The sequence below is a fragment of the Hafnia alvei genome (assembly GCF_034424155.1).
In the GTDB taxonomy this organism is placed as follows: domain Bacteria; phylum Pseudomonadota; class Gammaproteobacteria; order Enterobacterales; family Enterobacteriaceae; genus Hafnia; species Hafnia alvei.
Window position 1 is genome coordinate 57113 of the sequence record NZ_CP139992.1, and the last position, 57671, is coordinate 114783.

Below are 57671 nucleotides of genomic sequence, written 5' to 3' on the forward strand. Positions count from 1 at the left end.
CTGATTTGATTTTTGGAGAATAGACATGTCCCGAGTCTGCCAAGTTACTGGCAAGCGTCCGGTGGCCGGTAATAACCGTTCCCACGCGATGAACGCAACCAAACGCCGTTTTCTGCCTAACCTGCATTCACACCGCTTTTGGGTTGAAGGCGAGAAGCGCTTTGTAACTCTGCGTGTATCTGCTAAAGGTATGCGTGTTATTGATAAAAAGGGTATCGAAACGGTCTTGGCCGAAATTCGCGCCCGCGGTGAGAAGTATTAAGGAACTGAATCATGGCTAAAGGTATTCGCGAGAAGATCAAGCTGGTTTCGTCTGCTGGTACTGGTCACTTCTACACCACTACCAAGAACAAACGTACCAAACCAGAAAAACTTGAACTGAAAAAGTTTGATCCGGTTGTACGTCAGCATGTGATCTACAAAGAAGCTAAAATTAAATAATTTTAGTGGATTTAAGAAAACCCAGCTTCGGCTGGGTTTTTTTTATTCTAAAATGCCCCCACATGGTGATTATGGCCGTCATCAGATGGCAAATTACCTTTGACTTGGGGAGTAAAATGCCGGAACTACCAGAAGTTGAAACTAGCCGCCGTGGGATCGAACCTTTTTTAGTCGGCCATTCAATCGAACATCTTGTGGTTCGCCAGCCGAAACTTCGATGGCCTGTCTCTGATGAACTGCTTCGATTAAGCGATAAGCCGGTGCTTAGCGTGCAGCGTCGTGCCAAGTATTTGCTGATTGAGTTAGCTGATGGATGGATTATTGTTCATCTTGGTATGTCTGGTAGCGTTCGTATCCTGCCCGCCGATGAACCCCCTCAAAAACATGACCATGTCGATATGATCTTGTCGAGTGGCATGATGCTGCGTTACACCGACCCGCGCCGCTTTGGTGCTTGGCTGTGGTGTAAAGATTTAGACTCATCCAACGTGTTGGCTCATCTTGGCCCTGAGCCGCTCAGTGACGAGTTTGACGGTGATTACCTGTATCAGAAGTCACGCAATAAGAAGACCGCCGTAAAGGCGTGGCTGATGGATAATAAGGTGGTTGTGGGTGTCGGAAATATTTATGCCAGTGAGTCACTGTTTACCGCACGCATTAGCCCCGATCGGCCAGCCGGTTCATTAACGAAAAAAGATGCTGATGTGCTGGTGGTAACCATAAAAGCAGTGCTACTACGTTCGATTGAGCAGGGGGGTACGACTTTGAAAGACTTTTTGCAGTCCGATGGTAAGCCGGGATATTTTGCGCAGGAACTACAGGTCTATGGCCGCGCAGGGGAAGCATGCCGAGTGTGCGGCGAGAAAATACTGAGCGGAAAGCATGGGCAGCGCACGACGTTTTTTTGCCCACGCTGCCAGAGGTAGGATCTAGATAAGTTTCTCACTCAGTGCCTGAGCAATGATCTCAGGCACGAAAGGAGCGATATCGCCACCGTGGCGAGCGACTTCCTTCACCAGAGAGGATGAGATAAACGACCATTCTTTGGAGGGCATGAGAAACACGCTTTCTAACGTCGGCATCAAATGACGGTTCATATTTGCGAGCTGCATTTCATATTCAAAATCAGAAACAGCTCTGAGGCCACGAACCAAAATATTGGCATTTTGGTGCTGGGCGAAATGTGCCATGAGTTCGCTAAACCCTAAAACTTCTACATTATGCAGATGAGCTGTCACCTGAGTCGCTAAGGCAACACGTTCTTCGAGACTGAACATTGGTTTTTTACTTGGGCTAGCAGCAATCGCAAGAATAACGTGATCAAACATGTTAGCGGCACGAGTCACTAAATCTAAATGACCGTTGGTCATCGGATCAAAAGTACCGGGATAAATGGCGCGCTTTTCCATGGTTACCGCTCTCAATGGTTCTTTACGGGAAGATAAGGTTCAAGCAGGTGTAACAATTTCTGTAATGCACCCTGATTCTGATATAGCACTTCGACGGCGTGGCGACCATAGTAGCTACGGTAGTCTTCATCAGTTAACAGCGTCGTGATCTCTTTTACCAAAGACGCTGCATCTGTCACGGTAATTAAACCATCGGCCTGTTCTAGTCTGGCACAGATGTCTTTAAAGTTGATGGTATGTGGGCCCATAAGCACAGGGATTGCGTGCGCCGCGGGCTCCAGCGGATTGTGCCCGCCTCGTTCGACTAAGCTACCGCCGACAAAGGCAAGATCGGCGATACCGTATAGCAACATTAATTCGCCCATCGTATCGCCAATAACGACTTGAGTTTTGGCTGAGGGAATTTCTCCAGATGAACGAGTGATGTAGCTTAGGTCTGCTTGCTGCGTCAGCTTAATAGCGTCGTTGAAACGTTCAGGGTGACGTGGGACAAGAATAAGTAACAGCTCAGGGAAATGCTCTAGCAGCTGTCTGTGAGCATCAATCAAAATGGCTTCTTCGCCTTCGTGGGTGCTGGTTGCAATCCAAACTTGACGATGCGGTGCCCACTGGCGTCGGAGTGTCACCGCTTTAGCGGCGAGCTGTGGCGTGACAGAAATATCGAACTTTAGACTGCCAGTGACGGCCAATTGGGATGGTTTTAAACCCAAGGAGATAAAGCGTTCACCGTCTTCTTGGTTTTGCGCGGCTATCAGCGTGATACGACGCAAGATATCACGAATAAAACTACCGAGTTTTGCGTAACCTTTTGCCGAGCGGGCAGACAAACGGGCGTTGGCAATAACTAGCGGTATCTGGCGTTTATTGAGCGCGGTAATCAGGTTTGGCCACAGTTCAGTTTCCATGATGAGAACTAGCTTCGGGTTAACGCGGTCTAGAAAGCGATTAATGGAACCCGGTAGATCATACGGCAAATAGACATGCTGAACGTCCTTGCCAAACGCTGACTGCACACGCTCTGAGCCCGTTGGTGTCATCGTGGTTACTGTGATCGGTAGCGTTGGATAGCGATGGCGCAAGGCTCTAACTAACGGGATCGCCGCCAGCGTTTCCCCTACGGAAACAGAGTGCAACATGATCCCACCGGAAAGCATTTTGTTTGAGCAAAAGCCATATCGCTCCGCCCAACGCTTTCTATAGGCAGGAGCTTTACGACCACGCATCCACAATCTGATCCAAATGAGCGGCTGGATTAGGTAAAGCAGTATGGTGTAAAGCGTTTGAAGCATAAGAGGTTTGTATGGTAGGTAAACTTGGTTGGGATTCTAAGTATTTAACTAAGGCAAAGCCATCACTTTTGGTCTTCAACTACCTGAAAAACCGAGAAATCACTTACAACTCATTGTTAATAATGTGGTTTTCTGAAGATTGTATTATTAATTGATAAAATCAATTCGATAGATAATGTTTTGCAGGGCCGCATTTTCTTTTGTCATAGATAATTCTCTTATTAGTTTGATTTTAAATGATTTATTAATTTTTGTTGGAAATAAGGAATTCGGCACCTGCAATAACTAGTGATACAATAGCAAAATATAAACAGAGAAGATTTTATCAGTGAATTGGTTGCTGTAGAGCCAAGGGCGGTAGCGTGCCTATTCGCGGATCGCCTTTATGCATGAGTTTTCGCATACAGCGTCTTATAACCCGATAGATAAGAGCGGCAAGTGGATAAACAATATAAAAGAATACTCGTCATCAAGCTTAGGTTTCATGGAGACATGCTGCTGACAACTCCAGTCATCAGTACGCTAAAGCTCAACTATCCAGATGCTAAAATCGATGTCTTATTATATGAAGACACTATGCCAATTCTCTCGGAAAACCCTGAGGTTAATGCACTCTACGGGATCAAAAATAGAAAAACATCAGCATCCGAAAAACTACAAAATGTAGCGAAGACGATTAGTTTGCTGAGGAAGAATAATTACGATTTAGTGATTAACCTGACAGACCAGTGGCCAGTCGCTTTTTTAGTTAAATGCTTGCAGGCTAAAGATAAAATTTCGCTACAGTTTCACCACCGTAAATCGATATTTTGGACAAGCTGCTTTAGTGAATCGGTCGAACCTAAAGGTACACATATCGTAGAGCGTAATTTATCGACTCTTGCTCCTCTGGGTTTGCAAAAAATCATCACTGAAACAAAGATGAGTTATCTGCCCGATCATTGGCATACCATTCAGCAGCGGCTCTCTGAGAACGGTGTAGATAGCCAGCATTATGTTGTCATTCAGCCAACGGCTCGCCAGATGTTTAAATGCTGGGATGAAGAAAAATTCTCAGAGGTTATTGATTCATTGGAATCTCGTGGGTATAGCGTGGTGCTAACCTCAGGGCCAAGCGCTGCTGATATTGCCTGCGTAACTAAAATTAAAGAGCACTGCAAAATAAAGCCTGTTACAGCGTTGGCCGGTAAAACATCGTTCCCCGAGCTTGCGGCTCTGATTGATCATGCGTCTCTGTTTATTGGCGTTGATTCTGCACCGATGCACATTGCTGCGGCACTGAAAACGCCAATTGTTTGCTTATTTGGCGCCACGGATCACCGGTTCTGGCGTCCGTGGAGTGATAATTTCATTATGTTTTGGGCGGGTGACTACCAACCAATGCCTACGCGAGACAATCTGGATCGCCATCGCAAGTATTTATCCTGCATCCCTGCAAGCGACGTTATTGGGGCTACAGAAAAGCTTTTGAAAGCTAGCTCAGATGAACTCATTCCTAGGGATAGCGAATAATGAATATTGCGTTCTGTTTATATAAATATTTTCCGTTTGGTGGATTGCAGCGCGACTTTCTACGTATTGCACTGGCATGCCAAGCTCGTGGGCATCATATCCGTGTTTATGCGATGTCTTGGGAAGGTGAACGTCCAGCAGATTTCGAATATATCCAAGTGCCAACTCGCTCACATTCAAACCATGGCCGAAATAAAGAATATAGTGATTGGGTAACACATGATCTGCAGACCAATCCAGCCGACATAGTGGTAGGCTTCAACAAGATGCCGGGGCTCGATTATTACTATGCCGCAGATGTGTGTTATGCCGAAAAAGTGGCACAGGAAAAAGGATTTTTCTACCGATTAACTTCACGTTATAAGCACTATGCCGAGTTTGAGCGCGCGGTATTTTCAAATGAAAGCCACGCTGAGTTGCTAATGCTGACCGGCAAGCAAATTGCTGATTTCAAAAGGCACTATCAAACTGCGCCTGAGCGTTTTCATATTGTTCCGCCAGGAATATCTTTAGATAGAAAATATGATCACCGTGCAGCCAATATTCGCGAGGATTTTCGTCAGCGTAATGCTATTGCTGATGATGAATTGTTAGTGCTACAGGTGGGGTCTGATTTTAAACGCAAAGGCGTTGATCGAACGTTGCGTGCAATTGCTGCATTGCCAATGGCGACTAAGGTAAAGACAAAGTTAATTGTTGTAGGGCAAGACAAGCCTAAGCGTTATCAAGCACTCGCTGCGAAGTTGGATATTTTATCTCAGGTTCAATTTTACTCTGGCCGAGATGATATCCCTGAATTAATGGCTGCTGCGGACGTGTTAATGCATCCTGCATATCAAGAGTCAGCGGGTATCGTTTTAATTGAGGCGATTGCGGCTGGCTTGCCGGTTATTACAACAGAAACTTGTGGCTATGCTCATCACGTTGCTAGCGCTGATTGTGGAGTGGTGATTTCTGAGCCATTCGAACAAACGCAGTTAAATGAAGTTTTAGCGCGCGGGCTAGATGACAAAAAACTAAGAGAAACATGGTCCGAACACGCTAAAGCGTATGCGGATAAAGAAGATCTGTATAGCTTGCCAGAAAGGGCGGCGGATCTCATTTTAGGTGGTAAAAATGATTGAGTTAAAAGAGCCCTTAACCACATTGTGGAAGGGAAAAGATCCTTTTGTTGAAGTAGAGAAACTTCAAGGGGAGGTTTTTCGTGCTTTGGAGACTCGTAAAACACTTCGTTTTTCTTTAGCAGAGAAATCATATTTTATTAAAATTCACTATGGCACTACGCTAAAGGAAGTTTTGAAAAATCTGATTTCTTTCCGTATACCTGTATTGGGTGCCGATCGTGAGTGGAAAGCGATTCACCGTTTGTACCAATTAGACGTTGATACCATGAAAGGGATTGGCTTCGGTCAAACGGGAGCTAATCCGCTGACGCGGAAATCTTTTATTATTACTGAAGATTTGGCGCCCACAATTAGCCTAGAAGATTACTGTGCTGATTGGGAGCAAACCCCCCCTGATTTTCGTATCAAGCGTATGCTAATTAAGCGATTGGCAACGATGGTGAGGAAGATGCATCGTGGTGGGGTAAATCATCGCGATTGTTATATTTGCCATTTTTTACTTCATTTGCCGTTCGATGGCGATGATGAAAGTCAGCTCAAATTATCGGTTATCGACTTACACCGATCGCAGATCCGTGACAAAGTGCCACAACGTTGGAGAGATAAAGATCTGATTGGTTTATATTTCTCATCTTCCAATATTGGGCTGAATAAAAAAGACATTCTTTATTTTCTTAAAATTTATTTTGATGCCCCGTTGCGCCAAACATTGACGCAAGAGCGGGAATTGCTAGAAAAAGCGATTACTAAGTCTGAAAAAATTAAAGAACGTACTATACGCAAATCGCTATGACCGATCTTTCAGTGTATTGAGAGGATAAGTGAGAAACTATGTTTTTCCATGAAGAGCAGTACATCAAGGACGTCATAACATATATTGGTAATAAACCTGACGATAACAGCCAATATCAGAATATTGCTTACGGTACGGATAAAAATTTTTTGTTTGGCTGTGCAGTATCAATCACGTCATTTCTTATCCATAATTCAGAGCTAAAATTTAATTTCCATGTGTTCACCGACTCTTTTTCTGAGAGCGATAGAGAAAAATTTAAAGCATTAGCTGAGCAATATAAAACTAACATCTCTATTTATCTCGTTAATGCGGATAGTTTAAAATCTCTGCCGGAAAATAAGCTTTGGACATATGCTATTTACTTTAGATTCATTATTGCTGATTATTTTAGCGGGAAGTTAGAACGCATTACATATATTGATTCTGATGTTGTATGCAATGGTTCAATACAAGAACTTGTTCATCTTCCTCTGAATGGTGCTGTGGTTGCTGCAGTTACTGAGCGTGATGAAAAGTGGTGGCTTCAACGTTCTGAGGTGTTAGGGAATGATCTGATCGCCAAAGGGTATTTTAATACGGGTGTCTTGGTGATTGACCTAGCTGAATGGCAAGCACTTGATGTTAGCATGCAGGCTATGAAGTCATTAAACGATAGTAATATAAGAAGCAAACTGACTTATTACGATCAAGATGTGCTTAATATAATCTTAGCTGGGCGGGTACTGTTCTTAGATAAGAAATACAATACACAATTTAGTTTAAATTATGAACTAAAAAAGAATTGTAAAAGCCCTGTTGACGAAAATACGGTACTCATTCACTACATCGGTCCAACGAAGCCTTGGCACGAATGGGCTCAATACCCCAGTGCGACACCGTTTTATCAAGCGAAAAAGCACTCCCCTTGGGGGATGACATCGCTGATAAAGCCTCAGAGTAGTAGCCAGCTTCGCTACTGTGCTAAACATAAATTTAACCAGCATAAATCTTTTGAAGGCATCTACTTTTACTTTATGTATTTTGTAAAGAAAATGTTTGGATGAAGTTCAATATCAATATTCGGATATTTTCATGATAGTTAGTAAAAATATAAAAAATTTCAAAGTCTATATTAAAGACAATAATGAAATTTACGAAAAGATATTCAGAGATTTCCTCAATAATGATCTTGATGTCATAAAAGTATTTCGTAGTATCGAAGACACCAAGGTTTCATTGATTAATACTCCCCATGGGAAATTTGTATTCAAGGTTTTCGCACCAAAAGAAAAAAAAGTTGAACGTTTTTTTAAGTCTTTTGTTAAAGGTGACTACTACCTGAATTTGTTGCTTCAAACTGATAGAGTAAGAAATGAAGGAATTACATTCCCGAATGATTTCTATCTGTTAGCGGAGAAGAAAATATTTAACTACGCTAGCGTATTTATCATGATAATTGAATTTGTTGATGGTATTGAACTATCGGATGTTGAAGATTTCAATGAAAGCATTCGTACTGAAATTCATGCTAAAATGAATGAGTTACATCAGCATAATATGGTTTCTGGTGATCCGCATAAAGGCAATTTTATTTTATCACAAGATGGAATAAGAATTATCGATTTATCGGGTAAAGCGTGTAATGCAAAGCGGAAAGCCAAAGATAGAATTGATATGGAAAGACATCTTAATATTGATAATGCTGTTAATGATTTTGCTTATTATTCTGTTGTGTATAAAAACATTTTACGTCAAAAAATAAAATCATTTAAAGCAAAAATAAAAATGTTTTTAGGGTTTAAAAAACGTAAGGCCTGAGTTAATTTTATGAATCATCCTCAATACATTTCAAAAAATGATGTAGATATGTTGATGAAAGAGAAGATGCATGAAAATGCAGTTATTTTTCTTTCAGGCCCAACATCGGTAAATACACCAATTTCATTACTCAATAAATCAGATGTCATAGCGGTCAATGGCTCTGCTCGTTATCTCATTGAACATGAAATTAAACCATTTATTTATGTATTAACGGATGACAGATTTTTATTGCAAAGAAACGATGACTTTAAGTTTTTTGTTAAAAATAGCCAACATACTATAGTTAATTGTGATGTGTTTGAGAAAGCAAGTTTAGAGGATAAGCAATTTCTGCAAGAAAATTGTCACATCATGAAAATGCTTTATAAAAGAGAGAAGGGTGGTTTTTTTAAAAAGATAAAATTCAAAATTTTGTCACTGAGAAATAAAAATATTTTAATTGATGTGCCAATGTCAAAAAGAAGAAGATTAGTTGGATTTAGTTTAGATATTAGTGATGGATATTGTTCTTGTCATACCGTGGCATATGCCGCAATCCAAATCGCCTATAGTTTACGTTATACAAAAATCATATGCTCTGGGTTAGATTTAGTGGATTCGTGCTCTCGCTTTTATGATAAGAATGGAGAGTCATCTATGCCTTCCGAACTAAGTCGAGATTTAGGGAAAATACTTCCATTCTTTCAATTTATGAAAAGTAACGTCAAAGATATTGAAATATATAACTTATCAAATAATACGGCAATTGATTATAAAATAATCCCGTATCTAAATATGAAAGAATAAGTGGTTTTAGTTAATTTTGTTTGGAATTTTATTGGAGTCTCATCAGTGAAATTAGGTTCCTTTCACAGAAGAAAGAAAGTTTTTATTAAAGACTTTAAAATTTTCATGATGATGGTTTTGTTTTTCCGTTTTAAAAAGCCTGTTTTTGAAACGAAAAAAATAAAAAACATTTTAATCATGAGAGATAATAATAAGCTTGGCGATATGATCATATTCACTCCGCTTTTTCGTGAGTGTCATCGACTAGGCCTCGATGTATCTGTCGTTACGGGTGATGTATGTGCTGAGTTGCTAAGCGAAAATAAAAATATTAAACATATATTCGTCTGTAAAGAACATTTCTTTAATATGTTTTTTCTCGCTCTAAAATTGAGAAAGAAAAAATATGATTTAATTATTGATCCACTTAATGAAGTGCATAGCTATCGAAGTATCATGATGATGCAGGTAATCAATCCCAAACATATTCTAGGTTTTAATAAGGAAGGAAAATATAAAACTTATGATATTAGTTTGTCGGAAGACCTATCATTAAATCGGCATACATCTGAAAGAATTAAATCAATTTTACAAAAAATAAATCCCGATATAGATCTTGATAAAATAGATATGTCATATGAGTTACCGATCTCCTCGGATGTCGATAACACGGTGAAAAAATATCTAGAGCGTTTTAACGGAAAAACAACCGTGTTGCTAAATCCGTTCGGTGCGCTAAAAACACGAAAATTTAGCTCTGCTAAAATTAATTCGATTGTCGATCTTATTAAGAAAAAGATCGCAAATCCAGTAATAATTATTTCTGGTCTTGAGTCAGAAATTAAGGATATAGAGATAGATGGTGTAGAGAAAACACCGTTTACGCGGTATATACATGCGACATCGTTGGTAAAGCAAGTCGATTACATTGTTTCTGTTGATACATCGATAGTTCATGCAGCTACTGCATTTAATAAACCTATCGTAGCTTTTTATCCGATGTCTAAAGCTCGGGTTAATTCACAGCCTTTAACTTGGGGGCCAAACAGCGAACATGCAATTCAGGTATTATCGGATACGCGAAATGTTGAAGATATTCCTGATGACATTATCAAGTATGCTATTGAAAATATGATCTCGATGAGAAGTTAAAAGGGCCCAGTTGGGCCCTTTTATTTTTAGTTATTTATGTAGTATTTTTTCGCATGTAAAGCGAGAAGAATACCAATGATAACCGCAATGTTTTCAATTCTTACCGTTTCGAAAGCGCCTCTAACAACAAAGTCACCAATTAGTATGAGCGTCAAGATGAGGAATGCATCTTGTGCAGGACCATTGTTTTCACGGTACCCTTTGATACTCGAAACTAATGTTGATGCTAATAAATAATAAAGTGATGCTAATCCGATTATGCCGCCTGCAAACCAGATGGAAAGCGTTAAGTTATGCGGCCCGATAGATTTTTTAAAACGCCAGTCAGGGTAGCTTGAAGAACGTTCATTATAAACATGATGATAAAGATCGTTACCAAAGCCATAGCCTTTGATGGGATTTTCAAGGATAAGATCGAGTGCTGCGCCCTGCGTACCATTTTCATAACGACCACTACTGTCAGTTTGTTGCAGTTTGTGGAATAACGTTTTGACCTGCTGTGGATCTTTTTGATGAACGGCAAATAGGCCGAAACCAATCACGACTAGTGCTATCAAAGGTAGCTTCCATTCGCGTTTAATCAGTGCCCAAATCAATGCGGGAACTGCTAATGATAGCCAAGTTCCTCGTTGCAGTGTGCCAAGCATGAGGATAGCGAAAATTGCTGCAAGTACGAAAAATAGTATTTTGTACTTTTTGCCAGGTATGACCCATAAAGTGAGTATGGCTGGGAATATAAATATTAGAGTATCAGAAATTCTGCGGTGTTCGAAGCTGGTAAATGGAATAATACCGATTTTGTACTCTTCAATATATTGATGAATCTCTGTTCCGGTTAGGATAACCAGCGTGGTGATAAGAGCCGCTATTAGCATAGTATCTATTTTGCTGTTGTCTTCTTTATGAAGAACAGCTGCAATCATCACGGATACCAGAAGCATTTTTTCAAAAACTGTATTCAGAGCACGCTTGAGGCTTAGCGATGGTTCTACTGAAATTGCTATTGCATATATTATTGCGATGCAAAAGATAATTAAAGATAAGAAAAGGTTATTCTTGAAAATGCTGAATATTTTTTTCCTTTGCTTAACGATATAAACTAATCCAGTTATGTATATAGCGTAGCTAATTGCATGTTTGTATCGACTTACCCCATCAAAAAAATAGGTTACTATAAATAAAAATACAATAGATCTATTCCATATAGACTGCCAATCGATGTTCCTTCTCTGATTTGGTAGTGCTGAACTCATATATACTCCGAAGATAAAACAACTCTTATTAAATTTTAGCCAAGGCGTTAAATACAGTATTCGCTGACAAATTAGTTAATGATTTATCCTGAGAACAACACGCCACCTGATTTTCTCCATATCCTCCAATCAGCCCCGGATCGGTTGGACCATACAGCGTAATATTTGGTCGATCGAGTGCGGCTGCGAGATGGCTTAACCCAGTATCGACAGATACAACGGCCTTCGCCCCCGCCAATACTTCCGCCACCTGTTCTAACGATAAACGTGGCAGCACCTCTACATGACTGAAACCTTCAGCCAAGCGCTGAGCGCGTTGGTGCTCATGTTCCGCCCCCCAAGGTAATTTAATCTTCATTCCTGTAGGCTCAACCAGAGCAATAAGGTCACGCCAATGTTCTTCTGGCCAGTGCTTATCATCGCGTGTTGTTGCATGTAAGAACACGAAATACTGGCCGTTATCCGCTGGGAGATGACTGAGAAAGCGCTGAGAGATAGCGTAGTCCCCTCTGCTTTCTGGTTTTGTGTAGCCTAAGCTCAGTGCAAATAGCTCACGTGTTCTTTCGACCGCATGCATTTTTTTATTAATGCTATAGCGGTGATTGAAGAACCAGCTGGCGAATGGCTCACGAGCACTTTGACAGTCTTGTCCGTGGCGCGGGCCTTTTGCTATACGGGTGATTAACGCTGCGCTTTTTATCAGCCCCTGAGCATCAATGACGGCATCATAGGAGCGGCGCTGTACTTCTCGTTTGAAATCACAGCGTTCTTGACGTGTATTAGCACCAAACCAGTTCTTCCTCCAGCGGCGGATAGCCACTGGGATCACGCGATCGACCGCAGGATGCCAGCTTGGTATCTGCGCGAACCCTTCTTCTACCACCCAATCAAATTTAATACCTGGAATGGCATGCATAGCATCTGTCAGTGCTGGTAGCGTGTGCAGCACATCGCCCATCGATGAGGTTTTGACAATCAAGACATGCATTACTGCTGGGTATCCTTTGGTAATAACTCGTTCAATGCTTGCATAACAACATCAGGCTGAATATCGATCAGGCTCTGGTGATAGCCTTGATTGGCATCACCTTTGCGTATTTTGAGATAACCCGTAATCAGGCGGATAACTTTAGCTTTGTTTGACAGCGGCGGTGTGAAATCTGGGCTGCTAGGGCCATAAAGCGCGACTAATGGTTTATCAAGCGCGGCGGCTACGTGCATTAGGCCGGAGTCATTGGTCACAATCGCCTGACATGCCGCAATTAATATCACGGCTTGATCTAAGTTTGTTTGCCCTGCGACATTCAAACAATATTCGCGGGCGTCTTCAGTTAGCGCTTGGCAAATTTCTTCACCGGCTTCGTGGTCTTTGGCTGAGCCAAATAGAGCCACCTGATATCCTTGTTCAATCAGTTTTTGCGCTAACGCGGCATAGTGGTAGTGCGGCCATCTCTTCGCTGGGCCAAATTCAGCGCCAGGACAGAAACCAATAATTGGGCGGTGGTCTGTCAGATTAAACGCCGCCGCTGTTTCAGCAATTTCTTCATCTGAGACGCTGAGTGCTGGCCAAAGCAGTGGTTGAGGCAAATCTTTGGCAGATTTTATCTGCTGTGCCGGATAAGCCAATGCGACATACCGTTCAACCATTAACGGGAATGCGGCTTTATCGAGCTGGCGGACATCTGTCAGCAAGCCATAGCGCATTTCACCTTTCCAACCTGTTCTAGCCGGAATGCGTGCAAAGAAAGGGATTAACGCAGATTTAAACGAGTTTGGCAGTACGTAGGCACGATCATAGCCTTTATCACGCAGGCTTTTGCCTAAGTGGTAGCGCTCGCCCAGCGCGAAAGAACCATGCCCTAAGGGCATGGCGATCGCTTCGTTAACTTCTGGCATTCGCGCTAACAAAGGACGGCACCAGTTCGGTGCCATCACGTCAATTTTAGCGTCAGGATGTTCGGCCTTCAGGGTTCGATACAAGCTTTGCGACATCATCATATCGCCTACCCATGAAGGGCCGATAACCAGTATTTTCATACCGTGTTTCATTCCTTACGGTTGTGGAGCCGTGTTTAGGCTTTGTTATTCAGCCACGCAAGATATTCGCTCACGCCTTCAGCAACGGTTTTAAACGGCTTGTCATAGCCAGCCGCACGTAGTTTGGTGGTATCAGCTTTGGTGAAACCCTGATAGCGGCCTTTTAGTTTGTCTGGGAAAGGAATGTAGCTGATGCTGCCTTTCTGATGATAGGCAACAACCGCGTCAGCGACGGCTTGGAATGATTCAGCACGGCCAGTACCGCAGTTAAAGATGCCAGAGATACCTTTCTGCCAGAACCACAGGTTCACATCAGCAACGTCGCCTACATAGATGAAGTCACGTTTGAAGTCATCGCTGCCTTCAAACAGCTTTGGATCTTCGCCGTTGTTGATTTGGTTATTCAGATGGAATGCAACGCTTGCCATGCTGCCTTTATGACCTTCACGAGGACCATAAACGTTGAAGTAGCGGAAGCCACAGATCTGAGATTCTGCCTCTGGTAGGATCTGACGAACGTACTGATCGAACAGGAATTTGGAGTAGCCATAAACGTTTAATGGGCCTTCGAATTCGCGTTCTTCAGTGAATTGTTCAGTTAAGCCATAAGTGGCGGCAGAAGATGCGTACAAGAATGGGATCTGGCGTTCCAAACAGAAATGCAGCAGCTCTTTGGAGTACTGATAGTTGTTATCCATCATATACTTGCCATCCCATTCGGTCGTGGATGAGCATGCACCTTCATGGAAAACGGCTTCGATATCGCCGAAATCATCGCCAGCCACAACGCTGGCAATAAAGTCTTCTTTATCCATGTAGTCGGTAATTTCTAAATCGACCAAATTAACAAATTTAGTGCCATCTTTAAGGTTATCGACCACGAGAATGTCGCTGTAGCCTTTATTATTCAGTGCTTTAACGATGTTGCTGCCGATCATGCCAGCGCCGCCGGTTACAATAATCATGAGATTTACCTTTAAATAAACGAAACAGTGGCGCACAACGCCCCACGTTATATGACCTCATAATAGCATTTCATGCTTAAGCATTCAGCGTATAGGGCATGAATCTGAATCAAAAGCCCCTAAATTAGGCCTCATACTGTCATGAGTGGTGTATGGCGACTAATTCATAACTGAAAGTAATTATTTCCCGTAATCTGAAAACAGCGTGATATCTGCTGCATTTTTCACATTCTGTGAGTTACAAACTCGTTTCATTTGCAACAAGACAGTAATATGTTTCACAAACTTGCCCATCCAGGAGATAACACCATGTCTGCGGATTTTTACCAGCAGCTGACCCAGCAATTAGAAACGACCCGTTCCGAAGGTCTGTATAAAAATGAACGTATTATTACTTCTGCACAGCAGGCTGATATCGCGGTTGCAGATGGCCGCCATGTTATTAATTTCTGTGCAAACAACTACTTAGGTTTGGCTAACCACCCTGCATTGATCCAAGCAGCGAAAGAAGGCATGGATTCTCATGGTTTTGGTATGGCATCGGTGCGCTTTATCTGTGGCACGCAAGATAGCCACAAACAGCTAGAACAACGACTGGCTGATTTTTTAGGCATGGAAGACTCCATTTTATATTCTTCCTGCTTCGATGCTAACGGTGGGCTGTTCGAAACGCTGCTAGGTCCTGAAGATGCCATTATTTCTGATGCACTGAACCATGCTTCGATTATTGATGGCGTGCGTTTGTGTAAGGCTAAGCGCTATCGCTATGCTAATAACGATATGGCTGAATTGCGTGCCCAGTTAGAAATGGCGAAGGCCGATGGCGCTCGCCATATCATGATTGCGACCGACGGCGTGTTCTCAATGGATGGCGTTATTGCCGATCTGAAATCGGTGTGCGATTTAGCCGATGAGTATGGCGCGTTGGTGATGGTTGATGATTCCCATGCGGTTGGCTTCGTTGGCGAAAATGGCCGTGGCACTCATGAATACTGTGAAGTGATGGGGCGTGTAGACATCATCACCGGTACTTTAGGAAAAGCATTAGGCGGCGCATCCGGCGGCTATACCGCGGGCCGTAAAGAAGTGATCGAATGGCTGCGCCAGCGTTCGCGTCCTTATCTGTTCTCCAACTCTTTGGCGCCTGCCATCGTTGCTGCATCAATCAAAGTGCTTGAGTTACTGGCTGATGGTGATGAATTGCGCAACCGTCTGTGGAGCAACGCCCGTTTATTCCGTGAAAAAATGAGCGCTGCGGGCTTCACTTTAGCGGGTGCCGATCATGCCATTATCCCTGTGATGTTGGGTGATGCAAAATTGGCGCAAGAATTTGCCAATGAATTACTGAAAGAAGGCATCTATGTAACAGGATTCTTCTTCCCTGTTGTTCCTAAAGGTCAGGCGCGTATTCGTACCCAAATGTCTGCTGACCATACACCAGAACAAATTGAACGCGCAGTCGCGGCCTTTATTCGTATCGGCAAGCAGCTGGGTGTGATTGCCTAAGGAACTCATCGTTATGAAAGCATTGTCAAAACTGAAGGCGGAAGAAGGGATTTGGATGACCGATGTGCCTAAGCCAGAGCTTGGGCATAACGATATCATGATTAAAATCCGTAAAACGGCGATTTGTGGCACTGACGTCCATATTTACAACTGGGATGAATGGTCGCAAAAAACGATTCCTGTACCGATGGTCGTTGGGCATGAATACGTGGGCGAGATTGTTGCGATCGGGCAAGAAGTCACCGGCTACAAGATTGGTGAACGTGTTTCTGGTGAGGGGCATATTACCTGCGGTCACTGCCGTAATTGTCGCGGCGGACGTACGCATCTATGCCGAAATACCACGGGCGTGGGTGTTAACCGCACCGGCGCATTTGCTGAGTATTTAGTTATTCCGGCATTTAACGCGTTTAAAATCCCAGACAATATTCCTGATGAGTTAGCGGCCATATTTGATCCGTTTGGCAATGCTGTTCATACCGCGCTTTCATTCGATTTAGTGGGTGAAGACGTCTTAGTTTCCGGCGCGGGGCCGATTGGTATTATGGCGGCGGCGGTGTGCAAGCACGTTGGCGCGCGTAATGTCGTGATTACCGACGTGAACGAATATCGTCTGGATCTGGCTCGCAAAATGGGTGTGACTCGTGCAGTGAATGTGAGTAAAGAAAATCTCACGGATGTGATGAATGAACTGGGTATGACCGAAGGGTTTGATGTCGGTTTGGAGATGTCTGGAGCACCGCCAGCGTTCCGTGCGATGCTCAGTACCATGAATCACGGTGGCAAAATTGCGATGCTGGGGATCCCGCCATCAGATATGGCCATTGATTGGAATCAGGTGATTTTCAAAGGGCTGTTTATCAAGGGCATTTATGGCCGCGAGATGTTTGAAACATGGTACAAGATGGCTGCGTTGCTGCAATCAGGCTTGGATTTGAGCCCCATCATCACTCACCAGTTTGGTATCGATGATTTCCAAAAAGGCTTTGATGCTATGCGTTCAGGCCAATCAGGCAAGGTTGTTCTGAGCTGGGATTAAGATCCTCATATGAGCAAAAGCCCCGATCGGGGCTTTTTTTGTTAGTGAGATAGCGGCTCTTCAGCGGTTTTTCTCAGTTGGTGATAATCCAATTTCTCGTAGCGATTATCGAGAACGGAGGAATCACCTGCGAATTTATCAATGACGGCGTTAATATTGGCGAATGCCCCTCGCTGCGCATCGGTAACTCCTAGCCATGTTGCGATGAGAATATCATTGTAGCTGGTTGAGAAAACGGCGTTAACTTGCCCGGTTTCATCTTTATCTTGTCGCGCTAATGCTGGGCTATACCATATAAACATAGGTACATGATAAGCCTCTTGGCTGGGTGTAATACCGCCGTGGAAATAAGGTGCACTTTGTCTTGGATCTCGCTCTAACGCATGGTCAGAGAAATAAAGCACCGAAGCTTTATTTTGCTTCAATAAACTAAATACTTCGCCTAATAAACTATCCGTATATCGAACGGAGTTATCGTAGCAGGCGTCTATATCATTCGATTTATTAAATACGGTTTCGTTCGCGGGGTATCTTTTACATGCTGGCTCATGGCTACCATATAAGTGCAGAACGATAAGTTTTTTATCATGCGCTGGTGCCTGTAATGCTGTTTTTAGGTGAGGCAGCAGTTCTTTGTCATAGCCTTTAATATACAGCTTATCTTCGGCATTCATGGCAATGCCTGCAACGGAAGAACCATAGTTGCCAAAAGCCGTTTGTGCACTTAGCCACATGGTGTGGAAACCTGCTTGATTAGCGAGGTTAATGATATTGTCTGAATAGTTTGTAAGATTATGATTATGAATATTGTCTGCACTCAGCGCCATAGGTACAGCAACGGATGTAAATGGCACGCCGCTAATCGCTTGGTTAAACAGTTTTAAGTATGGTTTTTGTGCTTCTAGCTGAGGCGTAGTTGGCTTTTGGTAGCCGTAAATACTCATATTTTTAGCGCGTTCTGATTCGCCAATAATCAAAACGTAAGTATCAATACCCGTATCTTTAACGCTAAGACTATAGCGCGGTGCTGCTCCACTAATATTCTTCAAGATTTGGCTTTCTTGTATGGCTGTTAGGAAATAGCTCATGTTAAAGAAAGGCATGTAGGTTGTGAATCGGGCAGCAACTTTGAGCTCTGCTTTTGCACCTTCATTGACGGGGCGTTTTTGAACGAACTTAAAAGAGGAGATAAGTGCAATCGCACAGATAACAATCAGTAGAATTCCGGTTGTTTTTTTGGAGATCATTTTTCCCTGAGCAGGGCGAATTGCCAAAATAAACAAAACAAGTAATGCTAGGCAGATAATGACAAAGCGAATATAGACGCCAAGCATTGCAAACATCTCAATCGGATTACTTTCAAGCGTACTGGCAGCAAAGCCATCGTTAAAGGGTGTTTTGAAAGTAAACCAAGAGTAAAGGCTAAGGCTAATATCCGCGGAACAAAGAAACAGAAGCGGTAAGGCCAATATGATCCGCAAAGCCGTTAGCCGAATCGCTTTAAGAAATAATAACGATAGAGTGAACGTCACAATGCGGTAAGACATGTGGATATTAGGAGCCATCAGTATATTGATAATACTGAAAATAATTACGCTAATAATTAGCAGTAAATACTCTTTTCCAAAGAGTAAGAAGGGTGTTTTTTTATACATTTTGGTTTGGTAATTAATTCATAATCCGCAACACAACATTATGCCGGATTATGAATTAATTTAATACTGACGCAATTACAGCCAGTAATGCCAGCGGGCCTGTATGAATTTCACCGGAGCTGAATTTGCTACGCTGGTGCTAATGGCATCAAACATGGTGGTGGCGTACACCTTCTCTGGTGCTTTTTTGCTGATGCATTGTTTAACACCATGGAATGGGTTACGTGGTTTTTGCTGTGTTGGCAGCGGATTTTTATCTGGTACGGAAGCGCCATTAAGCAGTGAGCTAGGGCGAACCAACACAATATCTGCCGGTAACGACGGCAGCATTTGTTGTAATACGCGTACCGTTGATGGATGCGGATGGCCGATGGCTATTGCGGACCCACTTTTCCGTGCAATTTGAATGGCGCGGTTAAACTGTTGGCGGATAGCGGCTTCGTTTTGAGAATCATCCAGAAAGACTTTGCGCTTAATGACTTTTATCCCTGTACCGGCAGAAGCGTTTGTCACCTGACTATTGCCGATCGTCATGCTGTCGAGAAAATAAAGAAAATGATACTGCTCCAGTGTGCGCATAACTTTCTGCATGCCCTGCAGGTTTGACGTCATCAGGCTGCCCATATGGTTGTTCATCCCAACGGCATAAGGCACAGCGTTTACGGATTGGCGGATGATTCGCTGGATTTCAGCCTCGCTCATTGAGGGTTGTAATGTGTCTTTCTCTAGCGGCTGTTTGCTAATTGGCGCCATTGGCAGGTGGATCAGAATTTCGCGCCCCTGAGCATGCGCTTTGTTTGCCATTTCACGCGCATGAGGTGCGGTGGGCAAAACGGCAACGGAGATAGCTAAAGGCATCTGCAGGATTTTATTTTCTTCTTGTGGGCGATAGCCAAAATCGTCAATGACGATAGCTAATTTCCCTGCATAGGCAGATACCGTGCTACAGGTAAGAATCAGAAGTGCGGAGGTGACAGCATTGAAAAAGCGCAATGTGTTTTCCCTTGTTGTTGCAGGAGCGGTAACTGCGGGTGAATGAGGGCTCTTGGGGCTAACGTCCAAGCCACGGTAGTGGATTGACGGCTTGGCCTTGGCGGCGGATTTCAAAGTAAAGAGCAGGCTGGCCTTGGCCACCGCTATTACCGACCAGCGCGATAGGCTGTCCTGCGCGAACTTGTGCGCCGACGTTAACCAAAGCGCTTTGGTTATAGCCGTACAGACTCATATCGCCTTTGCCGTGTTCAACCACAACAACCAGACCATAACCTTGCAGCCAATCGGCAAGCAGTACGCGTCCATCTGCGATGGCTTTCACTTCACTGCCCTCGGATGCGGCAATCACCATCCCTTTCCAGCGCAGTTCGCCCTGTAGCGTTTCGCCGAAACTGTGAATAGTTCGGCCACGAACGGGCCACATTGCCTGACCATTGCCACGTCCTAAACCACCGGTGCGCGCTATCAATGAACGCTCGCTTTCCGTTGGTTTGTATTTATACGTCGTGCCTTTTTTCTTCGCCTGCTCTTCTTTGGCCTTCATTTGGGCTTGGAGCTTGGCGGCTTCGCGAGCTTCACGCTCGGCGCGAGCTTTCGCTTCACGCTCGGCTTTGGCGATTTGATCGCGCAGGCGCGATTCGTTCGCTTTCATTTCGGAGAGCTGTTGCTGATCTTTAGCCAGTGAGCTTTCCAATGCTGACAGGGTTTTTTGGCGCTGAGCTCGGGCTGACTCCAACTGCTGCTGCGCTTGCTGCTGGGTAACCAGAATCGCTTTTTGCTGATTCTGTGCTGCTTCCAGCTCTTTCTTTTCGCTGGCTAAGTCGGTGCGGGTTTGGTTTAGCTTATCGATATTTTTTTGGCGTGCTTCATTAAGATAACCAAAGTAAGCCAAAATACGCTCGCTGCGCTGGCTTTCTTCACCGCTCAGTAAAACCTGAATACCGGTATGTTTGCCTAAACGAAAAGCCATATCGAGCTGATGCTCGAGCAGCTTCAGGTGTTTGTTTTCTTGCGACTGAAGTTTTTTAATCGATGCGGTCAGCTTGGTAACGTTGGCACTTAGCGTTGCCAGTTCAGACTGCGTTTCTCGAAGAGAACGGCTCGCCTGAGCAATGATTTTTTCCTGCGCTTTAAGCTGATCTTGCAGCGAACTGCGTTGCTGTTGCTGTTGTTTGACGGCTTTTTCTTTTTCAGCAATGTTTTGCTGAATAGATTTTAGCTGCTGCTTGTTGTCATCAGCGGCCTGAATGGGGAATGAGGAAAACCATGCGCCAGCATAGATTACGCTGGCACACAGTATCGGTAACATGCGAAACGCTGCGGGAGTGGGCGATAAACGGGTGGGTTTATCGCCGATGTTTTTATCCGCTTTGAGCGCTAAGGCTACCTTTGATTCGTGAAATTGATCTTTTCCCCTCATGGGGATCGATTATTCCACGATGAACAGCGGCTTACCAGTCATCTCTTTAGGCACTTCCATGTCAATCATGGTCAGCATGGTCGCTGCGATGTCAGACAATTTACCGCCTTCAACGGCTTTAGCCGGTTTGCCAACGTAGATTAATGGCACTGGCAGGTTGGTGTGAGCGGTATACGCAGCACCTGTCACCTGATCGCGCATTAGCTCGGCGTTGCCGTGGTCCGCAGTGATCAGCAATTGGCCACCGACGTTTTGTACGGCTTCGACGACCTGACCGACACAGTGATCCAGCGTTTCAACGGCTTTTACTGCGGCATCGTAAATACCGGTGTGGCCAACCATGTCGCCGTTAGGGTAGTTACAGATAATCGCATCGTATTTACCGCTGTTGATAGCGCCAACCAGTTTTTCGGTCAGTTCAGCAGAGCTCATTTCTGGCTGCAGATCGTAAGTCGCCACTTTTGGCGAGTTGATCAGGATGCGGTCTTCGCCTTTGAACGGCTCTTCCACGCCACCGTTGTAGAAGAAGGTCACGTGAGCATATTTTTCAGTTTCAGAAATACGCAGCTGGGTTTTGTCATGCTTCATCAGCCATTCACCGAAGGTGTTTGCCAGTGAAGATGGTGGATAAGCACAAGCCGCTTTGATGTCAGCCGCATATTCAGTCAACATCACGAAGTTGCTGAAGTTAACCACTTTGTTGCGTTTGAAACCGTCAAAGTCAGCGTTAACGAAAGTGCGAGTGATTTGGCGAGCACGGTCAGCACGGAAGTTCATGAAGATCAGCGCATCGCCGTCGTTCATGGAGGCATCAGCTTCACCTGCCGCTTTGATAACAGTTGGTTTAACAAATTCGTCGTTTTCGTCGCGAGCGTAAGCCGCTTCAAGACCTGCAACCGCATTTTCTGCGGTGTATTCGCCTTTCGCTTCAGTCAGCAGGTCGTAAGCTAACTGAACGCGGTCCCAACGGTTATCTCGGTCCATTGCGTAGTAGCGACCAACTATGGACGCGATGCGGCCTTTGCCCAATTCGGCAAATTTCTCGGTGAATCGTTTCAGTGTATTTTCAGCACTACGCGGCGGGGTGTCGCGTCCATCCAAGAATGCGTGCAGGTAGATAGCTTCTGCGCCACGCTTGGCTGCCAATTCGACCATAGCAAGAATGTGTTCTTCGTGGCTATGAACGCCACCCGGAGACATCAGACCCATGATGTGAACGGCTTTACCCAGAGATACGGCTTTATCAACCGCACCGACCAAAACTTCATTGGCAAAGAAGTCGCCATCTTTGATTTCTTTGTCCAGACGGGTCAGATCTTGATAAACGATGCGGCCTGCGCCAAGGTTTACGTGACCAACTTCAGAGTTACCCATCTGGCCGTCAGGCAGACCTACGTCCAAACCGGAAGCAGAAATCAGGGTGTGCGGATACTCTTTCCACAGACGATCCATAACGGGACGTTTAGCGTTAAGAATCGCGTTATCTTGGGTTTCTTCGCGGTAACCATAACCGTCCAGAATTACCAGTACCATTGGTTTTTTGGCGCTCGACATTGCAACAACCTCGTTTCTTTATAAGTTCAAAGTTTGAGTTCAAAATACGTTCAAGTGTGAATAGCCGTTTAGGTTAAAACGGAATCACTCACACGCCCGCTGAGCGGTGCCTAAGCAAAGGCCGAATAACATACACGGCTATTTGCACTCAAAGTAGTGTAATTTTACTACAGTCTGTGGTGAATTGAGCGCAGAAAGATCAAATGATCGTTTCTGTACCTTGTTCCAAGCAGGTAAATCCTGTCTGAAACATAAAAAATTTCGGGTTATGCCGCAGATTCGTTTTTAGTAACAGGTCTTCTGGCTGTAATTGACGCACTGCGCAGGTATACTCTGACTCTTTGATTTTATCCCTTAACTGACGGGAGTAGTTACACCCCATGCAAATGCAAGAGATTATGCAATTTGTGAGTGCCCATCCCATACTTAGCGTAGCGTGGATTGTTCTGTTTGTAGCAGTGCTGGTCACCACCTTTAAAAGCCGTTTCTCCAAAGTAAAAGAAATTACTCGTGGTGAAGCCACTCTTCTGATTAACAAAGAAGATGCCGTTGTTGTTGATACCCGTACTCGCGAAGATTTTCGCAAGGGTCATCTGGCAAACTCTCTGAATCTAACGCCTAGCGACCTGAAAAATGGCAGCTTTGGTGAGTTAGAGAAACATAAAACTCAGCCAGTTATCGTGGTTTGCGCCAATGGCATGAGCTCTCGTGAATCGGGTGAGCATTTAGTGAAAGCGGGCTTTGAGCGCGTTTATACGCTGAAAGACGGTATCGCAGGCTGGAGCGGTGAGAATCTGCCTTTAGCTCGCGGCAAATAATCTGCAAGGAATTCATCATGGCAAACATTGAGATCTATACCAAAGCGACCTGTCCTTTCTGTCATCGCGCGAAAGCGCTATTGCAGTCAAAAGGCGCTCAGTTTAATGAAATTGCTATTGATAACGACCCGAAAAAGCGTGAAGAAATGATTGAGCGCAGTGGTCGTACAACCGTGCCACAGATTTTTATTGATGGGCAGCACATTGGTGGCTGTGACGATTTACACGCGCTGGATGCAAAAGGCGGCCTCGACCCGTTGCTGTAATCCGTGCGGTATTCGCCCCATAATTCCCATTTATGGATATTAACTTAAAAGGTATTAACGCTATGTCAGAACAAAACAACTCAGAGATGTCTTTCCAGATCCAACGTGTTTACACCAAAGATATCTCTTTCGAAGCTCCAAATGCGCCGGCTGTATTCCAGAAAGATTGGCAGCCAGAAGTTAAACTGGATCTGGACACTGCATCCACTCAACTGGCTGACGGCGTGTTTGAAGTGGTGCTGCGCGTAACGGTAACGGCAACTTTGGGCGAAGAAACTGCATTCCTGTGTGAAGTTCAGCAGGCAGGTATCTTCACTATTTCTGGCATCGAAGGAACTCAGATGGCGCATTGTCTGGGTGCTTATTGCCCGAACATCCTGTTCCCGTATGCACGCGAATGCATCACTAGCCTGGTTTCTCGTGGTACTTTCCCACAGTTGAACCTAGCTCCAGTGAACTTCGACGCACTGTTCATGAATTATTTGCAGCAGGCTGAAGGCGCAGAAGGTGCTGAACCGCAGCCTCAGGATGCCTAATGAATAACCCTACGGCTTCAATGACCGTCATCGGTGCTGGCTCGTACGGCACCGCTTTGGCAATTACGCTGGCGCGTAATGGGCATCAAGTGGTGTTATGGGGTCACGACCCTAAACATATCAAAGCACTGGATGCCGCGCGCTGTAATCAGGCATTTCTGCCTGATGTTCCTTTCCCTGATACGCTGACGCTGGAAACCGATCTTGCGAAGGCAATGGCTGCAAGCCGTGATGTGCTGGTCGTTGTACCGAGCCATGTGTTTGGTGAAGTGCTGCGTCAACTGAAGCCATTCCTGCGTACTGATTCACGAATCGTTTGGGCAACCAAGGGATTAGAAGCAGAAACAGGTCGTTTGCTACAAGATGTTGCTCGTGAAGCGCTTGGTCCTGATATTCCTTTAGCTACGCTGTCAGGCCCGACGTTTGCCAAAGAGTTGGCGGCAGGCTTGCCTACGGCAATTGCGCTGTCATCTACCGACGCACAGTTCACCGACGATTTACAGCAGCTATTACACTGCGGCAAAAGCTTCCGTGTTTATAGCAATCCTGATTTCATCGGTGTACAGCTAGGTGGTGCGGTAAAAAACGTGATTGCCATTGGTGCAGGCATGTCTGACGGCATCGGCTTTGGTGCAAACGCCAGAACTGCGTTGATCACGCGTGGACTGACCGAAATGAGTCGTCTTGGTGTTGCGCTGGGTGCCGATCCAACCACCTTTATGGGGATGTCTGGATTGGGTGACTTAGTGCTGACCTGTACTGACAACCAGTCTCGTAACCGCCGTTTTGGGATTATGTTGGGGCAGGGCGTTGGCGTGCAGGAAGCGCAGGATAAGATTGGCCAAGTGGTTGAAGGCTATCGAAATACCAAAGAAGTGATGGCCTTGGCCCAACGCTTTGGTGTGGAGATGCCTATCACTGAGCAAATCTATCAGGTGCTTTATTGCCATAAAGATGCTCGTGAAGCGGCGTTGACGCTGTTAGGCCGAGCACGCAAAGACGAAAAAACCAGCCGTTAGAGATCAAGTTTTTAACATCAAGGCTTGACCATGCTACGGCTGGTCTGATTAATTGTTGTCTGAATTATAACTATAGCTGATATAGTAACGGCAGCAATTAAATTGATTGAAGGGAGTGTTGTATGTCGATAGAAGAACTAGAACAAATCTGGCAATGCATCAAAACCGAGGCGCGTGGTTTAGCCGAGTGTGAGCCGATGCTGGCTAGCTTCTATCACGCAACACTCCTTAAGCATGAAAATTTGGGCAGTGCACTGAGCTATATTCTGGCGAATAAACTGGCCAATGCCATTATGCCAGCGATTGCTATTCGCGAAGTGGTGGAAGAGGCGTATCGCGCCGACACCAATATGACCGACTACGCGGCACGCGATATTCTCGCGGTTCGCCAGCGAGATCCTGCGGTAGATAAATACTCCACGCCATTGCTTTACCTGAAAGGTTTTCATGCCTTGCAGGCCTACCGAATTGGTCATTGGCTGTGGTCGCAAGATCGCAAAGCGCTGGCTATTTACCTGCAAAATCAAATCTCGGTTGTTTTTGGCGTTGATATTCATCCTGCGGCGCGAATTGGTTGTGGGATCATGCTCGATCATGCGACGGGTATTGTGATCGGCGAAACGGCCGTGGTTGAAAACGACGTGTCTATTCTGCAATCCGTGACGCTAGGTGGTACGGGTAAAGAAGGGGGCGATCGTCATCCGAAGATCCGTGAAGGCGTTATGATCGGCGCGGGTGCTAAAATTCTGGGTAATATCGAAGTGGGTCGCGGAGCCAAGATTGGTGCAGGTTCAGTGGTTCTACATCCTATTCCTGCTCATACCACGGCGGCGGGTGTGCCTGCGCGCATCGTGGGGCGTCCTGAAAGTGAAAAACCGTCCATGGATATGGATCAGTTGTTTAACGGTTCACACGATGGTTTTGAGTTCGGCGACGGAATTTAACGGCAGGTTCATTTCATTCTACGGGGCAGACACTCGCCTGCCTCGCATATCACAGTAAACTTACTCTTTGAGCAAAGCACCTTCGTAGCCTAATTGGCGCCATGCTTCGTAAACCACCACTGAAACTGCGTTAGACAGGTTCATGCTGCGGCTGCTAGCAAGCATCGGGATGCGGATCTTCTGCTGTGCAGGAAGTGCATCCAAAATGTAGGCGGGTAGGCCACGTGTTTCTGGGCCAAATACCAAATAATCTCCGGCCTGATAGCTCACAGCGCTGTGCGCTGGAGTCCCTTTAGTGGTCAATGCAAATAGGCGTTCTGGTTTTTCGCTATCGAGAAATGCTTGATAGTCATGGTGTTTCTTCAGCGTAGCAAATTCGTGATAGTCCAAACCTGCGCGGCGTAAGCGTTTGTCATCCCATGTGAAGCCTAAAGGCTCAATGAGGTGCAAGCTAAAGCCAGTATTGGCGCAAAGACGGATGATATTGCCGGTATTCGGTGGGATTTCAGGTTCAAATAAAACGATATTAAGCATGTGATGCGCCCCCAAGGTCAGGGGGCGCATTATACTCCAAACTTATCGCGTATAAAGCGGAAGCCAAAGTGTCAGGCGTAAACCACCCAATGGGCTGTCTTCGGCTTTCACCCAGCCGTTATGCTGTTCAACAACGGTTTCTACGATGGCGAGTCCCAAGCCGGTTCCTCCTGACTCGCGATCGCGCGCTTCATCGGTGCGGTAGAACGGCCGGAAAATTTGCTCACGATCTTCTGGAGCAACGCCCGGACCATCATCATCAACATGGATAGTGATGCCCTGATTGTCGCAGCTAAACGTCACCGCAATTTGATGGTGAGAGTAACGTAGCGCGTTACGCACGATATTTTCAACCGCGCTATCCAGAGCTGCATGGCTGCCAAATAACGGCCAAGGTCCCGGAGGGCTGATGATCTCTAACGTTTTCCCAACCTGCTCAGCCTCAAACTTCGCGTTGTCTAACACGTCATCCCAAAGCTCATCGGCTTTCAAATGCTCGCGTTCTAGCTCGGTTTTATGCTGATTGCGTGATAACGCCAACAGGTCGTTAATCATGCTGTCGAGGCGATGCGCCTCCATCTCAATGCGTGAAAGCTCGTTGTATTCACCGTGGCGACGACGCATCAGCGCAGTGGCAAGCTGCAAGCGCGTGAGCGGCGTTCTTAGCTCATGCGAAATATCAGAGATCAAACGCTGCTGTGCATTAACCATACGCTCAAGCGCGCTAACCATTTGGTTAAAGCTGGCGCCTGTGGCTAAGAATTCCTGTGGGCCAGCCTCGAGTTCTGGATGCTGTTTAAGGTTACCGCTGGCAACATCATCGGCGGCGTTTTTAAGCTTACGAGCGGGGCTTGCGAGGCTCCATGCGAGCCAAAGCAGCAATGGTGAGCTGATAAGCATGGTGACAAGTAGCAGCAACAGCGGTCGGTCAAACATCAGGTTGATGAAATCAGACTGAGGGCTGCTTGCTGGGCGAACCAGATAGAGCTGATAGTTATCTTCGCCATCACGAATAGGAAATGGCCCGAGCATTTCAAGTCGGCCATATTTTTTCTTTTTCGGCTGGTCTGCGTTATCAGACTGGCCGATAAAGTTACGTACAATCTGCATTTCATTGCGTTGAGCGCCAATAACGCGCCCTTCGCTTGTCACCAGCAGAAGGCGTTGACCCGGAGGTGACCATTTATCAATGGCGCGGAACAAACGACGCCACCACATCAAGTCATTCGCCGGATCAACAGCTAGCTCTGCTTCTACGTGCTGCTCCAGCATAATGCCTTGACGGCGTTCACTGTCCAGTAATGAGGTTAGCTGGCGCGAGTCGAGCTTTGGCAGCATGAGCACCACCATTAGAACTAACGCCAGCGTTAACCAGAAAATGGCAAAGATACGTGCCGTAAGGCTATTAATCATGAAACAGACACCATCAGATAACCGCGACCACGCAGCGTTTTGAACCAAGGCTGACCATCTTTACGTTCTGGCAGCTTACGGCGCAGGTTAGAAATATGCATATCAATCGCGCGGTCAAAAGGTGTCAGGCGTTTGCCGAGCACTTCTTGGCTTAAATGTTCACGTGACACCACCTGACCCAAATGCTGTGCCAGCAAATAGAGCAAGGTAAATTCAGTGCCGGTGAGCTCTAAGGTTTCCCCATCAAAGCTGGCTTCCTGACGCCCAGGATTGAGCAGCAGGTGATCCACTTCCAGCGTTGGCGCATTGCTTTCGTTACTTTGCTGCTGTTCGTTCCAGTTGGAGCGACGCAGAATGGCACGAATACGCGCAACCAGTTCACGATCGTTAAATGGTTTTGGCAGATAGTCATCTGCACCAAGCTCAAGACCCAATACGCGGTCCAGTTCGCTGCCGCGAGCCGTGAGCATAATTACCGGCGTTTGATGATGCTGACGCACTTCTTTCAAAGTATCGATACCGTTTTTCTTTGGCATCATTACGTCGAGCAATAATAGATCAATGCTGGAATCTAAAAGTTCCAGAGCCTGTTCGCCATCGTGCGCTACCACGACGCTAAAACCTTCTAAATCAAGCAGTTCTTGCAACAGTGACGTCAGTTCGCGATCGTCATCAACCAGTAAAATTTTATTCATAGGTGTTTACCTCCTGACGCAAAATACGACAACAAGTGCCGCTATTCCATGACTTTACTTAGTTTTACATGCACTGACGCTAGTTTTCAGGCCCCGAGTTACACTGATTCTCGTTGATTCACATAAGCGAGCCAAAGCAAAGGAGTAGATGATGCGTAAAGTAACCTCGTTAGCCATGACTTTGATGCTTGCGATGGCCTCTACCGCAGCATTTGCCGATGGCACTCAACAAAACGGTATGTTGTATCAAAGTATGGATCATAACCGCATGTTTGACGGTGTGAATCTTACCGAACATCAGCGCCAACAAATGCGCGATTTGATGCAACTAGCGCGACACGATTTACCCCGCGTTGATATAGCGGAGGCTGAAGCCATGCATAATCTGGTAACGGCAGAAAAGTTCGATGAAGCCGCAGTGCGGCAGTTAGCCGAAAAAATGGCTCAGGAGAGTATAAACCGTCAGGTTGAAATGGCGAAAATTCGCAACCAGATGTACAACCTGCTGACTCCCGAGCAAAAGGCCCAGTTAAATGAGCGTTACCAGCAACGCATTGCCAGTTGGCAGCAGCAGGTAGCGACCATGCAGAATACTTCAGCCCTGAAGTTAGGTACGAAAGAGTAGCACCCTGTTTTTCCTTGCCATAGACACCATCCCTGTCTTCCCCACCTTACGGTGGGGTTTTTTTTGTCTAAATTTTTGAGGGTTATGGAGCGCTGTGTCTTGATGCCGCGTGTAGTTCCCCGTAGATATAGTTCTTATAGCTCCCCACGAGTTTTTGGTCGGCGCAGTCGTTGAGTTCACCTTTGCAAAGGTGGCGCATTTCGATATTTGCGCGATAAAACGGCGAAACGTTTAAATTGGCATGTTCTAAAACCATCCCACCTAGGAAGGCAATATCCGTCATTCGCCCTAAATCGGTAACGGCTGGCGAGTTGGTGTTATCACGCAGACTAAATTGGGTTAAATGCATCGGGTCTGACAGCGTGGTGGTGTAGCCATTGGCCCAATCAATAGCAGGCTGGTGATCGCCAAAATGCATAAAAATGGTCGGTTTCTGGCGTGTATCAACAAAGTGGAAGAAATCCGCTAGTGCGGCATCAGATGTCTTTATTTTTTCCACATAGTGGCTGAACTCACCAGCAGAACCACTATTTTTTACGTAGTTTGCTAGATGATAATCGTCGCTGTGCTTTTCATCATAAGGACCGTGTTCATACATGGTTAACGCATATATAAACAGCGGTTTATCTGTCTTTTTCGACATGATTTGCTTGACGTATTTCAACATGTCGGCGGTGCTGATGTGCCAAAGGTTATCCTCAAGTTTACCGGGATATCCCAGTTCTTGTGGCTGAAGGATTTGGTCGATTCCCATCTCGTGGTAGGCATGGCCTGCGTTATAGGCTGATTTATTAAATGGTGTAAGCACGATGGTGTAATAACCATTGTTTTTCATCTGCTGAAATAAACTGTCATTAACGTGGTCGACAGCAGAATAGAAAACGGAGTTTTTCATGGCACCAAAATCATCGCTGCGTAAGCCGGTTAACAGGGCGAATTCAGATAGCCACGTACCGCCACCAAATGTTTGTACGCGCATTGGCGTATGTGCTTTTACGTTACCGCCATGCTCAAACATGGTGAGACTTGGTATCATTTTCGGATCGGGTACCGAATAGAGTCGAGGATCGACCGTAGACTCTTGTAGCAAGACGATGATATCTGGATGTTGGCTGTTGCTAGCGGCGTGGAGATTTAACGCAGCGGCTCGCTGTTTAAAATATTCGGCAGTTTCGCCGCTAAAAGTGGGAGGCTCATAGCCAACTTCACTGGCTGACATCACAAGGTTTGAAACAACGCCAGTTCCCCCTGGAAGCGTTGTGGCCCAAACGTGCTGATACTGTGTGACACACAGCGCGACCAATGCCCCACCGACAACGATCATTCCTGCCCCGGACCACCATACGCGACCGTTGGTCTTGCGCTGGGCTGCACGCCATGTCACAACCACCGTGGCCACTATCCATACCAGCAACCCGAATATGGCCAGCCCTGCTGAAGGGTAATGCAGCAGCGTGGCAGTATTGGAAGGATCGGCAGCCAGATAGATGTCAGGAAACATTAAATGGTCTTTGTAATAGTGGACTTTTAGCTGGTTAATAAACTGCAGCACGATAACCAAAAGGCTACTGATCGATAGGGCAAATAGGGCTCTGCCTGAAAGCAAATAGAAAAAGCCGACAGTGAAAATAAATGCACTGAATGCGGCGACTGCCGGATAGACGGCCGATGGCGTATTGCCTCCAAGGATGACAATTGCAACGATGACTAAAAGCAGGCTGTATGACCATGTTTTAGGGCTTTGCTTAACTTGGTTTAACGTTGAACTCTTTGACTGCTGGCTTGATGCGGGTGAGCGAAAATGGCCCATGATGATCTATGCCTCAGGCGATTTAATTTCATAGAAGAGCACATCATGTTGCTGCGTCATTCAATGGCATGTAAATCAGTATGATTAAAAGCTGCTCAAATATCGGTGGTTGCCGATTTTGCGGATATGGCCGTCTGGGTGATAACAATTGATGCGGCAAATTAAGATGATCGAAGTGAGAGAGTTGGTCAAGCTGTCGCCGAGCAGATATATCTTTCCAAACGTAACATGGCATGATGCTAATCCGACGTGAACCGCGTCATTTTCCAACAGGCTTTTTTTTGTCATTAATTCGCTATACTGAACAGCCCTAATCGTTAAAGGAAATTTTCATGGACCAGCAGTATGCACGGTTAGTCAAAACCGCTGCGCTGGGAGCCACGGTAACTGCCACCGCTCTCCTTATTATTAAAACGCTTGCCTGGTGGCATACTGGCTCGGTGAGCCTATTGGCGTCGCTGGTGGATTCTGTGGTTGATATCGCAGCCTCGTTGACAAACCTGTTTGTGGTTCGCTATTCCCTTCAGCCTGCGGATGAAGAACACACGTTTGGTCACGGTAAAGCCGAATCGCTGGCCGCGCTGGCTCAAAGTATGTTTATTTCTGGCTCTGCGCTGTTTTTGTTCCTTACTGGGTTTCAGCACCTTATCAATCCAGAGCCGATGACCGATCCCGGCCTAGGGATTGGAGTCACCATTATCGCTTTAGCCTGTACGATGGTGTTGGTCACTTTCCAGCGTTGGGTAGTGCGTAAAACGCGTAGTCAGGCAGTGCGTGCCGATATGCTGCATTATCAGTCCGACGTGATGATGAACGGCGCGATTCTTATTTCTCTGGGGCTGAGCTGGTATGGCTTTACTCGCGCAGACTCCCTATTTGCCCTGGGAATTGGGGTTTATATCTTGTATAGCGCGCTGCGTATGGGATATGAAGCCGTACAGTCTTTGTTGGATCGGGCGTTGGACGACGATGAAAGACAAGCGATCATTGATATTGTGCACGCATGGCCGGGCGTTAGCGGCGTGCATGATCTAAGAACCCGTCAATCTGGGCCGACTCGTTTTATTCAGTTACATATTGAGATGGACGATAACCTGCCTTTAATTCAGGCTCATGGCATTGCTGAACAAGTTGAGCAGGCGATTTTGCGACGTTTCCCTGGTTCAGACGTGATTATCCATCAAGACCCCTGTTCGGTGGTGCCTGATGGGCAAAAAGGGCATTGGGAGCTCTAATCACGGCTAAACTATAAGAAATAATGTTATTAGTGTGGTGGGTTTCTAAATTTATTCTTTAAGTGCTTGGGAATTTTTTTACCACAAACTAGACTGACCTGAATCAATTCAGCTGGATAACTTTGATATAATATTCAGCAGTAGCAGCGATAAACGTTCATTTTTTATACCTGTGTCCTGTACCACATATAATAACGTTTAGCGCGATGGCGAAAACAATTCTTAAGAATAGCATCTACAAGCTCAGAGGTAGTCATGATCAAGAAAATCGGTGTATTGACGAGTGGCGGTGACGCTCCAGGTATGAACGCTGCGATCCGTGGTGTTGTACGTGCAGCGTTAGCGAAAGGGTTAGAAGTCTACGGTATTGAGGACGGCTACCTTGGCTTGTACGAAGGTCGAATGAAGCAGCTGGATCGCTCTAGCGTTTCTGACATGATTAACCGCGGTGGTACTTTCTTGGGTTCTGCGCGTTTCCCAGAATTCCGTGACGATAAAGTCCGTGAGAAAGCCGTTGATAACATGCGTAAAGTGGGTTTAGACGCATTGGTTGTTATCGGTGGTGATGGTTCATACATGGGGGCGAAGCGCATCACTGAAATGGGTTTCCCTTGCATTGGTTTGCCTGGCACCATTGATAACGACGTCGCCGGTACCGACTACACCATCGGTTACTTCACCGCGTTAGAAACCGTGGTTGAAGCGATTGACCGTCTGCGTGATACCTCTTCTTCCCACCAGCGTATCTCTATCGTTGAGGTGATGGGCCGCTACTGTGGCGATTTGACCCTGGCGGCGGCGATTGCCGGTGGCTGTGAGTTCATCGTTCTGCCAGAAGTTGAGTTCAAACGCGAAGATCTGGTTAACGAAATCAAAGCGGGCATCATCAAGGGTAAAAAACACGCGATTGTGGCTATCACCGAGCATATCTGTGATATCGATGAGTTGGCGAAACACATCGAGCAAGAGACCGGTCGCGAAACTCGCGCAACGGTACTGGGCCACATCCAGCGCGGTGGTGCGCCGGTTGCTTATGACCGCATTTTGGCTTCCCGTATGGGTGCATACTCCATTGAACTGCTGCTGCAGGGCTATGGCGGTCGTTGCGTCGGTATTCAGAACGAAAAACTGGTTCACCATGACATCATCGACGCCGTTGAAAACATGAAGCGTCCGTTTAAAGGTGACTGGTTAGAAACTGCGAAAATGCTGTACTAATCGTTTCACAAACAGACAGTGAATCTGATTCTAAAAGCCCCGTCTTGGGGCTTTTTGCTTATCTCTACGAATAAATCCCCTGAGTAAAACGCTTTTTATTATTCCCTGAAGGCATAACTGTATCTTTTTTATTCTTTAATGATTCCTCAGGTTTCTGGCAGGCTCTACCTTAACTTCTTGGGGACAAAGTTTTGGAGAGCGGTGATGCATAAATTCGGGATTGGGCTGTCGTTACTGCTGGTGGCTACCGGTGCACTGGCAAAAGATATTCAGTTGCTAAACGTTTCTTACGATCCAACGCGAGAGCTTTATCAACAATACAACGAGGCTTTCAGCAAACACTATAAGCAAGAAACGGGCGATAACGTGACGATCAGGCAGTCTCATGGCGGCTCCGGCAAACAAGCGACCTCGGTCATCAACGGTATCGAAGCCGATGTTGTCACGCTTGCGCTGGCTTATGACGTTGACGCCATCGCTGAACGCGGCCGCATTGATAAAAACTGGATCAAACGCCTACCCGATAACTCTGCACCTTACACTTCGACCATTGTATTTTTGGTACGTAAAGGCAATCCCAAACAGATCCACGACTGGAATGATTTAATCAAGCCGGGCGTTGCCATTATTACCCCGAATCCAAAAACCTCAGGCGGCGCGCGCTGGAATTATTTAGGCGCATGGGGTTATGCATTGCAAAACAACAACAACGATCAGGCGAAAGCGAAAGAGTTCGTGAAGGCGTTGTATAAAAACGTAGAGGTGCTGGATTCTGGCGCGCGTGGGGCAACCAATACCTTTGTTGAGCGAGGTATCGGTGATGTGCTAATCGCATGGGAAAATGAAGCGTTGCTGGCGCAGCATGAGCTGGGCAAAGATCAGTTTGAAATTGTAACGCCAAGCATGTCTATCCTTGCAGAGCCAACGGTATCAGTTGTCGATAAAGTGGTCGATAAGCGCGGTACGCGTCAGGTTGCTGATGAATATCTGAAGTATTTGTATTCACCGGAAGGTCAAACTATCGCGGCGAAGAACTATTACCGCCCGCGCGACGAGGCCATTGCCAAACAATACAGCCAGCAGTTCCCACAGTTGAAGCTGTTTACCGTTGACCAAGTCTTTGGTGGCTGGCAGAAAGCGCAAAAAGAGCACTTTTCAACCGGCGGCGAGTTTGATCAAATCTCGCAGCGATAAAATATCAGATATAAAAAAACCCCGGAGATCCGGGGTTTTTGCATTTAAAGCATAAATAAGCGATTAGGCTTTTTTCGCTTCAGCTGCTGCTTTAACGATAACTGCGAAAGCGTCAGCTTTCAGAGATGCACCGCCAACCAGCGCGCCATCGATGTCTGGCTGGGTGAACAGCTCAGCAGCGTTAGCGGCATTTACAGAGCCACCGTACTGAATGATTACTTCTTCAGCGGCTTCAGCGTTGTGTTTAGCGATATGATCACGGATGAATTTGTGAACGGCCTGAGCCTGTGCTGGAGTTGCAGATTTGCCAGTACCGATTGCCCATACTGGTTCGTAAGCGATGACTGCACCTTTGAACACCTGAGCGCCCATGGTTTTCAGCACGGCGTCTAACTGACGCGCACAAACTTCCTGAGTTTTACCTGCTTCGTTTTCTGCGTCGGTTTCACCGATGCACAGAACAGGGATTAAACCTGCTTCTTTAACCGCTGCGAATTTCTCAGCAATGAACTCGTCGCTTTCTTTGTGGTAAGTACGACGCTCTGAATGGCCGATAATGATGTATTTAGCACCAACATCTTTCAGCATCTGAGCAGAGGTTTCACCAGTGAATGCGCCAGATGCGTTGATACCAACGTCTTGCGCGCCCAGAGCGATACGAGAACCTGCCAGAGTATGTGCAGCCTGATCCAGATAGATAGTTGGTGGCGCGATAGCAACGTCACAGTTGGCCACTTCGCTCAGTTCGTTACGCAGCGCAAGGATCAGTTCGTTGACCATGTGGTGGCTGCCGTTGAGTTTCCAGTTGCCCATGACTAATGGTTGACGCATTTTCATTTCTCCAATTCGGGAACACATAATCGTAAAAGTCTGCCTTACGGCATTGTCTGTAAATCAGTATAGAAAGCTCGCGACTAAGAAGTTTTGTTTTCCATCATGAAATACGAAAGGATGCGACTAAGTTGCATTATCTGATAACGACAGCTTAATCGGTTCAACAGCGAAAGTAATACCTTTTTCTGCGCTATCTGACACCACATAGCGCAATGCCCCATCGTTTTGGGCGAAATAGAGCTGGCCTTTCCCTTTATTCAACAATGAGGAGACCTTAGCGGTGCATTGATCAAAGGACAGTGTAGGCGAAAAATGACGCATGATGGCGGCCATATAATTTACAGCCAGCGCACGTGATGCTTTGTCTTTGTCGTCCGGCTTAACCGTTTTCTTGTCCTCAGCTTTACCACTCTCTTTTTCATCTTTTACGGGAATGGGGGGGATATAAGTAATCTGTAAGCTTTTAATCTTACCGGTGCCTTTTTCCAGCACCACGGAAGAGTAGAGGTCGTCATTGATTTTGCTCGCCGCGCGGGTAATCGCGGTTTCTTCATTTTTAACGCTGATGGCACGGTATTCATTGATGATGAGCGTTGGATTTTCAATGTTGTACTTAGACCGGAACTCAACCAGCGTTAAATCAAAGGTAGGTGCGTTGGGGAGCAGATAAGGCGCCGCAGGGAGTTCGTCACTCAGAGAATGCTTATCATCTGCTGCATGAGCTGAGAAGCTGATGGTGGAGGCCCATAGAAGCAGCATCGGTAAGAGGAAAACGTTGTTGGATGTGTAGCAACTCATTTTTTTCATTGTTGGTCTGATTTTCCAATCCACTATTCTGAATGCTGGTAATACACACGCCTGATACCTGATTAAAGCGTTTTAGGAGGGTGATTGTCAAAATTGTGTGCAAAATTCCCCGATGGCCAATCGAGATAAGGTAGACTTTGCCGCCATTAGGTTTAATTACGTAGGTAACGTCGGAAAATGACCATTCAAAAATGGTGTTTCTCTTTTAACGGACGGATCGGGCGGCGCGATTTCTGGATTTGGATGGGGTTGTGGGCGCTGCTTTTAGTGATTATTTTTTCCATTGCAGGAAGCGGCTGGGTTTCACTGCAAACGGCGGCATTTGGCTTGGTATTTTCTCTTTGGCCAACGGCTGCGGTGCTGGTGAAGCGTTTGCACGATCGTAATAAGTCAGGTTGGTGGGCGCTTTTAGTGGTACTGGCATGGATGCTAGCTGCGGGGAATTGGAGCATGTTGGCCGAGATCTGGCAGTGGGGGGTTGGGCGTTTTGTCCCTACGCTGATTGGTGTGATGATGCTGATTGACTGCGGCTCATTCGTGGGAACAGAAGGTGATAACCGTTTTGGCCCAGAGCCTACACCTGTCGATTTTAAGAACGCAGGGCGTTAAAGCAAAAAAAGTGCCGGACAAATTATCCGGCACCCGATCGTGGCGCTATTACCAGTAATGCTCGCTGGTGATATGGCCTGGTTTACGGCGCAAATGCTTACGCATTCCACGCGTTTCCTTCAGTACCTGCTGGGTATCGCGCACCATCTGCGGATTACCGCATAACATAATGTGGCTGTTATCGGCATCAATTTTCAGGCCGACGGCGGCTTCCAGCGAGCCATCCTCAATTAGTGCGGGAACTCGCCCCTGCAGTGAACCCGCAGCGTTCTCACGGCTAACTACGGTTTGAATCCGCAGTTTACCGTTATAACGCTGCTCAAGTTGTTGCATCAGCGGCAAATAGCTTAGGTCTTGCGCCAAGCGAGCGGCATGAACCAAAACGATATTTTCAAAGCGTTCTAGGTCTTTGCCTTCCTGCAGAATTGACAAATAAGGCCCCAGCGCGGTCCCTGTCGCGAGCATCCATAGCGTATTACAGTCAGGCACCTCTTCCAGAACAAAGAAGCCTGCGGCCTCTTCAGTCACTTGTAAAGTATCTCCGGCCTGCAAGCTGTGCAGGCGAGGGCTGAGCTTGCCATCAGGCACGGTCACCAGATAAAACTCTAAGTTATTATCACTCGGCGCGTTGACGTAAGAGTAAGCGCGTTGCACACGCTCACCGTCGATATCCAAGCCGAGTTTGGCAAACTGGCCAGCCTTAAAGGCATTGACCGGTGCTTGCACTTGTATGCTGAACAGATTATCTGTCCAGTGTTGAACTTGAGTAATGGTTCCCGTTACCCATTCTGCCATGGTTACAACTCCCGAGGTGTAATGCGATATGCACAGCGGCGTGAGTTGGAAATAATATGCTCGACTCGGTCGATTTCATAGTTCGGCCCTAAAAGACGATGCAATAAACTCAGCTCTGAGTTGCATAAGTTACCGCAGTTATGGGCTGCAACGCCAATCGGACAGTGGTTTTCGATCAGGACAACGGCATCGTCTTCGACTTCCAACTCGGCCATATAGCCGTCGTTTTGGCGCAGGCGAGCCAAGGCCTGAAAGCGCTCCTCACCTTCGGGATGCTTTTCAAGCTCGGTCGTATAACGCTGGAAGAGAGAGTCTTCGCGCACGTTAATGAGTTTGTCGACGCCTTCATCACCAAATAATTGCTGTGCGGCGCCAAGTAACACGCGTGACAGATCTTGATGACGATCTGGGAATTGGCCGTGGCCCTTGGTGGTTAATGACCAATAACGCGTTGGGCGACCTACCTTGGTTCTGGCCTCTTCATAACAGACAAGCTCACGTTGCTCGAGCTGCTGTAAATGCTGGCGAATGCCCATAGTCGTGATAGAAATTCTATCTGCGAGCATTTTGGCTGATTGAGGGCCTAGGCTCTTCAACTGCAGCATAATCAGTTCTGGTGTCTTCATGACTCAAATCCTTTTGGAAAGTGGGTATATAGTTTAATAACTTATAAATCGCTATTAAATGATTAATATTCTCTATTTTTAATCTCGTCGCAGAAAGAACATGTTGCTGTAACTTTTTCTTTACGAGTCGGGTACTTTTATATGCCAAATCACACCAGAATAAAGAACCTTACTCTCTCGTTTATTTAAACCAATCTGTTAGATTATGCGCCGATCTATGGGTTTAACTTCCTGACTTTCACCAAGTGAATGGTCGATTATACTAATTTAATGCGTCGGCAAGCGTAAGATAATGAGAAAGCTCGAAAATTTTCATCTGTTAGTGATGTTGATTCTATTAGTCGCCGTTGGTCAGATGGCGCAAACCATTTATGTGCCTTCTATTGCCGATATGGCGCGCGATTTAGGTGTGCGTAGCGGTGCGGTGCAGGGCGTAATGGCGGCGTATTTACTGACCTATGGTGGCTCGCAGTTGATCTACGGCCCGATATCCGATCGGGTGGGCCGTCGCCCCGTTATTCTGCTCGGTATGGGGATTTTCATCGCTGGTGCCTTGTGGGCATTGCTGTCTACCAATTTAGACATGCTGATCATGGCGAGTGCCTTGCAAGGAATGGGGACGGGTGTTGCCGGCGTAATGGCGCGAACGATGCCCCGCGATCTTTACGAAGGGCCTTCTCTGCGTTATGCCAATAGCCTATTAAACATGGGTATTCTGGTTAGCCCGCTGCTGGCACCGGTCATCGGCGGCATGTTGGATTCGGTACTAGGCTGGCGTGCTTGCTATGGCTTCCTACTGCTGCTGTGCGTTTGCGTTATGTTTTCGATGTATCGCTTTCTGCCAGAAACTCGCCCAGCTAACGCACCGCGTAAGAACATGCTTGCCAGCTACAAGATGTTGCTGACTAACGGCTCGTTTGGTTGCTATCTGATTATGCTGGTTGGTGGACTGGCTGGGGTAGCTGTATTTGAAGCCTGCTCCGGCGTCTTAATGGGCGGCGTATTAGGACTTAGCGGCATTGTCGTTAGTATTCTGTTTATTCTGCCTATTCCTGCGGCCTTCTTCGGCGCTTGGTACGCAGGACGTCAGGGAAAAAGCTTCTCCACGCTGATGTGGCATTCGGTGATTAGCTGTTTAGTTGCGGGATTCATGATGTGGATACCAGGCTGGTTCGGCATTATGAATATCTGGACGCTGGTTGTACCTGCGGCGTTGTTCTTCTTTGGCGCTGGAATGCTGTTCCCACTGGCGACCACCGGTGCCATGGAGCCATTCCCGTTCTTGGCGGGTGCTGCGGGTGCTTTAGTGGGTGGATTGCAAAACGTAGGTTCTGGTGCGATGGCGTGGTTTTCAGCGCTGTTGCCTCAGACGGGGCAATTCAGCTTAGGCATGTTAATGACGGCAATGGGCGTGATGATTCTGCTTTGTTGGCTGCCACTGGCGCATAAAATGCAGCAGCAAGGGCATATGGCGTAGTTGAGCGAACATCGTTCAGCCTCCTCGAGAACGGGAGGCTGAACGAGTGAAACTAGATAATCAATTCGCAGATCTTCGGATCTTTACGGTCTAGGTAATGCGTTGAGCGAATGCGGCGAATCGTTCGCGATTTACCACGAATCAGCAGCGTTTCCGTTGTCGCCATATTGCCTTTACGATAAATCCCTTCCAGCAAATCGCCCTTCGTGATCCCCGTTGCGGAGAACACCACGTTATCGTTACGCGCCATTTCATCCAGACGCAGCACTTTACCGGCTTCAATACCCATTTCAGCACAGCGCTTCAGCTCTTGCTCGCCTAAAGCACGGTTTTCAGGCGTGTCGCCTTTTACGTCGTGGCGTGCCAGCAGGCGGCCATGCATATCGCCATCCAGAGCACGAATAACGGCGGCTGATACTACGCCTTCAGGCGCACCACCGATGCCATACATCACATCGACTTCGCTTTCAGGCATACAGGTCAGAATTGAGGCGGCAACATCACCGTCAGGAATGGCAAAAACTTTAACGCCCATCGCCTGCATTTCCGCAATAACGCCATCATGGCGAGGTTTTGCCAGCGTGATGACGGTCAGTTCATGCAGTGGTTTTTCCAGTTTTTCAGCTACTAAACGCAGGTTTTCGGCCAATGGACGATTTAAATCGATAACCCCCTTAGCTTGAGGCCCTACGACTAACTTTTCCATATACATATCTGGCGCGCGTAAAAACGTACCCTTATCACCGACAGCCATCACGGCGAGCGCATTTGACTGCCCCATGGCCGTCATGCGAGTGCCTTCAATAGGATCTACCGCGATATCAACCTGATCGCCGTTGCCAGTACCGACACGCTCGCCGATATATAACATTGGCGCTTCATCGATCTCTCCTTCACCGATGACGATTTCCCCGTCGATATCGACCTGATTAAGCATAATGCGCATCGCATTTACGGCAGCGCCGTCGGCGGCATTTTTGTCACCACGACCTAACCATTTATAACCTGCCAGTGCTGCGGCTTCTGTGACGCGGGAGAACTCGATGGCTAATTCACGTTTCATTGTAGATCCGTATTGGTTACTGAAAGTTTGAAGGATAAAGACGGGAGGGGATTTTAGCACAAGGTGAGTGGGGGGATTGGAAAACGATTGCAGGGGCATCATGCTGCTGCCTTCTATTCTATGTTGGAGCGGTGAAGGGTTTCATCCGCCAGTCAGCAAATTTGTTTCCATGAATCCGTTGGCGTAGGCGTCCGATGAGAGCCCCGTTGCGCGGGGGCTCTTAACTCGCGCGCTTTTTACCGAGCTGTTTGGCCGACCGGTCTCGGAGCGCACATCCTGTGCGCCCTCAACCTGCCACCAGCATCCCTGCTGGCGGCTCTAAAATACATTCTTTCAACAGGACAAGACAAAAGATAAAAGGCAAAAGACATTTTTGTCTTTTTAACTATTTAAGTTTTGGTAGAGAGAGCCGCCGGTACAGGGATGTACCGGTGGAGTTTGGGGCGCCCTGGATGGGCGATACCAAACCGGAGCGGAGATGGCGTCTCGGACAAAAGCGCGAGGATTGAAGGGGCGCGCGCTGGCGCCCCTCATCGGTCGCCTACGCCAGTGGTTGCAGAAAAACACAACGGATAGCGGGCGAACGAAACCTTACACCTTAGCTTTACATAAATATCAATCGTGCTCTTCCCACGCCTGAGCGCGTGACACCGCTTTTTTCCAGCCGCTGTAGCGGTAGTTACGCTCTACGGTTTCAATGCTTGGACGGAATTCACGTTCGATAGTCGCTTTACTGCGCAGCTCTTCCAGGTCGCTCCAGAAACCAACGGCTAAGCCAGCCAGATAAGCTGCACCCAACGCGGTCACTTCTAGCACCGCAGGGCGTTCAACACGCGTACCGAGGATGTCAGACTGGAACTGCATCAGGAAGTTGTTGGCAACGGCACCACCGTCGACACGCAGCGCTTTCAGACGAGTACCTGAGTCTGCCTGCATGGCGTCTAGCACATCACGAGTTTGATAGGCGATAGATTCCAACGTGGCACGGATGATGTGGTTGCTATTGACGCCACGGGTTAGACCGAAGATCGCGCCACGCGCATACGGGTCCCAATACGGTGCGCCCAAACCGGTGAAGGCAGGAACAACGTACACGCCGTTGCTGTCTTTGACTTTCGTAGCGAAGTACTCAGAGTCGGCCGCATCGTTGATAAGCTTCATCTCATCGCGCAGCCACTGAATGGATGCACCACCGATAAATACTGCACCTTCCAGCGCATAGTTAACTTCACCGCGTGGGCCACAGGCGATGGTCGTTAACAGGCCGTGTTTAGAAGGAACTGCTTCTTTGCCGGTGTTCATCAGGAGGAAGCAGCCGGTGCCATAGGTATTTTTCGCCATGCCTTCCTGGACACACAGTTGGCCATAAAGCGCTGCCTGCTGGTCACCCGCGATACCCGCGATAGGAATACGTGTCCCGCCTTTACCACCGATGTTGGTTTGACCATAGATTTCTGACGATGGGCGTACGGTTGGCAGCATTTCGCGAGGGATATCCAGCGCTTCCAGCATGCGCTCATCCCACTCAAGGGTGTGGATGTTGAACATCATGGTACGAGAGGCGTTGGTATAATCAGTGACGTGAACACGCCCCTGAGTCATTTTCCATACCAGCCATGTATCCACGGTACCGAACAGCAGTTCGCCTCGCTTCGCACGTTCACGCGAACCTTCAACGTGATCCAGAATCCATTTTACTTTGGTACCGGAGAAATACGGGTCAACCACTAAGCCTGTATTGTGGCGAATGTACTCTTCCATGCCCGCTTTTTTCAGCTTTTCACAAATGTCAGCGGTACGGCGGCATTGCCAGACGATAGCGTTATAAATTGGCTTACCGGTTTCTTTTTCCCACACGATGGTGGTTTCACGCTGGTTGGTGATACCGATACCGGCGATTTGATCTGAACTAATATCTGCCTTCGCAAGAACTTCGACCAGAGTAGAACTTTGCGTCGCCCAAATCTCCATTGGGTCATGTTCAACCCATCCTGCTTTTGGATAGATTTGCTCAAATTCACGCTGAGAGACGCTGATGATATTAGCGTCATGATCCAGTACCACAGCACGAGAGCTGGTGGTTCCTTGGTCGAGCGCGACGATGTATTTTTTTTCGGTCGTCATAACATTAATCCTGCGTTGATGAACTGAAAACGACATGGTGTCTCAAAGAGATGAAAACCGGCGCAGATATCACCTACGCCGGTGAATGACTAAGCCTTACGCTGTTCGGGTTTCGCTGCTGGCTCATCTTCTAACTTGCACACATCACATGGCAAGTGGCGGCCAATCAATGAGCGGTAACCGAAGGCACCAATACATGCACCGACGATTGGGCCAAAGATAGGTACTAAGAAGTATGGAATATCACGGGCACCCGTAAAGGCCACTTCACCCCAGCCTGCCACATAGGTAAAGATTTTAGGTCCAAAGTCACGGGCTGGATTTAGGGCAAATCCGGTTAGTGGACCCATGGATGCACCGATAACTGCGATCAGGATACCGATCAACAGCGGCGCTAATGGCCCACGCTGAATCCCGTTGCCGTCATCAGTAAGAGCGAGGATCAAGCACATCAGAATGGCGGTAATCACGGTTTCAACCAAGAAGGCTTGTCCAACCGAGATATGTGGATTTGGGTAAGTTGAGAATACGCCCGCCTGATCCAAGCTGGCTACGCTGCCGCGCACGATGTGGTTGGCTTGTTCATAATCGACAAACAGGTTGTGATATAAGCCATACACCAGGGCTGCCGCGCAAAATGCACCTGCGATTTGCGCGATGATGTAAGGCACAACCTTACGTTTATCGAAGCAGGCAAATAGCCATAACGCGATGGTCACGGCAGGGTTAAGGTGTGCACCAGAAATGGCGGCAGTAAGGTAAATTGCCATGGCAACACCCAAGCCCCAAATGACGCTTATTTCCCACTGACCAAAACTTGCGCCCGCCAGCTTGAGTGCGGCTACGCAGCCACATCCAAAAAATATCAGCAACGCGGTGCCAAGAAACTCAGCGATGCATTGCCCTTTTAACGTTGAACTAGCTGTTTGGCTCATGACTTGATGTCCTAACGACGAATTATTGTAGGGAGTAAGGCTCAGCCCTTATCTATTTATTTTGGGCTTGTTGTAAATTTATCGTTAACGAGCAAAAACGAGAAATAGCGAAATCAAAATGTGTGTGCTTCGTCATAAAAATGAGTGAAGCCGCGCATTTAGTGCTCTTTTAGCGAAATTTTTTTGTGATCTGACCACTGACACAGATCATGGTGACACGATTTTGTAAAATAATTGTGAAAACAACATCGTAGAGAAAAATGCTTTTTTTAGGGATTTGCTGATAGGCAGAAGGTGCGAATTTGTTACAGACTGCACTTTGCCTCAGTATCGCGCTAGACAGTAGAGAATGGGGTACATACAATCGGAGTTGAAAAGAATTTATTGCGCAGTGGCTTGCGCGCCTTGAGGTGACAGCAGCCGTTGTGTTTATGGGCGCAACTATATTTTCGCAGTGGGTGCTAAAGAAACGCACTCACTACAGCAGATGTACGCCTGGCTATGATAAGGGGACAGAAGAATGTCATTTGAAGTATTTGAAAAATTGGAAGCAAAAGTTCAGCAGGCGATTGATACCATTACGCTGTTGCAGATGGAAATCGAAGAGCTGAAAGAACAAAACACTCAACTGAATCAAGAAGTTCAGCAAGCCGCTGGCTCTCGTGAGTCTTTGGTGCGTGAAAACGAACAGCTTAAAGAAGAACAAACTGCATGGCAGGAGCGCCTGCGCTCTTTGTTAGGCCGCATGGATGAAGTTAACTAAGCTGTCTTTATTCATGGTTAAGATATAAAAAAGGCGCTCAATGAGCGCCTTTTCTCACAAAGGAAGCGATGGATTATTCAAGATCCAACGGTTCTTCGGAAAGAATAATACCGGTGTTATCTGCATACAGATGATCACCAGAGAAGAAGGTCACGCCGCCGAAATTGACGCGGATATCGCTTTCGCCGATGCCTTCTCCGTCTGCGCCAGCAGGAATGGCCGCCATTGCTTGAATACCGATATCCAGTTCCTCAAGGTCATCGACCTGACGAACGGCACCGTACACCACAATGCCTTCCCACTCATTCTGAGCTGCAAGACGAGCCAGTTCCGCGTTGATTAAAGCACGGCGCACAGAACCGCCGCCGTCGATGACCATTACGCGTCCACGTCCGTTTTCTTCCAGCAATTCATAGAGCAGGCCGTTATCCTCAAAGCATTTCACGGTAGTGATCTGCCCGCCAAACGAAGTACGCCCACCAAAGTTGGAGAACAACGGTTCTACTACATTCACATCTTCATGATAAATGTCGCATAGTTCGGAAGTATCGTATTTCATAGGATTAACGTCTGTTTGCCGCAGGGGGGTCTAGTATATCCCCTTATTCATGTTGTTTGCAAAAACACCAATTGTTAAATATGACTAAACGCGGCGCTGGCGCACGTTTTGCGCGCCAGCGAAAAGAGGGGAATTAGCTGAGCACGGTGCCAATGGCGAATAAGACGTTGGCTAGTAAGGCACTTTTCACCATGTTTTCTAGCATCGGTCGCATTGCTTCTGGCGTGCGGTGTGTGAAAACGTAGCGGCCATGCTTATACAGCATGGGGATAGCGAGAACGAACAGCCAGCCAAACGCGCTTTTGAGATTCACCAAGGCGAACAAGGCTAAGCACACCACGGCGCCAATCAGTAAAGCCACGTGGTAGACGCGTGCTTTGATGGGCCCGAGACGTACAGCCAGCGTGTTTTTGCCATTCACCGCATCATTTTCGATATCGCGCAGGTTATTGATATTCAAAACCGCCGTGGCTAAGAAACCACAGGCCGTGGCTGGCAGCATGACAACGCTGTCAAAAGTCCCCGCCTGCAGATAATAGGTGCCTGCTACGCTGAGCCAGCCAAAGAAGACCAGCACGGAAATATCGCCCAAACCCATATAGCCATAAGGACGAGTGCCTACGGTGTAGGTAATCGCGGCGATGATGGCCATCAAACCTAAAACCAAAAATCCGATGATATCTTGTGGCTTCTGGCAGGCGACGGCAATGAGTGCAATACCGGATAAAATGGTGATCACCACGGTAATGCCGAGCGCTCGCTTCATCTGCGCTTGGGTAATCACGCCTTTTTGCATACCACGCAATGGCCCGATGCGCTCTTCGGTATCGCTTCCTTTCACGGCATCGCCATAGTCATTGGCGAGGTTGGAGAGAATTTGCAGCATCGCCGCCGTCAGTAGCGCAAGCAGGGCAATTTCGACCTTAAAGGTATGTTGCCACGCTGCAATGGCAGAACCGGTGACAATAGATGCCAAAGCCAGCGGCAAGGTACGCAGGCGCAAACTTTCCAACCAGGCGCGTGGCCTGCTAATTGTTGTTGATGAACTCATTATTCGCTTCAGTCGCTCAGGGGATCCCATCGTGAAATATTCGGGTGAGGGTTCCAGTTAAGGTCGGTAATCTACCATATTTTATCAAATGGATATTGTATACCCGTTATACGTGATGCTGCCTCGGTGTTAGCCGTGGCGTGCAACGCCAATATTTTAGGGTATAGACGTAAAAAAGGGAGGCCAAAGCCTCCCTTTTACCACAACCGATAGGGACGGTTCTTAAAACGAATTATAGGATAAACCGGCTCAGATCTTCATCTGCAACGAGCTCATCGAGATGATTACGCACATATTCCGCATCAATCGTCACTGTTTGGCCGCTCATATCGCTGGCTTCGAAGGAAATTTCTTCGACCAGACGTTCCAGAATGGTGTGTAAGCGACGTGCACCGATGTTTTCTGCGCTTTCGTTAACTCGCCATGCCGCTTCAGCGATATGACGTACGCCGTCAGCGGTGAAGTTAATGGTCAGGCCTTCGGTGGCCATCAACGCCTGATACTGTTCTGTCAGGGACGCACTTGGCTCGGTCAGGATACGTTCGAAGTCTTCTGTCGTCAGCGCCTGTAGCTCAACGCGGATTGGCAGACGGCCCTGTAGTTCTGGGATCAGATCCGATGGGCTGGATACTTGGAATGCGCCAGAAGCAATAAACAGAATGTGATCGGTTTTCACCATGCCGTGCTTGGTGGAAACGGTGCAGCCTTCAATCAGAGGCAACAGGTCACGCTGAACGCCTTCGCGGGAAACGTCTGGGCCAGAGGATTCACCGCGTTTACAGATTTTGTCGATCTCATCGATAAATACGATACCGTTTTGCTCAACGGCGTGAATCGCCTGCTCTTTCAGCTCTTCTGGATTAACCAGTTTTGCGGCTTCTTCTTCAATCAGTAGCTTGAACGCTTCTTTGATTTTGATTTTGCGCGCTTTCTGCTTTTGACCGCCCAGATTTTGGAACATGGACTGCAGCTGGTTGGTCATTTCTTCCATGCCAGGAGGTGCCATGATTTCAACGCCAACCGGTGAAGCGGCTAATTCTAATTCGATTTCTTTATCATCGAGCTGACCTTCACGCAGTTTCTTGCGGAAGCTCTGGCGTGCAGCGGATGGCTCGGCGCTTTGCTCAGCCTGACCCCAGTTGTTTTTTGCTGGTGGGATCAAGACGTCCAGAATACGCTCTTCGGCCATTTCTTCGGCGCGATAGCGGTTCTTTTCGATGGACTGCATGCGCACCATTTTCATGGCGGAGTCAGTCAGATCACGGATGATAGAGTCAACTTCTTTGCCCACATAGCCCACTTCGGTGAACTTGGTGGCTTCAACCTTGATGAACGGTGCGTTGGCTAATTTAGCCAGACGACGGGCGATTTCGGTTTTACCGACGCCGGTTGGGCCGATCATCAGAATATTTTTTGGTGTCACTTCATGACGCAGCTCATCGTTGAGCTGCATACGACGCCAGCGGTTACGCAGGGCAATTGCCACGGCGCGTTTTGCCGAGTGTTGGCCAATGATGTAGCTGTCGAGTTCGCTGACAATTTCGCGTGGGGTCATCTCAGACATGTTTGGAGTCCTTACGCTTTGGAGTCTAATTCTTCAATGGTGTGGAACTGATTGGTGTAGATGCAGATATCACCAGCTATACCCAGCGCTTTATCAACGATTTCGCGGGCACTCAGTTCTGTGTTTTCTAGCAATGCGCGAGAGGCTGCCTGAGCATAAGGGCCGCCGGAACCTATCGCGATTAAATCATTTTCAGGCTGAATAACGTCACCGTTGCCGGTGATGATGAGGGAGGCGTTTTCATCCGCGACGGCCAGCAGCGCTTCGAGCTTGCGCAGCATGCGGTCGGTGCGCCAGTCTTTGGCAAGCTCAACGGCGGCTTTAACCAAATGTCCCTGATGCAGTTCCAGTTTACGTTCAAAGAGTTCGAACAGGGTGAAGGCATCTGCGGTGCCGCCAGCAAATCCGGCAATAACGCGGTCGTTATAGAGACGACGCACTTTACGAACATTACCTTTCATCACGGTATTGCCCATGGTCGCCTGACCATCACCACCGATCACCACTTTACCGTTGCGGCGTACGCTTACTATTGTTGTCACGAGCAGACCCCCGTAGCTGACGAAATAAGAACCCCACACTTTTGTGTGGGGGCATTGTCAGATAGATGGGGGGGATATTTTGCTTTTCAACCCCCGACGGAGAGGGCAATACAGCCAGACATCCCATCACCCTTCAATCGTTGCAGCATTTTGTCTGCTGAAGCGCGGCTGGTGTATGGGCCTAACAGAACGCGATTCCAGCCACCGCCAGCGGTAATACGGCTTTCTACGCCGCCAAAGGCGAGCTGGGCTCTGACTGATTCCGCCTGATCGGTGCTGCGGAATGAACCACATTGCACCATCCATTTCTGCGCGTTTTCTTTTTCAGGTGCTTTCTCAGCCGCTTTTTCTGTTTTGGTCTCTTTTGCTGGTGCAGGTTGCTCTGCCACGCTTGTCACCGGAGCCGGTTTTTCTTTGTGCGGCTGCTGAACCGGTGGCTGAGTCGCTTGCACTGGTGGTGCTGTGCGCACAGGACGTGCCGGTTCAGTGGTGGTTTGGCGAGGCTGAGAAGGTGCCGTATTTTGCTGAGAGAACGGATTGCGTGGCTGTGAACTCGTGACCGGCTGTTGCTGGGTATAGGTTTGATCCGGCATCCGGCTATTTTGCGGCGCGCGACGTGCAATCTGCGTTTGATCGTTATACGGCACTTCAGACAGCTGAGTTGGCTGCTGACGCATATCAGACTGCATTTGGTCGAGAAGCTGGCGCTGTTCTGCGGTCAGCTGTGGCTGCTGCGTAGGTGCAGTGGCTGCGCTACTGGTGGGATCTGTAGGCGTAGCAACGCCAACCTGACGATTCTCAAGTTCTTTGATGTAACGCCAGCGCTCTTCCGGTTTTGGAGGAAGACCATTACCCGCATGTTTGGCCTGCGTCGGTAACAGTTCATCACTGTCTGGCTTATGGTGAGTCAGGAAATAAAGGCCGGCAGCGAAAGTCACTAAAACCCCCAAGGCGACAACCACCATGGTTTTAGAGATACTCCGAGATGATTTTTTCTTTTTCCGGGTATTGGTTTTGCGCTTCGCTCCTGATGAGCGGCCCCGGCTCACATAGTCTCTTTGTGCCACTGTCTTTTCGCTACATCGTGATTTTGAATTAAGAGCGCCATGTTACTGAACTCATCCCAATTTAACTAGCGTTTCGGCGCAGATGTACTTCCTCTGACGATAAATTCGCTGTCTAACAGTCTTGAACCGCTCACCACAGAGCGACTGTGAAGCTGTTCTAACAGCAATAACATCGCTTCTCGGCCAATTTGGTAGCGTGGTTGAGAAACGGTGGTCAGCGGAGGATCGCAGTACTGCGCCTGTTTTATATCGTCAAAACCGACCAGAGAAACGTCATCGGGTACGCGTAATCCCATGCGCTTGGCTTGAGAAAGCGCGCCAATCGCCATCACATCACTATGGCAGAAAATCGCCGTTGGTGGCTGTGGCAAGGACATCAGATTATGCATAGCCTGTGCGCCAGCCTCATAGGTAAAGTCGCCGCGCTCAACAAAACTTTTCTCTTCGGCGATACCGCAGCGTCGCAATGCCTGAATATAGCCACGTAGGCGATATTTACTCAGTGGCATACTTTCAGGGCCTGCAATACAGGCAATACGATGATGACCTAGCTCATGCAGATAGAGCACGGCCTCAAAGGCTGCGGTGAGGTTATCGATATGGACAGTTGGAAGTTCAAGTTCGGGAGCGAACTCGTTAGCCATCACCATCGGTGGCAAATTTTTCTGTTCTTCTTTGCTGGCATCAAAAGGAACGTTCGAGCCGAGCAGCAGCATGCCATCGATTTGTTTAGTGATAATAAGGTTAACGAAGGTTTTTTCCTGCTGCTGTTGCTGAGCGCAGTCGCCTAGCAAAACCAAATACCCATGCTCAGCGGCGGTGCGTTCTACGCCTTGGATCACTTCGGCAAAAAAAGGATCGCAGATATCAGGCACAATCACCAGAATCGTGCGCGATTCATTTCGCTTGGCGCTGCGGGCCAACGCATGCGGAGAATAACCAACGGCTAATACGGCCTGTTCAACTTTTTGGCGGGTAGATGCAGAGACTTTCTCGGGGTTCATCAATGCTCGTGAAACGGTGGCCGTTGAGACACCGGCGTGTTCAGCCACATCTTTCATGGTGGCAGCAGACATGCTTTGCTTCTCTTCCAACGCTGTTCTCCTTGCGTCTGGCGAAACGCCGACGCGGCGAGTGTTGCTCGTCCTGTTTTACTGAATGAAAACCAGCTTCCTTGCGTCATCCCAAATTTTATTGTCTGGAATGCTCATACCAGTTCATGAATTACCATATGGATCACATTTTAAACAGAATGCACCCTGCTGTTGTTACCTAATTTGCATGAGAAATGTGACCTAGATAGATTTTTTAGATCGGGATCGCAAATCATCATTTTTATCTCTCTGTCTGATGGCCTTTCTCATCAAGGCAGATCAGTTATCGGTAGGGTCAACGTCCACTGTCCATTTTACTTTTTTCACCGTTGGCAACGTGCCAATCAGTGGCAGTGTGCCTTTAACAATTTTCTGTAAACGGGCACGAGACGGATGTTGAAGCAGCAACTGCCAGCGGAATCGTCCTCCGCGTTTGGGTTGCAGCGCGGGTACCGGCCCTAGAATCCAGAATGACTCATCACGCAGTGGGCTGGCTTCTAATAGATTTCTTAATTGTTGCAAAAACTGGGGTGCATTTTGGTTATCGTGATCGTCGGCGCGTACCATGATGTGGCTGGTATACGGGGGAAGAAATACGCTTTTGCGCTCTTTTAAGGCCTGCTCGGCAAACGCATCATAGCCTTGGTTAAGCAGTGTCAGCAGTAAAGGGTGCTCTGGGTGATGGGTTTGTAATATGACTTCGCCCTGTTTTCCTGCGCGGCCCGCGCGGCCCGATACCTGCGTATAAAGTTGGGCAAAACGTTCGGCAGAGTGGAAGTCAGCGGAAAACAGCGCGCCGTCTACGTCAAGCAAAGCTACCAGCGTGACGTTAGGAAAGTGATGGCCCTTCGCCAGCATTTGGGTGCCGATCAAGATACGAGCGCCACCGCGGTGTACTTCAGCCAATTGTTGCTCTAATGCGCCTTTGCGGCTGGTGGTATCGCGGTCAATGCGGGTAATCGGCGTGTCAGGGAAAAGCGCCACGAGCTCGGTTTCTAATTGTTCCGTTCCCAACCCAACAGGCACTAAATTGGTGGTGCCACACTGTGGGCACTGGCGCGGGATTGGCTTTTGGCTGTCGCAATGATGGCAGCGCAAATGGTGCTGCTGCTGATGCAGGGTGTAGTAATGATCGCAGCGCTGACATTCGGCAATCCAGCCACATTCATGGCACAGTAGCGCTGGAGCAAAACCTCGGCGGTTTAAAAATAAAATCACCTGATTACCGGCGTCAACGTGTTGTTTCATTCGTTGCAGCAAGGGCTGTGCAAGACCGGCTTTTAGCGGCAGGCCTTTTAAATCGAGCAAGTGTTGGGTGGCTGGTTTTGCGTTTCCCGCTCGCTGCGTGAGCCGCAAACGACGGTATTTACCCAACTCAACGTTATGCAATGTTTCTAATGCGGGTGTAGCCGAACCCAGCACGATAGGGATATCTTCCTGATGTGCGCGGAATACGGCTAAATCACGCGCGTGGTAGCGCCAGCCTTCCTGCTGCTTATAAGAACTATCATGCTCTTCATCAATGATGATAACGCCTAAGCGAGCAAAGGGCGTAAACAGCGCTGAGCGCGTCCCGATAACGATGGCGCTTTCACCGTTGCGCGCCCGCAGCCAAGCCGCGAGGCGTTCACTGTCGTTTAAACCAGAATGAAGCACATCTACCGGGGCGTTGAACCGTTCTCTAAACCGGGCGATGGTTTGCGGGGTGAGTCCTATCTCAGGTACTAAAACCAGCGCTTGGCGGCCCTGTGCGAGAATATTTTCGATGACGCTTAAATAAACTTCGGTTTTGCCGGAGCCGGTGACGCCCGCCAGCAACCATGCGCTGAACTGGTTGTCTTCGCTACGAATCGCGCCCACGGCGGTGGCTTGTTCAGTGTTGAGCTTTAAGCGCTCACCGTTTACCGCATAGTTTTTACGCCAGTCTTGAAGCTCTGGCGACTCAGCGCGTAACTCGGCCAGCCCTTTGGCTTTGATGCTTTGTAGTGCGGCATCGGTGAGATCGCATTCAACGACCTGATGGCGATACAGAGGCCGCTGCAACAACATGGCGAGCGCTTGCTGCTGCTTGGGGGCGCGTTTGAGTGTTTCAGATAGGGTCGCTTTGCCCTGTTCCGTTATCACCCATTGCCAGAGTTGCCCATGCTGGGCGGGTTTCCCCTGACGTAGCATCACCGGAAGCGCATGAAATAAAACCTCGCCGATCGGGTAGTGATAATAGTCTGCCGCCCAGCGCAGCATGTGCCACATGCGGGAGGAAAATAGCGATTCATCGTCAATGATATGGTGAATCGACTTTAAATTTTCGAGCGGAAGTTCGCTGTGCTCGCTGACGCCGGTGATAATGCCGATCATTTTACGCTGTCCAAAAGGCACACTGACCCGTACACCCACGGCGGGTTTCACACCTGCGGGCAGAAGGTAATCAAAGGTGCGTGGCAATGGAACGGGTAAAGCTACGTGAGCGACCGACATGTTTTATCCTGCTTCTAAATGTATGCGTAGTTTACATGCAGGGAGGGGGGAGTGAATCAGTTTAATTGATATCGCTGATTTTACGTGTCGTAATAGAAGATGAATAAAGCCACTTGCAATTCGATTGCGGTGGATGTTTTATCTCTGTATAATTCGCCGCCTTTGATAGTCTTTTTTATCAAACCAAATTTATCAACCACGCGTGGTGTCTGGCGGAATAGGGCTGGATAGCGACGCGGCCTTAACTGAGGTTATCCCATGAAACAAGGTATCCACCCGAACTACGTTGCAATCACTGCAACTTGCTCTTGCGGCAACGTGATTAAAACTCATTCTACCGCAGGTCACGACCTGAACCTGGACGTATGTGGTAACTGCCACCCGTTCTATACTGGCAAGCAGCGTGATGTTGCTACCGGTGGTCGTGTTGACCGCTTCAACAAGCGTTTCAGCGTACCAGGCACTAAGAAGTAATTCTTTTTGCTCAAGAAAAAGGCACCTAAGGGTGCCTTTTTTGTTGCCTAAAATTCAGTGAAATAGGCGTACAAATAAAAAAGCCTCTTCGAGAAGAGGCTTTTTACTTTTAGTGATGACCTACTACTGATTACCGACCTGATCGCCATACGGCAATTTGTCGTAATCGTGCAGACCTTTCTTCGCATACGGGTTGCCGATCCAACGTGTTGTTTCCACAAAGTTTGGACTCACCAAACTTCTCTCAGGATTAAACAGGTCGTATTTCAAACCAGCCATGTCAGACCATGTATGAATCAGCTCTGAGCTGCTGTATTTACGATTGGTCATGGAAGTAAAGTCACGCGGGTGCGCTTGCTGCCAGCTTGGTGATGTCCACAGAATGAACGGGATGCTGTACATATGGCGCGTTGGTGCCGCCTCGTTACGTCCCTGAATGTTGTGTGGAGGTGTGTCATACACTTCTTCACCGTGGTCAGAGAAATACAGCAGGAAACCGTTCGGGTTCGTTGCGGAGTAATCTTTGATCAGGCTAGAAACCACGAAGTCGTTGTACAGGTTAGCGTTGTCATACTCGTTATAAGAGTCAATCTGATCTTGGCTTAAACCTGGAGGCACGCCTTCGGCGTTATTAAACTTATCAAATCCTTCTGGGTAGCGGAATTTGTAGTTAATGTGCGTACCCAGCAGATGTACCACGATAAATTTCTTCGGTGCAGGATCGGCCATCACTTCTTTAAATGGCTTCAGCACGTCGCCGTCGTACTGACGAGCGCTCTGTGTACGCTGTTGGTTCAGGTAATACTGCTTATCTGTTTGCTGGGAGAACAGGGTTAGCATGGTATTACGCTTGGTCATGGTTTGCTGGTTAGTGATCCAGAAGGTTTTGTAACCCGCCTGCTTCATCATGTTCATCAATGAAGGTTGGGTGAGATACAGATCTGGATTCTTCTCGTTAGCGAACGTCAGAGCCTGCTGCAAGATCTCGATGGTGTAAGGACGGGATGTAACCACGTCGTTGAACACGGTCAGGTTCTTGTCAGTTTTATGGATTTCATCCAACTGCGGCGTGGTCTCACGCGGATACCCGTACAGGCTCATATGGCCGCGTTGAGTTGATTCGCCAATCACCAGAACCAGAGTACGCGGTGCGTTACCGCTGGTATCGGTAAGGTTTGCAAGCGGAGGCAACGCGCTGTTTTCTTTCATCAGCGCCTGTAGGCTTGCAAGCTGGTTACGATATTCGAAATAGCCGGTGATCATTTGCCATGGAGCCGCGGGCTCCATACGTGACGTTAGACTCGGTAAGGAATCTACAAACGAACGTTTCTTAATCACCATGTTATAGGCCAGCGGATTAACGATCAGGCCATAGAAGATCGCGGCTGGAATAACATAACGCCAGAATGATGGGATATATACTGGGCGTACGCGAGTCCATAAGAAAGCGCAAACAACGGTATAAGCCAGCAATAGAAGAGCGAGATGAAGGCTGAAATATTGACTGAAGTACTCTCCGGCTTCGCTGGTATTCGATTCAAACATCACAAACAGGACGCTTTGGGAGAACTCTTGTCCATAGATGATGTAATAACCCAAAGAACACAGCGATGCTGCCCATAAAATAATGCCAATAACCGCAGCAATAATGCGGGTTTTATTTGGGAATAAAAATACGGGAATTAGCCAAAGGGAACTGTACAGCAATGAATCGCGAATGCCGTTGGAGCCACTGTATCCCGTTACGAGGATAACAGCCTGAAGAACGGTAGAGAAAAACCAAAAGAACAGGAGAAGCCAGAATAACGCTTTCCAGCTGAATGCCTTATCTGCGTTTGGAGATGAAATCATATTATTTCAGCCTATCAGAGAATATCACCGCGGGGATGTTAGTCATCTAACCTTAAAGGAACCTTAGTTTTTATTAACGGATTAAGTAAACCGCAATAAACATGTGTCTCGGAATTAATGAACAACGAGTAAGCGCTGCAATAAAGCCGAACGATACTAGCAATATTATTTTTTCGTAACAATAGATGCTAATTTTTAATAAAAGTTCGTGATGTATTGTGATTTTTCATTGAAGGAAAGTATTACGTACAGTTGTTTGGCGAAGACTTGAGAGATCTGAGGGGGGCGCTAGAAGAAAAACGCGCTAACTAAAGAGATAGCGCGTCTATTGTCAGGGAGAGATTAGCCTGTATTGCGCATACCGGCTGCAACGCCTGCGATGGTGACCATCAGCGCTTGTTCAACGTTAGCATCCGGCTCCGGCAGCGAGCGTGAACGGTGCAGCAATTCAGCCTGCAGTACGTTTAAAGGATCGGTATACACATTGCGCAGCGCGATAGACTCTGCGATCCATGGCAGATCCTCCATCAAGTGATCGTCATTGGCGATGGTGAGTACCACTTTGATATCTTTCGAGAGCTGATCGCGCAGCTGTTTGCCTAGCGGCCACAGTTTTTCGTCAACCAAGCGCTGATCGTAGTATTCAGCCAGCCATAAATCTGACTTCGCAAACACCATTTCTAGCATGCCAATGCGGGTTGAGAAGAACGGCCAGTCGCGGCACATGGTTTCCAGCGTTGACTGTTTTCCTTCATCTACGGCGGCCTGTAGCGCAGCCCCCGCACCCAGCCAAGCTGGCAGCATTAAGCGGTTTTGCGTCCAAGCGAAGATCCATGGAATAGCGCGCAGGCTTTCTACGCCGCCGTTTGGTTTACGTTTGGCAGGGCGAGAACCCAAAGGCAGTTTGCCAAGCTCAAGCTCAGGCGTGGCAGAGCGGAAGTAAGGCACGAAGTCCTTATTTTCACGTACATAGCCACGATACATATCGCAGGAAACGTCTGACAACTCATCCATTAAATCGCGCCATTCCTGCTTTGGTGCCGGCGGTGGCAACAGATTCGCTTCCAGAATCGCGTTGGTATACAGCGATAGGCTGCTGATGGTGACCTGTGGTAAACCGAGTTTGAAGCGGATCATCTCGCCTTGCTCGGTGACACGCAGACCGCCTTTCAAGCTGCCCGGCGGTTGTGAAAGCAGAGCCGCATGAGCCGGTGCACCACCGCGACCGATTGAACCACCGCGACCGTGGAACAGGGTCAATGCCACGCCCGCTTTTTCGCACACGTTAACCAAGGCTTCTTGAGCACGATATTGCGCCCATGATGCTGCCATCACGCCTGCATCTTTTGCTGAGTCAGAGTAGCCAATCATCACCATCTGCTTACCCTGAATAAAGCCACGATACCAATCGATGCTCAACAGCTGAGTCATCACGTCTTCGGCATTATTTAAGTCATCCAGAGTTTCAAACAGCGGAGCAACAGGTAACGCGTAAGGGCAGCCCGCTTCTTTCAATAGCAGATGAACAGCGAGAACGTCGGAAGGGGTGCGCGCCATCGAAATCACATAGGCGGCGATGGAGCCCTGAGGTGCCTCCGCGATCACGCGGCAGGTATCAAAGACTTCTTTAGTTTCAGCGCTTGGCTCCCATTGGCGTGGAACCAGTGGGCGTTTAGAGTTGAGTTCACGCACCAAGAAGGCCTGTTTGTCAGCTTCTGACCAGCTTTCATAGTCGCCTAGGCCTAAATAACGGGTGAGCTCAGCTAAGGCTTCAGAGTGGCGAGTGCTTTCTTGACGAACATCCATGCGCACGAGCGGCACGCCGAAGCAGTGAACGCGGCGCAACGTGTCCAGCAACTGGCCATTGGCGATAATACCCATGCCGCAGGCTTTGAGCGATTGGTAACAGGCGTACAACGGTTCCCAAAGCTGCTCGTTTTTCAC

At 47.5% G+C, this 57671-nt stretch carries 55 protein-coding genes (1 of these 55 cut by a window edge); 25 read left to right on the forward strand and 30 right to left on the reverse strand.

Features of this window, described 5'->3' with window-relative positions; all coding sequences use genetic code 11:
- Positions 1 to 25: 25 nt before the first annotated feature.
- The 3 genes from rpmB (at position 26) to mutM (ending at position 1367) form a co-directional block, all read left to right on the forward strand.
- The gene (rpmB, locus tag U0008_RS00280; RefSeq protein ID WP_008815765.1) at positions 26 to 262 is read left to right on the forward strand and encodes a 50S ribosomal protein L28; all 237 of its coding nucleotides are present in this window, start codon (positions 26 to 28) and stop codon (positions 260 to 262) included.
- An 11-nt stretch (positions 263 to 273) separates the two neighbouring features.
- Positions 274 to 441 carry a 50S ribosomal protein L33 gene (rpmG, locus tag U0008_RS00285; RefSeq protein WP_001051798.1) on the forward strand — a complete coding sequence of 56 codons (168 nt, stop codon included), beginning with the start codon at positions 274 to 276 and terminating at the stop codon, positions 439 to 441.
- A 116-nt stretch (positions 442 to 557) separates the two neighbouring features.
- The gene (mutM, locus tag U0008_RS00290) at positions 558 to 1367 is read left to right on the forward strand and encodes a bifunctional DNA-formamidopyrimidine glycosylase/DNA-(apurinic or apyrimidinic site) lyase (protein WP_043490157.1); all 810 of its coding nucleotides are present in this window, start codon (positions 558 to 560) and stop codon (positions 1365 to 1367) included.
- Positions 1368 to 1370: 3 nt separating this feature from the next.
- Here mutM and coaD read toward each other — a convergent pair whose 3' ends face one another.
- Both coaD and waaA read right to left on the reverse strand, forming a co-directional pair.
- Positions 1371 to 1850 carry a pantetheine-phosphate adenylyltransferase gene (gene coaD, locus U0008_RS00295; RefSeq protein ID WP_043490070.1) on the reverse strand — a complete coding sequence of 160 codons (480 nt, stop codon included), beginning with the start codon at positions 1848 to 1850 and terminating at the stop codon, positions 1371 to 1373.
- 11 nt (positions 1851 to 1861) lie between these two features.
- On the reverse strand, positions 1862 to 3139 hold the full coding sequence (gene waaA / locus U0008_RS00300; protein ID WP_043490073.1) for a lipid IV(A) 3-deoxy-D-manno-octulosonic acid transferase: 1278 nt from the start codon (positions 3137 to 3139) through the stop codon (positions 1862 to 1864).
- Positions 3140 to 3577: 438 nt separating this feature from the next.
- Here waaA and rfaQ point away from each other — a divergent pair, with 438 nt between their 5' ends.
- The 7 genes from rfaQ to U0008_RS00335 are packed head-to-tail and all read left to right on the forward strand — an operon-like array spanning position 3578 to position 10288.
- On the forward strand, positions 3578 to 4651 hold the full coding sequence (gene rfaQ, locus U0008_RS00305; protein ID WP_072008138.1) for a lipopolysaccharide core heptosyltransferase RfaQ: 1074 nt from the start codon (positions 3578 to 3580) through the stop codon (positions 4649 to 4651).
- The gene (locus tag U0008_RS00310; RefSeq protein WP_043490077.1) at positions 4651 to 5775 is read left to right on the forward strand and encodes a glycosyltransferase family 4 protein; all 1125 of its coding nucleotides are present in this window, start codon (positions 4651 to 4653) and stop codon (positions 5773 to 5775) included. Before rfaQ ends, U0008_RS00310 begins: the two co-directional genes overlap by 1 nt.
- Positions 5768 to 6568 carry a lipopolysaccharide core heptose(I) kinase RfaP gene (gene rfaP, locus U0008_RS00315; RefSeq protein ID WP_043490080.1) on the forward strand — a complete coding sequence of 267 codons (801 nt, stop codon included), beginning with the start codon at positions 5768 to 5770 and terminating at the stop codon, positions 6566 to 6568. Before U0008_RS00310 ends, rfaP begins: the two co-directional genes overlap by 8 nt.
- Positions 6569 to 6606: 38 nt before the next feature.
- Positions 6607 to 7614 carry a lipopolysaccharide 3-alpha-galactosyltransferase gene (gene waaO, locus U0008_RS00320; RefSeq protein WP_043490082.1) on the forward strand — a complete coding sequence of 336 codons (1008 nt, stop codon included), beginning with the start codon at positions 6607 to 6609 and terminating at the stop codon, positions 7612 to 7614.
- A 28-nt stretch (positions 7615 to 7642) separates the two neighbouring features.
- On the forward strand, positions 7643 to 8368 hold the full coding sequence (gene rfaY, locus U0008_RS00325; RefSeq protein WP_043490161.1) for a lipopolysaccharide core heptose(II) kinase RfaY: 726 nt from the start codon (positions 7643 to 7645) through the stop codon (positions 8366 to 8368).
- A 9-nt stretch (positions 8369 to 8377) separates the two neighbouring features.
- Entirely contained in the window at positions 8378 to 9157 is a 780-nt protein-coding gene (gene waaZ, locus U0008_RS00330; protein ID WP_043490085.1) for a 3-deoxy-D-manno-oct-2-ulosonate III transferase WaaZ, read from the forward strand.
- Between the two features lie 45 nt (positions 9158 to 9202).
- The gene (locus tag U0008_RS00335) at positions 9203 to 10288 is read left to right on the forward strand and encodes a glycosyltransferase family 9 protein (protein ID WP_096388696.1); all 1086 of its coding nucleotides are present in this window, start codon (positions 9203 to 9205) and stop codon (positions 10286 to 10288) included.
- A gap of 26 nt (positions 10289 to 10314) precedes the next feature.
- On the opposite strand, the gene rfaL is transcribed toward U0008_RS00335, so the two are convergent.
- Genes rfaL through rfaD form a run of 4 tightly spaced genes read right to left on the reverse strand, consistent with a single transcriptional unit; the run spans position 10315 to position 14543 of the window.
- Complete coding sequence (gene rfaL / locus U0008_RS00340; RefSeq protein WP_043490087.1) at positions 10315 to 11541, reverse strand: O-antigen ligase RfaL; 1227 nt, start codon at positions 11539 to 11541, stop codon at positions 10315 to 10317.
- 28 nt (positions 11542 to 11569) lie between these two features.
- A complete protein-coding gene (rfaC, locus tag U0008_RS00345) occupies positions 11570 to 12529 on the reverse strand; it encodes a lipopolysaccharide heptosyltransferase RfaC (protein ID WP_043490089.1) in 960 nt (319 codons plus the stop codon).
- Complete coding sequence (gene rfaF, locus U0008_RS00350; protein WP_025801502.1) at positions 12529 to 13578, reverse strand: ADP-heptose--LPS heptosyltransferase RfaF; 1050 nt, start codon at positions 13576 to 13578, stop codon at positions 12529 to 12531. Before rfaF ends, rfaC begins: the two co-directional genes overlap by 1 nt.
- Positions 13579 to 13613: 35 nt before the next feature.
- A complete protein-coding gene (gene rfaD, locus U0008_RS00355; protein WP_025801501.1) occupies positions 13614 to 14543 on the reverse strand; it encodes an ADP-glyceromanno-heptose 6-epimerase in 930 nt (309 codons plus the stop codon).
- 309 nt (positions 14544 to 14852) lie between these two features.
- On the opposite strand from rfaD, the gene kbl reads away from it, so the two are divergent.
- A complete protein-coding gene (gene kbl / locus U0008_RS00360) occupies positions 14853 to 16049 on the forward strand; it encodes a glycine C-acetyltransferase (RefSeq protein ID WP_043490096.1) in 1197 nt (398 codons plus the stop codon).
- Between the two features lie 13 nt (positions 16050 to 16062).
- On the forward strand, positions 16063 to 17088 hold the full coding sequence (tdh, locus tag U0008_RS00365) for an L-threonine 3-dehydrogenase (RefSeq protein ID WP_025801499.1): 1026 nt from the start codon (positions 16063 to 16065) through the stop codon (positions 17086 to 17088).
- Between the two features lie 41 nt (positions 17089 to 17129).
- Here the strand turns inward: tdh and U0008_RS00370 are convergent, their stop codons facing one another.
- From U0008_RS00370 to gpmM, 4 genes are all read right to left on the reverse strand, one after another.
- Entirely contained in the window at positions 17130 to 18743 is a 1614-nt protein-coding gene (locus U0008_RS00370; RefSeq protein ID WP_043490099.1) for a phosphoethanolamine transferase, read from the reverse strand.
- 75 nt (positions 18744 to 18818) lie between these two features.
- Positions 18819 to 19736: a divergent polysaccharide deacetylase family protein gene (locus tag U0008_RS00375; protein WP_046449014.1), complete on the reverse strand. Its 918-nt coding sequence runs from the start codon at positions 19734 to 19736 to the stop codon at positions 18819 to 18821.
- Between the two features lie 58 nt (positions 19737 to 19794).
- Positions 19795 to 21156 (reverse strand): murein hydrolase activator EnvC, encoded by a 1362-nt coding sequence (gene envC / locus U0008_RS00380; RefSeq protein ID WP_043490103.1) that lies wholly within the window; start codon positions 21154 to 21156, stop codon positions 19795 to 19797.
- A gap of 9 nt (positions 21157 to 21165) precedes the next feature.
- Complete coding sequence (gene gpmM, locus U0008_RS00385) at positions 21166 to 22710, reverse strand: 2,3-bisphosphoglycerate-independent phosphoglycerate mutase (RefSeq protein ID WP_043490105.1); 1545 nt, start codon at positions 22708 to 22710, stop codon at positions 21166 to 21168.
- 386 nt (positions 22711 to 23096) lie between these two features.
- On the opposite strand from gpmM, the gene U0008_RS00390 reads away from it, so the two are divergent.
- The 5 genes from U0008_RS00390 to cysE all read left to right on the forward strand — a co-directional run bounded on the left by U0008_RS00390 (position 23097) and on the right by cysE (position 26293).
- Entirely contained in the window at positions 23097 to 23528 is a 432-nt protein-coding gene (locus tag U0008_RS00390; RefSeq protein ID WP_040045304.1) for a rhodanese-like domain-containing protein, read from the forward strand.
- A 17-nt stretch (positions 23529 to 23545) separates the two neighbouring features.
- Positions 23546 to 23794, forward strand: coding sequence for a glutaredoxin 3 (gene grxC, locus U0008_RS00395; protein ID WP_025801494.1), 249 nt, complete (start codon positions 23546 to 23548; stop codon positions 23792 to 23794).
- A gap of 62 nt (positions 23795 to 23856) precedes the next feature.
- The gene (gene secB, locus U0008_RS00400; RefSeq protein ID WP_040045303.1) at positions 23857 to 24330 is read left to right on the forward strand and encodes a protein-export chaperone SecB; all 474 of its coding nucleotides are present in this window, start codon (positions 23857 to 23859) and stop codon (positions 24328 to 24330) included.
- Complete coding sequence (gpsA, locus tag U0008_RS00405; RefSeq protein ID WP_040045226.1) at positions 24330 to 25349, forward strand: NAD(P)H-dependent glycerol-3-phosphate dehydrogenase; 1020 nt, start codon at positions 24330 to 24332, stop codon at positions 25347 to 25349. Before secB ends, gpsA begins: the two co-directional genes overlap by 1 nt.
- A 122-nt stretch (positions 25350 to 25471) precedes the next feature.
- Positions 25472 to 26293, forward strand: a complete 822-nt coding sequence (gene cysE / locus U0008_RS00410; protein ID WP_040045225.1) for a serine O-acetyltransferase — start codon at positions 25472 to 25474, stop codon at positions 26291 to 26293.
- A gap of 60 nt (positions 26294 to 26353) precedes the next feature.
- Here the strand turns inward: cysE and trmL are convergent, their stop codons facing one another.
- Genes trmL through cpxR form a run of 3 tightly spaced genes read right to left on the reverse strand, consistent with a single transcriptional unit; the run spans position 26354 to position 28935 of the window.
- Complete coding sequence (gene trmL, locus U0008_RS00415; protein ID WP_040045302.1) at positions 26354 to 26827, reverse strand: tRNA (uridine(34)/cytosine(34)/5-carboxymethylaminomethyluridine(34)-2'-O)-methyltransferase TrmL; 474 nt, start codon at positions 26825 to 26827, stop codon at positions 26354 to 26356.
- 42 nt (positions 26828 to 26869) lie between these two features.
- Positions 26870 to 28240, reverse strand: coding sequence for an envelope stress sensor histidine kinase CpxA (cpxA, locus tag U0008_RS00420; RefSeq protein WP_025801489.1), 1371 nt, complete (start codon positions 28238 to 28240; stop codon positions 26870 to 26872).
- The gene (gene cpxR / locus U0008_RS00425; RefSeq protein WP_025801488.1) at positions 28237 to 28935 is read right to left on the reverse strand and encodes an envelope stress response regulator transcription factor CpxR; all 699 of its coding nucleotides are present in this window, start codon (positions 28933 to 28935) and stop codon (positions 28237 to 28239) included. Before cpxR ends, cpxA begins: the two co-directional genes overlap by 4 nt.
- Positions 28936 to 29086: 151 nt before the next feature.
- On the opposite strand from cpxR, the gene cpxP reads away from it, so the two are divergent.
- Positions 29087 to 29560, forward strand: a complete 474-nt coding sequence (gene cpxP / locus U0008_RS00430) for a cell-envelope stress modulator CpxP (RefSeq protein WP_025801487.1) — start codon at positions 29087 to 29089, stop codon at positions 29558 to 29560.
- Positions 29561 to 29642: 82 nt separating this feature from the next.
- Here the strand turns inward: cpxP and U0008_RS00435 are convergent, their stop codons facing one another.
- Positions 29643 to 31370 carry an LTA synthase family protein gene (locus tag U0008_RS00435; RefSeq protein ID WP_043490108.1) on the reverse strand — a complete coding sequence of 576 codons (1728 nt, stop codon included), beginning with the start codon at positions 31368 to 31370 and terminating at the stop codon, positions 29643 to 29645.
- Positions 31371 to 31702: 332 nt separating this feature from the next.
- Here U0008_RS00435 and fieF point away from each other — a divergent pair, with 332 nt between their 5' ends.
- The 3 genes from fieF (at position 31703) to U0008_RS00450 (ending at position 35017) form a co-directional block, all read left to right on the forward strand.
- Positions 31703 to 32605, forward strand: a complete 903-nt coding sequence (fieF, locus tag U0008_RS00440) for a CDF family cation-efflux transporter FieF (protein ID WP_025801485.1) — start codon at positions 31703 to 31705, stop codon at positions 32603 to 32605.
- 255 nt (positions 32606 to 32860) lie between these two features.
- A complete protein-coding gene (pfkA, locus tag U0008_RS00445; RefSeq protein WP_004094193.1) occupies positions 32861 to 33823 on the forward strand; it encodes a 6-phosphofructokinase in 963 nt (320 codons plus the stop codon).
- Between the two features lie 204 nt (positions 33824 to 34027).
- Positions 34028 to 35017: a sulfate ABC transporter substrate-binding protein gene (locus U0008_RS00450; RefSeq protein ID WP_043490111.1), complete on the forward strand. Its 990-nt coding sequence runs from the start codon at positions 34028 to 34030 to the stop codon at positions 35015 to 35017.
- 63 nt (positions 35018 to 35080) lie between these two features.
- Here U0008_RS00450 and tpiA read toward each other — a convergent pair whose 3' ends face one another.
- Entirely contained in the window at positions 35081 to 35848 is a 768-nt protein-coding gene (gene tpiA / locus U0008_RS00455) for a triose-phosphate isomerase (protein WP_025801482.1), read from the reverse strand.
- Positions 35849 to 35974: 126 nt separating this feature from the next.
- A complete protein-coding gene (locus tag U0008_RS00460; protein ID WP_046449011.1) occupies positions 35975 to 36658 on the reverse strand; it encodes a DUF1454 family protein in 684 nt (227 codons plus the stop codon).
- A gap of 177 nt (positions 36659 to 36835) precedes the next feature.
- Between U0008_RS00460 and U0008_RS00465 the strand changes: the two genes are divergently transcribed.
- Positions 36836 to 37267, forward strand: a complete 432-nt coding sequence (locus tag U0008_RS00465; RefSeq protein ID WP_025801480.1) for a DUF805 domain-containing protein — start codon at positions 36836 to 36838, stop codon at positions 37265 to 37267.
- Positions 37268 to 37315: 48 nt separating this feature from the next.
- Here U0008_RS00465 and fpr read toward each other — a convergent pair whose 3' ends face one another.
- Together fpr and U0008_RS00475 are read right to left on the reverse strand one after the other, a co-directional pair.
- Entirely contained in the window at positions 37316 to 38062 is a 747-nt protein-coding gene (gene fpr, locus U0008_RS00470; protein ID WP_025801479.1) for a ferredoxin--NADP(+) reductase, read from the reverse strand.
- A 2-nt stretch (positions 38063 to 38064) separates the two neighbouring features.
- Positions 38065 to 38688 (reverse strand): helix-turn-helix transcriptional regulator, encoded by a 624-nt coding sequence (locus U0008_RS00475; RefSeq protein ID WP_025801478.1) that lies wholly within the window; start codon positions 38686 to 38688, stop codon positions 38065 to 38067.
- Between the two features lie 292 nt (positions 38689 to 38980).
- Between U0008_RS00475 and emrD the strand changes: the two genes are divergently transcribed.
- Positions 38981 to 40165, forward strand: a complete 1185-nt coding sequence (gene emrD / locus U0008_RS00480) for a multidrug efflux MFS transporter EmrD (protein WP_025801477.1) — start codon at positions 38981 to 38983, stop codon at positions 40163 to 40165.
- Between the two features lie 52 nt (positions 40166 to 40217).
- On the opposite strand, the gene glpX is transcribed toward emrD, so the two are convergent.
- The 3 genes from glpX to U0008_RS00495 form a co-directional block, all read right to left on the reverse strand.
- The gene (glpX, locus tag U0008_RS00485) at positions 40218 to 41228 is read right to left on the reverse strand and encodes a class II fructose-bisphosphatase (protein WP_025801476.1); all 1011 of its coding nucleotides are present in this window, start codon (positions 41226 to 41228) and stop codon (positions 40218 to 40220) included.
- Between the two features lie 615 nt (positions 41229 to 41843).
- Entirely contained in the window at positions 41844 to 43352 is a 1509-nt protein-coding gene (gene glpK / locus U0008_RS00490; RefSeq protein ID WP_025801473.1) for a glycerol kinase GlpK, read from the reverse strand.
- Positions 43353 to 43441: 89 nt separating this feature from the next.
- Positions 43442 to 44287 (reverse strand): MIP/aquaporin family protein, encoded by an 846-nt coding sequence (locus tag U0008_RS00495; protein WP_043490118.1) that lies wholly within the window; start codon positions 44285 to 44287, stop codon positions 43442 to 43444.
- Between the two features lie 520 nt (positions 44288 to 44807).
- On the opposite strand from U0008_RS00495, the gene zapB reads away from it, so the two are divergent.
- A complete protein-coding gene (zapB, locus tag U0008_RS00500; RefSeq protein WP_025801471.1) occupies positions 44808 to 45050 on the forward strand; it encodes a cell division protein ZapB in 243 nt (80 codons plus the stop codon).
- A gap of 73 nt (positions 45051 to 45123) precedes the next feature.
- Here the strand turns inward: zapB and rraA are convergent, their stop codons facing one another.
- The 7 genes from rraA to priA form a co-directional block, all read right to left on the reverse strand.
- Positions 45124 to 45609, reverse strand: coding sequence for a ribonuclease E activity regulator RraA (gene rraA, locus U0008_RS00505; RefSeq protein WP_025801470.1), 486 nt, complete (start codon positions 45607 to 45609; stop codon positions 45124 to 45126).
- Between the two features lie 133 nt (positions 45610 to 45742).
- Complete coding sequence (locus tag U0008_RS00510; protein ID WP_043490120.1) at positions 45743 to 46660, reverse strand: 1,4-dihydroxy-2-naphthoate polyprenyltransferase; 918 nt, start codon at positions 46658 to 46660, stop codon at positions 45743 to 45745.
- Between the two features lie 232 nt (positions 46661 to 46892).
- On the reverse strand, positions 46893 to 48224 hold the full coding sequence (gene hslU / locus U0008_RS00515; protein WP_025801468.1) for an ATP-dependent protease ATPase subunit HslU: 1332 nt from the start codon (positions 48222 to 48224) through the stop codon (positions 46893 to 46895).
- An 11-nt stretch (positions 48225 to 48235) separates the two neighbouring features.
- The gene (gene hslV, locus U0008_RS00520) at positions 48236 to 48766 is read right to left on the reverse strand and encodes an ATP-dependent protease subunit HslV (protein ID WP_025801467.1); all 531 of its coding nucleotides are present in this window, start codon (positions 48764 to 48766) and stop codon (positions 48236 to 48238) included.
- A gap of 86 nt (positions 48767 to 48852) precedes the next feature.
- Complete coding sequence (gene ftsN / locus U0008_RS00525; RefSeq protein ID WP_072008139.1) at positions 48853 to 49833, reverse strand: cell division protein FtsN; 981 nt, start codon at positions 49831 to 49833, stop codon at positions 48853 to 48855.
- 65 nt (positions 49834 to 49898) lie between these two features.
- On the reverse strand, positions 49899 to 50909 hold the full coding sequence (gene cytR / locus U0008_RS00530; protein ID WP_390884716.1) for a DNA-binding transcriptional regulator CytR: 1011 nt from the start codon (positions 50907 to 50909) through the stop codon (positions 49899 to 49901).
- A gap of 297 nt (positions 50910 to 51206) precedes the next feature.
- Positions 51207 to 53402, reverse strand: coding sequence for a primosomal protein N' (gene priA, locus U0008_RS00535; protein ID WP_043490130.1), 2196 nt, complete (start codon positions 53400 to 53402; stop codon positions 51207 to 51209).
- 258 nt (positions 53403 to 53660) lie between these two features.
- Between priA and rpmE the strand changes: the two genes are divergently transcribed.
- A complete protein-coding gene (gene rpmE, locus U0008_RS00540) occupies positions 53661 to 53876 on the forward strand; it encodes a 50S ribosomal protein L31 (protein WP_025801463.1) in 216 nt (71 codons plus the stop codon).
- A 123-nt stretch (positions 53877 to 53999) separates the two neighbouring features.
- On the opposite strand, the gene U0008_RS00545 is transcribed toward rpmE, so the two are convergent.
- Positions 54000 to 55727, reverse strand: a complete 1728-nt coding sequence (locus U0008_RS00545; protein WP_025801462.1) for a phosphoethanolamine transferase CptA — start codon at positions 55725 to 55727, stop codon at positions 54000 to 54002.
- Positions 55728 to 56069: 342 nt separating this feature from the next.
- Positions 56070 to 57671 carry the 3' portion of a phosphoenolpyruvate carboxylase gene (gene ppc / locus U0008_RS00550; RefSeq protein ID WP_043490132.1) on the reverse strand. Its footprint extends 1035 nt past the window's final position, so only the last 1602 of its 2637 coding nucleotides appear in the window; its start codon lies beyond the right edge, outside the window; its stop codon occupies positions 56070 to 56072.

Excerpts from the sequence above, each read along its gene's own strand:
- rpmB (WP_008815765.1), top strand. The coding sequence starts at position 26 with ATGTCCCGAGTCTGCCAAGTTACTGGCAAGCGTCCGGTGGCCGGTAAT.
- rpmG (WP_001051798.1), top strand. The coding sequence starts at position 274 with ATGGCTAAAGGTATTCGCGAGAAGATCAAGCTGGTTTCGTCTGCTGGT.
- mutM (WP_043490157.1), top strand. The coding sequence starts at position 558 with ATGCCGGAACTACCAGAAGTTGAAACTAGCCGCCGTGGGATCGAACCT.
- coaD (WP_043490070.1), bottom strand. The coding sequence starts at position 1,850 with ATGGAAAAGCGCGCCATTTATCCCGGTACTTTTGATCCGATGACCAAC.
- waaA (WP_043490073.1), bottom strand. The coding sequence starts at position 3,139 with ATGCTTCAAACGCTTTACACCATACTGCTTTACCTAATCCAGCCGCTC.
- U0008_RS00310 (WP_043490077.1), top strand. The coding sequence starts at position 4,651 with ATGAATATTGCGTTCTGTTTATATAAATATTTTCCGTTTGGTGGATTG.
- rfaP (WP_043490080.1), top strand. The coding sequence starts at position 5,768 with ATGATTGAGTTAAAAGAGCCCTTAACCACATTGTGGAAGGGAAAAGAT.
- waaO (WP_043490082.1), top strand. The coding sequence starts at position 6,607 with ATGTTTTTCCATGAAGAGCAGTACATCAAGGACGTCATAACATATATT.
- rfaY (WP_043490161.1), top strand. The coding sequence starts at position 7,643 with ATGATAGTTAGTAAAAATATAAAAAATTTCAAAGTCTATATTAAAGAC.
- waaZ (WP_043490085.1), top strand. The coding sequence starts at position 8,378 with ATGAATCATCCTCAATACATTTCAAAAAATGATGTAGATATGTTGATG.
- rfaL (WP_043490087.1), bottom strand. The coding sequence starts at position 11,541 with ATGAGTTCAGCACTACCAAATCAGAGAAGGAACATCGATTGGCAGTCT.
- rfaC (WP_043490089.1), bottom strand. The coding sequence starts at position 12,529 with ATGCATGTCTTGATTGTCAAAACCTCATCGATGGGCGATGTGCTGCAC.
- rfaF (WP_025801502.1), bottom strand. The coding sequence starts at position 13,578 with ATGAAAATACTGGTTATCGGCCCTTCATGGGTAGGCGATATGATGATG.
- rfaD (WP_025801501.1), bottom strand. The coding sequence starts at position 14,543 with ATGATTATTGTAACCGGCGGCGCTGGCATGATCGGCAGCAACATCGTT.
- kbl (WP_043490096.1), top strand. The coding sequence starts at position 14,853 with ATGTCTGCGGATTTTTACCAGCAGCTGACCCAGCAATTAGAAACGACC.
- tdh (WP_025801499.1), top strand. The coding sequence starts at position 16,063 with ATGAAAGCATTGTCAAAACTGAAGGCGGAAGAAGGGATTTGGATGACC.
- U0008_RS00370 (WP_043490099.1), bottom strand. The coding sequence starts at position 18,743 with ATGTATAAAAAAACACCCTTCTTACTCTTTGGAAAAGAGTATTTACTG.
- envC (WP_043490103.1), bottom strand. The coding sequence starts at position 21,156 with ATGAGGGGAAAAGATCAATTTCACGAATCAAAGGTAGCCTTAGCGCTC.
- gpmM (WP_043490105.1), bottom strand. The coding sequence starts at position 22,710 with ATGTCGAGCGCCAAAAAACCAATGGTACTGGTAATTCTGGACGGTTAT.
- U0008_RS00390 (WP_040045304.1), top strand. The coding sequence starts at position 23,097 with ATGCAAGAGATTATGCAATTTGTGAGTGCCCATCCCATACTTAGCGTA.
- grxC (WP_025801494.1), top strand. The coding sequence starts at position 23,546 with ATGGCAAACATTGAGATCTATACCAAAGCGACCTGTCCTTTCTGTCAT.
- secB (WP_040045303.1), top strand. The coding sequence starts at position 23,857 with ATGTCAGAACAAAACAACTCAGAGATGTCTTTCCAGATCCAACGTGTT.
- gpsA (WP_040045226.1), top strand. The coding sequence starts at position 24,330 with ATGAATAACCCTACGGCTTCAATGACCGTCATCGGTGCTGGCTCGTAC.
- cysE (WP_040045225.1), top strand. The coding sequence starts at position 25,472 with ATGTCGATAGAAGAACTAGAACAAATCTGGCAATGCATCAAAACCGAG.
- trmL (WP_040045302.1), bottom strand. The coding sequence starts at position 26,827 with ATGCTTAATATCGTTTTATTTGAACCTGAAATCCCACCGAATACCGGC.
- cpxA (WP_025801489.1), bottom strand. The coding sequence starts at position 28,240 with ATGATTAATAGCCTTACGGCACGTATCTTTGCCATTTTCTGGTTAACG.
- cpxR (WP_025801488.1), bottom strand. The coding sequence starts at position 28,935 with ATGAATAAAATTTTACTGGTTGATGACGATCGCGAACTGACGTCACTG.
- cpxP (WP_025801487.1), top strand. The coding sequence starts at position 29,087 with ATGCGTAAAGTAACCTCGTTAGCCATGACTTTGATGCTTGCGATGGCC.
- U0008_RS00435 (WP_043490108.1), bottom strand. The coding sequence starts at position 31,370 with ATGGGCCATTTTCGCTCACCCGCATCAAGCCAGCAGTCAAAGAGTTCA.
- fieF (WP_025801485.1), top strand. The coding sequence starts at position 31,703 with ATGGACCAGCAGTATGCACGGTTAGTCAAAACCGCTGCGCTGGGAGCC.
- pfkA (WP_004094193.1), top strand. The coding sequence starts at position 32,861 with ATGATCAAGAAAATCGGTGTATTGACGAGTGGCGGTGACGCTCCAGGT.
- U0008_RS00450 (WP_043490111.1), top strand. The coding sequence starts at position 34,028 with ATGCATAAATTCGGGATTGGGCTGTCGTTACTGCTGGTGGCTACCGGT.
- tpiA (WP_025801482.1), bottom strand. The coding sequence starts at position 35,848 with ATGCGTCAACCATTAGTCATGGGCAACTGGAAACTCAACGGCAGCCAC.
- U0008_RS00460 (WP_046449011.1), bottom strand. The coding sequence starts at position 36,658 with ATGAAAAAAATGAGTTGCTACACATCCAACAACGTTTTCCTCTTACCG.
- U0008_RS00465 (WP_025801480.1), top strand. The coding sequence starts at position 36,836 with ATGACCATTCAAAAATGGTGTTTCTCTTTTAACGGACGGATCGGGCGG.
- fpr (WP_025801479.1), bottom strand. The coding sequence starts at position 38,062 with ATGGCAGAATGGGTAACGGGAACCATTACTCAAGTTCAACACTGGACA.
- U0008_RS00475 (WP_025801478.1), bottom strand. The coding sequence starts at position 38,688 with ATGAAGACACCAGAACTGATTATGCTGCAGTTGAAGAGCCTAGGCCCT.
- emrD (WP_025801477.1), top strand. The coding sequence starts at position 38,981 with ATGAGAAAGCTCGAAAATTTTCATCTGTTAGTGATGTTGATTCTATTA.
- glpX (WP_025801476.1), bottom strand. The coding sequence starts at position 41,228 with ATGAAACGTGAATTAGCCATCGAGTTCTCCCGCGTCACAGAAGCCGCA.
- glpK (WP_025801473.1), bottom strand. The coding sequence starts at position 43,352 with ATGACGACCGAAAAAAAATACATCGTCGCGCTCGACCAAGGAACCACC.
- U0008_RS00495 (WP_043490118.1), bottom strand. The coding sequence starts at position 44,287 with ATGAGCCAAACAGCTAGTTCAACGTTAAAAGGGCAATGCATCGCTGAG.
- zapB (WP_025801471.1), top strand. The coding sequence starts at position 44,808 with ATGTCATTTGAAGTATTTGAAAAATTGGAAGCAAAAGTTCAGCAGGCG.
- rraA (WP_025801470.1), bottom strand. The coding sequence starts at position 45,609 with ATGAAATACGATACTTCCGAACTATGCGACATTTATCATGAAGATGTG.
- U0008_RS00510 (WP_043490120.1), bottom strand. The coding sequence starts at position 46,660 with ATGAGTTCATCAACAACAATTAGCAGGCCACGCGCCTGGTTGGAAAGT.
- hslU (WP_025801468.1), bottom strand. The coding sequence starts at position 48,224 with ATGTCTGAGATGACCCCACGCGAAATTGTCAGCGAACTCGACAGCTAC.
- cytR (WP_390884716.1), bottom strand. The coding sequence starts at position 50,909 with ATGTCTGCTGCCACCATGAAAGATGTGGCTGAACACGCCGGTGTCTCA.
- priA (WP_043490130.1), bottom strand. The coding sequence starts at position 53,402 with ATGTCGGTCGCTCACGTAGCTTTACCCGTTCCATTGCCACGCACCTTT.
- rpmE (WP_025801463.1), top strand. The coding sequence starts at position 53,661 with ATGAAACAAGGTATCCACCCGAACTACGTTGCAATCACTGCAACTTGC.
- U0008_RS00545 (WP_025801462.1), bottom strand. The coding sequence starts at position 55,727 with ATGATTTCATCTCCAAACGCAGATAAGGCATTCAGCTGGAAAGCGTTA.